This is a genomic window from Amycolatopsis sp. NPDC003861 (assembly GCF_053605405.1).
Genome location: NZ_JBSGJD010000036.1, coordinates 1 through 50,792 on the forward strand (window position 1 = coordinate 1; position 50,792 = coordinate 50,792).

Here is a 50,792-nt window from a genome sequence, read left to right on the forward strand (position 1 = left end):
GTCCCGCACCTGCTGCGCGGCCTGGTCCGGGCGGGCCGGCAGGCGGCGCGCACGGCGTCCGGCGACGACGGCGGCCTGGCCCGCAAACTGGCCGGGCTCACCGTCGCCGACCAGGAAACGCTGCTGCTCGACCTCGTCCGCGGGCAGGTCGCGGTGGTGCTCGGGCACGCCGACAGCTCCGGCGTCCGCGCCGACGCGGCGTTCAAGGACGCCGGGTTCGACTCGCTGACGTCGGTGGAACTGCGCAACCGGCTGCGCGAGGCGACCGGCCTGAAACTGCCCGCCACGCTGGTCTTCGACCACCCGAACCCGCTGGCACTGGCCCGGCACCTGCGGACGGAACTCGCCGTCGAGGAAGCGTCCCCCGCGGACGTGGTGCTGGCCGGCCTCGCCGGGCTCGAGGCGGCCATCACGGCCGTCGCCGACAGCCCGGACGGCGACCGGATCACCGCGCGGCTGCGGGAACTGCTCAAGACCGCCGAAGCCCGGCCGGACCAGACCGACGATCTCGACACGGCCAGCGACGAGGAGCTCTTCGCCCTCGTCGACGGGCTCGACTGAAACCAAGCTGTGACATCCGGGGCTTCGCCCCGGGCCGGGGGCTTCGCCACCCGGACCCCCGAAAAGCGAGACAAGCGAAACTTCTGGGAGTTGAGTTCAGTGGCTGACGAGGGACAGCTCCGCGATTACCTCAAGCGGGCGATCGCCGACGCCCGCGACGCCCGCACGCGGCTGCGCGAGGTCGAAGAGCAGGCGCGGGAGCCGATCGCCATCGTCGCCATGGCGTGCCGCTACCCGGGCGGCGTGGCCTCGCCCGAGGACCTGTGGCGGCTGGTGGCCGACGGGACCGACGCCGTCTCCGCGTTCCCCGCCGACCGCGGCTGGGACGTCGACGGCCTGGTCGACCCGGACCCCGACCGCCCCGGCACGACGTACACCGACCAGGGCGGCTTCCTCCACGACGCCGGCCTCTTCGACGCGGGCTTCTTCGGGATCTCCCCGCGCGAGGCCGTCGCGATGGACCCGCAGCAGCGGCTGCTGCTGGAGACGTCCTGGGAAGCCCTCGAACGCACCGGCACCGACCCGCTTTCGCTGAAGGGCAGCGACGTCGGCGTCTTCACCGGCGTCGCGAGCATGGGCTACGGCGCCGGCGGCGGCGTGGTCGCCCCGGAACTGGAAGGTTTCGTCGGCACCGGCGCGGCACCCTGCATCGCGTCCGGCCGCGTGTCGTACGTCCTCGGCTTCGAGGGCCCGGCGGTCACCGTCGACACCGGGTGCTCGTCGTCGCTGGTGGCGATGCACCTCGCCGCGCAGGCGCTGCGGCGCGGTGACTGCTCGATGGCCCTGGCCGGCGGCGCGATGGTGATGGCCCAGCCCGGCTCCTTCGTGTCCTTCTCGCGGCAGCGCGGGCTCGCCCTGGACGGGCGCTGCAAGGCGTTCGCCGAAAGCGCCGATGGGATGGGGCTGGCCGAAGGCGTCGGCGTGGTCGTGCTGGAGCGGCTGTCGGTCGCCCGCGAGCGCGGCCACGAGGTCCTCGCGGTGCTGCGCGGCATCGCGGTGAACCAGGACGGCGCGTCGAACGGCCTGACCGCGCCCAACGGCCCGTCGCAGCAGCGGGTGATCCGCGCCGCGCTGGCCGAAGCGGGCCTGGCACCGTCCGAAGTGGACGCCGTCGAAGGCCACGGCACCGGCACGACGCTCGGCGACCCGATCGAGGCGCAGGCCCTCCTGGCCACCTACGGCAAGGACCGCGAGACACCGTTGTGGCTCGGGTCGATCAAGTCGAACATCGGGCACACCCAAGCGGCCGCGGGCGTGGCCAGCGTGATCAAGATGGTGCAGGCCCTGCGCCACGGCGTCCTGCCCCCGACGCTCCACATCGACCAGCCGTCCACCGAGGTCGACTGGTCGGCGGGCGCGGTCTCGCTGCTGACGGAGGCGCGGGAGTGGCCGCGCGAAGGCCGTCCGCGCCGGGCCGGGGTGTCCTCGTTCGGGATCAGCGGCACCAACGCGCACCTCATCCTGGAAGAAGCGCCCGAAGACCTCGTGAGTGAAAAAGCGGGTTCTAACCCTCCTTTCCACTCACGACCGTCCGTGGTGCCGGTCGTGGTGTCGGCTCGTGGGCCGCTGGCCGGTCAGGCCCGGCGGCTGGCGGGGTTCCTCAGCGCATCCGACGTGCCCCTGCCCGCGGTCGCCGGAGCGCTGGTGTCCGGCCGCTCCCGGTTCGACGACCGGGCCGTCGTGCTGGCGGCCACCCGGGACGAGGCCGTGGCGGCCCTGGAAGCGCTGGCCCGCGGGGAAGACGCGGCCGCGGTCACCGGCCGGGCCGGTTCGCCGGGCAAGGTCGTGTGGGTGTTCCCGGGCCAGGGCTCGCAGTGGGCCGGCATGGGCCGGGAACTCCTCGACGCCTCGCCGGTGTTCGCGGCGCGGATCGCCGAGTGCGCGGCCGCGCTGGAGCCGTGGATCGACTGGTCGCTGCTCGATGTCCTTCGTGGCGAGGGCGACCTGGAGCGGGTCGACGTGCTGCAGCCCGCCTGCTTTGCGGTGATGGTGGGGTTGGCCGCGGTGTGGGAGTCGGTCGGTGTCCGGCCGGACGCGGTGGTGGGCCACTCGCAGGGCGAGATCGCCGCCGCCTGCGTGGCGGGTGCGCTGTCGCTGCAGGACGCGGCGAAGGTGGTCGCCCTGCGCAGCCAGGCCATCGCGGCGAAGCTGGCCGGACGCGGCGGCATGGCGTCGGTCGCGCTGAGCGAGGAAGACGCGCTCGCCCAGCTGACGCCGTGGGCCGACCGGGTCGAGGTGGCCGCGGTCAACAGCCCGTCGTCGGTCGTCATCGCCGGTGACGCCGAAGCCCTCGACCAGGCCCTCGAAGCGTTGGCGGGCCAGGAAATCCGGGTCCGGCGGGTGGCCGTGGACTACGCCTCGCACACCCGGCACGTCGAGGACATCCAGGAGCCCCTGGCCGAGGCACTGGCCGGGATCGAGGCCCAGGCGCCGGCCCTGCCGTTCTTCTCCACCCTGACCGGCGACTGGATCCGCGACGCCGGCGTCTTCGACGGTGGCTACTGGTACCGGAACCTGCGCAACCAGGTCGGCTTCGGCCCGGCCGTGGAAGCCCTGATCGCGCAGGGGCACGGCGTGTTCGTCGAGGTCAGCGCGCACCCCGTGCTCGTCCAGGCGATCAGCGGGATCGCCGACGACGCGGTCGTCACCGGGACGCTCCGGCGCGACGACGGCGGCCTGCGGCGGCTGCTGACATCGATGGCCGAGCTGTTCGTCCGCGGCGCCGACGTCGACTGGGCCACGCTGGTGCCGCCCGCCCGGGTCGCCCTGCCGACGTACGCCTTCGACCACCAGCACTACTGGCTGCGGTACCTCGAGACGGCGACCGATTCGGCCGGCCCGGTGGTGCGGCTGCCGCAGACCGGCGGCCTGGTCTTCACCTCGCAGTGGTCCCTGAAGGCACAGCCGTGGCTGGCCGACCACACCGTGGACGACGTCGTGGTCGTGCCCGCCACCGCGCTCGTCGAACTGGCCGTCCGGGCCGGCGACGAGGCCGGGACCCCGGTGCTGGACGAGCTCGTCATCGAGACGCCGCCGGTGGTACCGGACCGCGGCGCGATCCGGGTGCAGGTCAGCGTGTCCGGGCCCGCCGAAGACGGCACCCGGACCCTGCAAGTGCACGCCCAGCCCGAAGACGCCACCGACGAGTGGACCCGGCACGCCACCGGCACCCTCTCGGCGACGCCGCCGCCTCCGGGCGCGTGGCAGGGCGGCGACGAGATCGTCACCGAGGTCTCCCTGCCCGACGGCGTGGACGCCGGCGCCTTCGCCCTCCACCCGGCGCTCCTGAACGCGGCCCTGTCCGGCGAAGACGGCGTCACGCAGCCCATGGAATGGCGCGGCCTGACGTTGCACGCCGAAGGCGCGTCGACCCTGCGGGTCCGGCTGGTGCCCGGAGGTGCCCTGGAAGCGGTCGACGGCGCCGGCAACCTGGTCGTCACGGCGAAGGAAGTGGTGCTGCGGCCGGTGTCCGCCGGGTCGCCGAGCGGCACCCAGGACGCGCTGTTCCAGGTGAACTGGATCGAGCTCCCCGGGAGTCACGAGGCCGACGGCGTCGCCGACGTGCTGGAAGTCCCCGGCGGCGAATCCCCGCTCGCGGCGACGTCCCGCGTCCTGGAGAAGCTGCAGACCTGGCTGACCGAGCCGGAGGCGGAGCGGCTGGTCGTCGTCACGCGCGGCGCGGTGCCCGCCGGGGACACCCCGGTCACCGACCCGGCCGCGGCGGCGGTCTGGGGTTTGGTCCGGTCCGCGCAGGCGGAAAACCCGGACCGGATCGTCCTGCTGGACACCGACGGCGAAGTCCCGCTCGGCGCGGTGCTGGCCACCGGGGAGCCGCAGGTCGCCGTGCGCGGCGCCGCCCTCCACGTCCCGCGCCTGGCTCGCGCCGACGCCGCACCGGTGTCCGGTCTGCGCGGGCCGGTCCTGGTCTCCGGAGCCGGGGTGCTCGGCGAGTTCGTCGCCCGGCACCTGGTCACCCGGCACGGCGTGCGGAAGCTGGTCCTGGCCAGCCGCCGCGGCCTGGACGCCGACGGCGCGAAGGACCTCGTCACCGACCTCACCGCGGCCGGCGCGGACGTCTCCGTCGTCGCCTGCGACCTGGCCGACCGCGACCAGGTGGCCGCCCTGCTCGACGCGCACCGCCCGGCGAGCGTCATCCACACCGCGGGCGTCCTGGACGACGGCGTCATCGGGACGCTCACCCCGGACCGGCTGGCCAAGGTCTTCGCGCCCAAGGTCGACGCCGTCCGCCACCTCGACGAACTCACCCGCGACCGGGACCTCGACGCCTTCGTCGTGTTCTCCTCCGGCTCCGGCGTCTTCGGCTCGCCCGGCCAGGGCAACTACGCGGCCGCCAACGCGTTCCTGGACGCGGCGATGGCGAGCCGCCGGGCCGTGGGCCTGCCCGGCCTGTCGCTGGCGTGGGGCCTGTGGGAGCAGGCCACCGGCATGACCGCGCACCTCGGCGGCACCGACCAGGCCCGGATGAGCCGCGGCGGCGTGCGGCCGATCACGGCCGAGGAGGGCATGGCCCTGTTCGACGCCTCGCTGGGCGCCCGGCCCGCGCTGCTCGTACCGGTCAAGCTCGACCTGCGGGAGCTGCGGGCCGGCGGCACCGTGCCGCCCCTGCTGCGCGGCCTGGTCCGGACCGGGCGGCGGCAGGCGCAGAGTGCGTCCACAGTGGACAACGACCTGCTGCGGAAGCTGGCCGGGCTGGGCGCGCCCGAGCAGGAGGCCCTGCTCGTCGACCTGGTGCGGAACCAGGTCGCGGCGGTGCTCGGCCACACCGGGCCGGACGCCGTCCGCGCCGACACCGCGTTCAAGGACGCCGGGTTCGACTCGCTCACCTCGGTCGACCTGCGCAACCGGCTGCGGGAGAGCACCGGGCTGAAACTGCCCGCGACGCTCGCCTTCGACTACCCGACCCCGCTGGTCCTCGCCCGGCACCTGCGCGACGAACTCGGCGCCGGCGACGACGCGCTTTCGGTCGTGCACGCCCGGCTCGAAGACGTCGAGGCCCTGCTCGGCGGGCTGGTCCTCGACGAATCCACGAAGACCGGCCTCACCCTCCGGCTGCAGGGCCTGGTGGCCCGGTGCAACGGGGTGAGCGACGCCCCGGACGGCGAAACGCTGGCGGACCGGCTCGAGGCCGCGTCCGCCGACGAAGTCCTCGACTTCATCGACGAGGAGCTGGGCCTCACCTGACCCGGTCCGAGACCCACGCTCCCAGCAAACCCTTGTGAGGAACCAGGAATGGCCACGGACGAGAAACTCCTCAAGTACCTCAAGCGCGTCACGGCGGAACTGCACAGCCTGCGCAAGCAGGGGGCCCGGCACGCCGACGAGCCGCTCGCCGTCGTCGGCATGGCCTGCCGGTTCCCCGGTGGCGTGTCCTCGCCCGAAGACCTGTGGCGGCTGGTCGCCGACGGGGTCGACGCCCTGTCGGGCTTCCCCGACGACCGCGGCTGGGACCTGGACGGCCTGTTCGACCCGGACCCGGACAACCCCGGGACGTCCTACACCAGCCAGGGCGGGTTCCTGCGCGGCGCCGGGCACTTCGACGCGGGCCTGTTCGGCATCTCGCCGCGCGAGGCCCTCGTCATGGACCCGCAGCAGCGGGTGCTGCTGGAGACGTCGTGGGAGGCCCTGGAGGACGCCGGGGTCGACCCGCTTTCGCTGAAGGGCAGCGACGTCGGCGTGTTCTCCGGCGTCTTCACCCAGGGCTACGGCGCCGGGGCGATCACGCCGGACCTGGAAGCCTTCGCGGGCATCGGGGCGGCGTCGAGCGTGGCGTCGGGCCGGGTGTCCTACGTCTTCGGGCTCGAAGGGCCGGCCGTCACCATCGACACCGCGTGCTCGTCGTCGCTGGTGGCCATCCACCTCGCCGCCCAGGCCCTGCGCGCGGGCGAGTGCTCGATGGCGCTGGCCGGCGGCGCGACGGTGATGCCGACGCCCGGCACGTTCGTGGCCTTCTCCCGGCAGCGGGTGCTGGCCGCCGACGGCCGCTCCAAGGCCTTCTCCTCGACCGCCGACGGCACCGGCTGGGCCGAGGGCGCCGGCGTCCTCGTCCTCGAACGGCTTTCGGTGGCCCAGGAACGCGGGCACCGGATCCTCGCGGTGATCCGCGGCAGCGCGGTCAACCAGGACGGCGCGTCCAACGGCCTCACCGCGCCGAACGGGCCTTCGCAGCAGCGGGTGATCCGCAAGGCCCTCTCCGGGGCCGGGCTGGTCGCGTCCGATGTGGACATCGTCGAGGCGCACGGCACGGGCACCGCGCTCGGCGACCCGATCGAAGCGCAGGCACTGCTGGCGACCTACGGCCAGGGCCGCGAACGGCCCCTGTGGCTGGGCTCGGTCAAGTCGAACTTCGGGCACACGCAGGCGGCCGCCGGGGTCGCGGGCGTGATCAAGATGGTCCAGGCGCTGCGGCACGGCGCCATGCCCCCGACCCTGCACGTGGCCGAGCCGACGCCGGAGGTCGACTGGTCGGCCGGTGCGGTCGAGCTGCTGACCGAGGCGCGCGAGTGGCCGCGCGAAGACCGGCCCCGCCGGGCCGGCGTGTCCGCGTTCGGGATCAGCGGCACGAACGCCCACCTGATCCTGGAGGAGGCCCCGCCCCAAGACCTCGTGAGTGAAAAGGCGGGTTCTAACCCTCCTTTCCACTCACGACCGGTGGCGCTGGTCGTGTCGGCGGGCAGCCCGGCCTCTTTGGCCGCTCAGGCCGGTCGCCTGGCCGACGTCCTGGAGTCCGGCGCGTCACGGGCCCACGTGGCGAGCGCGCTGCTGACGAGCCGGGCGCTGCTGAACGACCGCGCGGTCGTCGTCGCCGGAACGGCCGAAGAGGCCGTGGCCGGGCTGCGGGCACTGGCCCGCGAAGAACGCGCACCCGGCGTGGTCACCGGTTCGGCCCGGCCGGGCAAGGTCGCCTACGTCTTCCCGGGCCAGGGTTCGCAGCGGCTCGGCATGGGCCGCGAGCTGTACGACCGGTACCCGGTGTTCGCGACGGCGTTCGACGCAGCCTGCGCGGAACTGGACAAGTGCCTGGCCGGCCGGGGCGGGCACCCCGTGCGGGACGTCGTGCTGGGTGCGGTGCCGGCCGGCACCGGGCTGCTGGACCAGACCATGTTCACCCAGGCCGGGCTGTTCGCGGTGGAGAGCGCGCTGTTCCGGCTCGCGGAGTCCTGGGGCGTCCGGCCGGACATCGTGCTCGGCCACTCCATCGGCGAGCTCACCGCCGCCTACGCCGCGGGCGTGTTCTCGCTGCCGGACGCGGCCCGGATCGTCGCGGCCCGCGGGCGGCTGATGCAGGCGCTGGCGCCGGGCGGGGCGATGGTGGCCGTCGCCGCGTCCGAAGCCGAGATCGCCGGACTGCTCGGGGACGGCGTCGAACTCGCCGCCGTCAACGGCCCGTCCGCGGTGGTCCTCTCCGGGGACGAAGACGCGGTCCTCGCGGCCGCCGCCCGGATGCGCGAGCGCGGGCACAAGACCAAGCAGCTCAAGGTTTCCCACGCCTTCCACTCCGCGCGGATGGAGCCGATGCTCGCCGAGTTCGCCGCCGAGCTGGCCGGCGTGACCTGGCACGAGCCGGAAATCCCGGTGGTCTCCAACGTGACCGGCCGGCTCGCCGAACCCGGCGAGCTCACCGAGCCGGGCTATTGGGCCGAGCACGTCCGGCGGCCGGTGCGGTTCGCCGAGGGCGTCACGGCCGCGGCGGAGTCCGGCGCCTCCCGGTTCGTCGAACTCGGGCCGGGCGCGGCGCTGACCGCCCTCGTCGAGGAGACGGCCGAGGTCACCTGCGTCGCGGCCCTGCGGGACGACCGCCCGGAAGACACCGCGCTGATCGCCGCGGTCGCCGAGCTGTTCGTCCGCGGGACAGCGGTCGACTGGTCCGCGCTGCTGCCGCCGGTGACCGGGTTCGTCGACCTGCCGAAGTACGCCTTCGACCAGCGGAACTACTGGCTGCAGCCGGCCGCGCAGGCCACCGACGCGGCGTCGCTCGGGCAGGTCGCGGCCGACCACCCGCTGCTGGGCGCGGTCGTGCGGCTGCCGCAGTCGGACGGCCTGGTCTTCACCGCGCGGCTGTCGCTGAAGTCGCACCCCTGGCTGGCCGACCACGTCATCGGCGGGGTCGTGCTGGTCGCGGGCACCGGGCTCGTCGAGCTGGCCGTCCGGGCCGGGGACGAAGCCGGCTGCCCGGCCCTCGAAGAGCTCGTCATCGAGGCCCCGCTGGTCGTCCCCGACCACGGCGGGGTCCGGATCCAGGTCGTCGTGGGCGCGCCGGGGGAGACCGGGTCGCGCGCGGTCGAGGTGTACTCCCTGCGCGAGGACGCCGGGGCCGAGGTCTGGGCCCGGCACGCGACCGGCTTCCTGGCCGCTTCCGCGGAAGCGGCCGAGCCGTTCGACTTCACCGCCTGGCCGCCGCCCGGCGTCGAGCGCGTCGACGTCGAGGACTTCTACGACGGGCTCGTCGAGCGCGGGTACGCCTACGGGCCGTCGTTCCGGGGCCTGCGGGCGGTGTGGCGGCGCGGCGACGAGGTGTTCGCCGAGGTCTCGCTGTCCGAAGACGACCGCGCGGACGCGGCTCGCTTCGGCATCCATCCCGGCCTGCTGGACGCGGCCCTGCACGCGGGTATGGCCGGTGCGGCCACGACCGAAGAGCCCGGCCGCCCGGTGCTGCCGTTCGCCTGGAACGGCCTGGTCCTGCACGCCGCCGGGGCGTCCGCGCTGCGGGTCCGGCTCGCCCCGAGCGGCCCGGATGCGCTGTCCGTCCAGGCCGCGGACGAAGCCGGCGGTCTCGTCGTGACGGCGGATTCGCTGGTCTCCCGGCCGGTGTCGACCGAACAGCTCGGCGCGGCGGCGAACCGGGACGCGCTGTTCCGCGTGGAGTGGACCGAAATTCCCCCGGCTGGAGACGTTCCGGCGGACCACGTCGAGGTGCTCGAAGCCGTCGGCGAAGATCCCCTGGAACTGACCGGCCGGGTCCTGGAGGCGGTGCAGACCTGGCTCGCCGGCGCAGCCGACGACGCTCGCCTGGCCGTGGTGACCCGCGGCGCCGTCCACGAGGTGGCTGACCCGGCCGGTGCCGCGGTGTGGGGCCTGATCCGGGCCGCGCAGGCGGAAAACCCGGACCGGATCGTGCTGGTGGACACCGACGGCGACGTCCCGCTGGGCCGGGTGCTGGCCTCCGGCGAGCCGCAGGTCGCCGTCCGCGGCACCACCCTGACCGCCCCGCGGCTCGCCCGCGCCGCGGCCGCGGAGGCACCGGCCGTGACCGGCGGGACGGTCCTGATCTCGGGCGCCGGCTCGCTCGGCGTGCTCACCGCCCGGCACCTGGCCGCCCGGCACGGCGTCCGGCGGCTGGTGCTCGTCAGCCGCCGCGGCCCCGACGCCGACGGCATGACCGAGCTGACCGCGGACCTCACCGCGCAGGGCGCCGAGGTCTCCGTGATCGCCTGCGACTTGGCCGACCGGGACCAGGTGGCCGCGGTGCTGGCCGAGCACCGGCCGACCGCCGTCGTGCACACGGCCGGTGTTCTCGACGACGGCGTCTTCGAGTCGCTGACGCGGGAGCGGCTGGCGAAGGTCTTCGCGCCGAAGGTCGACGCGATCCGCCACCTCGACGAGCTCACCCGCGACCTCGACCTCGACGCCTTCGTCGTGTTCTCCTCCGCCTCCGGGGTCTTCGGCTCCGCCGGGCAGGGCAACTACGCCGCCGCCAACGCGTACCTGGACGCCGTGGTGGCGAACCGCCGGGCCGCGGGCCTGCCCGGCACGTCGCTGGCCTGGGGCCTGTGGGAACAGACCGACGGGATGACCGCCCACCTCGGCGGCGCCGACCAGGCGCGGGCGAGCCGCGGCGGGGTCCTCGCCATCTCACCCGCCGAAGGCATGGAGCTGTTCGACGCAGCTCCGGACGGGCTCGTCGTCCCGGTCAAGCTCGACCTCCGCAAGACCCGGGCCGCCGGGACGGTGCCGCACCTGCTGCGCGGCCTGGTCCGCCCGGGACGGCAGCAGGCGCGTCCGGCGTCCACTGTGGACAAGGGACTGGCCGGGCGGCTCGCCGGGCTCGCCCCCGCGGAGCAGGAGGCGCTGCTGCTCGACGTCGTCCGCACCCAGGTCGCGCTGGTGCTCGGGCACGCCGGACCGGAGGCCGTCCGCGCGGACACGGCGTTCAAGGACACCGGCTTCGACTCGCTGACGTCGGTGGAACTGCGCAACCGGGTGCGCGAGGCGAGCGGGCTGAAGCTGCCCGCCACGCTGGTCTTCGACTACCCGACGCCGGTGGCGCTGGCTCGCTACCTGCGTGCCGAACTCGGCGACACGGTGCCGGACGCGCCGGCCGTGGCGGTGACCGCCGCGGACGCCGGCGAGCCGATCGCCATCGTCGGCATGGCGTGCCGGCTGCCCGGCGGCGTCACCGACCCGGAAGGCCTGTGGCGCCTGGTGCGCGACGGCCTCGAAGGGTTGTCGCCCTTCCCCGAGGATCGCGGCTGGGACCTGGAGAACCTGTTCGACGACGACCCCGACCGCTCGGGCACGACGTACACCAGCCAGGGCGGCTTCCTCGAAGGCGCGGGCCTGTTCGACGCGGGCTTCTTCGGCATCTCGCCGCGCGAGGCGCTGGCGATGGACCCGCAGCAGCGGTTGCTGCTGGAAGCCTCCTGGGAGGCCCTGGAGGGCGTCGGGGTCGACCCGAGTTCGCTGAAGGGTGCCGACGTCGGGGTGTTCGCCGGCGTGTCCAACCAGGGCTACGGAATGGGCGCGGACGCGGCCGACCTGGAGGGCTACGCGAGCACCGCGGGCGCGTCGAGTGTCGTGTCGGGCCGGGTGTCCTACGTCTTCGGCTTCGAGGGCCCGGCGGTCACGATCGACACGGCGTGCTCGTCGTCGCTGGTCGCGATGCACCTGGCCGGGCAAGCCCTGCGGCAGGGCGAGTGCTCGATGGCCCTGGCCGGCGGGGTCACGGTGATGGGCACGCCCGGCACGTTCGTGGAGTTCGCCAAGCAGCGCGGCCTGGCCGGCGACGGCCGGTGCAAGGCCTACGCCGACGGCGCGGACGGCACCGGCTGGGCCGAGGGTGTCGGGGTTGTCGTGCTGGAGCGGCTTTCGGTGGCACGCGAACGCGGGCACCGCGTCCTGGCCGTGCTGCGCGGCAGCGCGGTCAACTCCGACGGCGCGTCCAACGGCCTGACCGCCCCGAACGGGCCGTCGCAGCAGCGGGTCATCCGCCGCGCCCTCGCCGGGGCCGGCCTGCAACCGTCCGATGTGGACGTCGTGGAGGGGCACGGCACCGGGACGGCGCTGGGCGACCCGATCGAGGCGCAGGCCCTGCTGGCCACCTACGGCCAGGACCGCGACCCGGAGCAGCCGCTGTGGCTGGGGTCGGTGAAGTCGAACTTCGGGCACACGCAGTCGGCCGCCGGGGTCGCCGGGGTGATCAAGGTGGTGCAGGCGCTGCGGCACGGCGTCCTGCCGCCCACCCTGCACGTGGACCGGCCCACCAGCCAGGTCGACTGGTCCGCCGGAGCGGTCTCGCTGCTGACCGAGGCCCGGGAGTGGCCCCGGAACGGCCGTCCCCGCCGGGCCGGGGTGTCCTCGTTCGGGATCAGCGGCACCAACGCCCACCTGATCATCGAAGAAGCCCCGGATCCGGGTCTGCCGCAGCTTGTCGTGAGTGAAAAAGCGGGTTCTAACCCTCCTTTCCACTCACGACCGGCTGTGGTGCCGCTGGTCGTGACGGCCCGCAGCGCCGGTTCCCTCGCCGGGCAGGCCGATCGGCTGGCCGCGGTCCTGGACGACCAGGCCCTCGCCGACGTCGCCGGTGCCCTGCCGGGCCGTGCCCGGTTCGGCGAGCGTGCGGTCGTCGTGGCGGAGACGGCCGAGGAGGCCCGCACCGGGCTGGCCGCCCTCGCCCGCGGCGAGGACGCGCCGGGCCTGGTCACCGGCCGGGTGTCCGCGTCCGGCCTGCCGGGCAAGCTCGTCTGGGTGTTCCCGGGCCAGGGGACGCAGTGGGCGGGCATGGGCCGGGAACTCCTCGAATCCTCGCCGGTGTTCGCCGCGCGGATCGCCGAGTGCGCGGCCGCGCTGGAGCCGTGGGTCGACTGGTCGCTGCTCGACGTCCTGCGCGGCGAAGGCCCCGGCCTGCTCTACCGGGTGGACGTCCTCCAGCCCGCGAGTTTCGCGATGATGGTCGGCCTGGCCGCGGTGTGGTCGGCGGCCGGGGTCGTCCCGGACGCGGTGGTCGCCCACTCCCAGGGCGAAATCGCCGCCGCGTGCGTGTCCGGCGCGCTCTCGCTCGAAGACGCGGCGAAGGTGGTCGCCCTGCGCAGCCAGGCCATCGCCGCGAAGCTCTCCGGCCGCGGCGGCATGGCTTCGGTCGCGCTGAGCGAAGAAGACGCCGTCACGCGCTTGGCGCCGTGGGCGGACCGGGTCGAGGTGGCCGCGGTCAACAGCCCCACGTCGGTGGTGGTCGCCGGGGACGCCGAAGCGCTCGCCGAAGCCCTCGAAACGCTGACCGGCCAAGGCGTCCGCGTCCGGCAGATCGCGGTGGACTACGCCTCGCACACCCGGCACGTCGAGGACATCGAGGAGACCCTGGCCGAAGCGCTGGCCGGGCTCGACGCGCGGGCGCCGCAGGTGCCGTTCCTCTCCACCCTCACCGGCGAGTGGATCACCGGAGCCGGGGTCGTCGACGGCGATTACTGGTACCGGAACTTGCGTGGCCAGGTGCGGTTCGGCCCGGCCGTGGAAGCCTTGATCGCCCAGGGCCACGGCGTGTTCGTCGAAGTCAGCGCCCACCCGGTGCTGGTGCAGCCGATCACCGAACTCACCGACGCTGTCGTCACCGGCACCCTCCGGCGCGACGACGGCGGCCTCCGGCGGCTGCTGACGTCGGTGGCGGAGCTGTTCGTCCGCGGGGTCGACCTCGACTGGTCGTCGCTCGTGCCGCCCGCCCGGGCGGACCTGCCGGCGTACGCCTTCGACCACGAGCACTACTGGCTCCGCGCGGCGGACACCGCGTCCGACGCCGTCTCGCTCGGCCTGGCCGGGGCCGATCACCCGCTGCTGGGCGCGGTCGTCGAGCTGCCGCAGTCCGATGGCCTGGTCTTCACCTCGCGGCTGTCGCTGCGGACACACCCCTGGCTGGCCGACCACGCGGTCCGGGACGTCGTGATCGTCCCCGGCACCGGGCTGGTCGAGCTGGCCGTGCGGGCCGGCGACGAAGCCGGCTGCCCGGTGCTCGACGAGCTGGTCATCGAGGCGCCGCTGGTGGTGCCCCGCCGCGGCGGGGTCCGCGTGCAGGTCGCCCTCGGCGGCCCAGGCGCGGACGGCTCGCGCACGGTGGACGTCTACTCCCTTCGCGAAGACGCCGACAGCTGGGTCCGGCACGCCACCGGCGTCCTCCAGCCGGACGACCGGCCGCGGGGAACCGCCGCGTTCGACTTCGCGGCCTGGCCGCCGCCCGAGGCGAAGCCCATTGACATCAGCGGTGCCTACGACGTGCTCGCGGACGTCGGCTACGGCTACGGGCCGACGTTCCGGGCCGTGCGGGCGGTGTGGCGGCGCGGGGACGAAACCTTCGCCGAGATCGCCCTGCCCGAGGACGCGGAAGCCGGCCGGTTCGGCATTCACCCGGCCCTGCTCGACGCGGCCCTGCACTCGACGATGGTCAGCGCCGCCGCGGACACCGAGTCCTATGGCGACGAGGTGCGGCTGCCGTTCGCGTGGAACGGGCTGCGGCTGCACGCGGCCGGGGCCTCGGTGCTGCGGGTGCGCGTCGCCAAGCCCGAGCGGGACAGCCTGTCCCTGGAGGCCGTGGACGAGACCGGCGGCCTGGTCGTGACGCTGGATTCCCTGGTCGGCCGTCCGGTCTCGAACGACCAGCTCACGACGGCGGCGGGCCCGGCGGGTGCCGGTTCGCTGTTCCGGGTGGACTGGACCCCGCTGTCCTCCGTGGACACTTCGGCGCCGGTGCCGTCGTGGGTTCCGGTCGCCACCGCGGAAGAGGTGGCGACGCTGGCCGACGACGTCGAGACCGGCGTGGCCGAGGCCCCGGCGGTGGCCGTCATGGAAGCGGGCGAGGGCGAGGCGCTGGCGCTCACCGTGCGGGTGCTGAACGTCGTCCAGTGCTGGCTGGCCGGCGGCGGGCTGGAGGCGACGAAGCTCGCGATCGTGACCCGGGGCGCGGTGCCCGCCGGCGACGGCGTGGTGACCGACCCGGCCGCGGCCGCGGTGTGGGGGCTGATCCGGGCCGCCCAGGCGGAGAACCCGGACCGGATCGTCCTGCTCGACGTCGAGCCGGACGCCGACGTGCCGCCGCTGCTGGCTTCGGTGCTGGCCGACGGCGAGCCGCAGGTCGCGGTCCGCGGCACGACGGTGGCCATCCCGCGGCTCGCCCGCGTGGCCCGGCCGGACTCGCCTGCCGGGTTCACCACCCGCGGGCCGGTGCTGATCACCGGCGGCACCGGGTCGCTCGGCGGCCTGGCCGCCCGGCACCTGGTCGAGCGGCACGGTGTCCGGCAGCTCGTGCTGGCCAGCCGCCGCGGCCTGGACGCCGAAGGCGCGAAGGACCTGGTCACCGACCTCACCGCACTCGGCGCCGACGTCGCGGTCGCCGCCTGCGACGTCGCCGACCGGGACCAGGTGGCCGCGCTGCTGGCCGAACACCGGCCGGCCGCCATCGTGCACACGGCCGGCGTCTCGGACGCCGGGGTGATCGGGACGGTGACCCCGGACCGGCTGGCCGAGGTGTTCGCGCCCAAGGTCGACGCGGTCCGCCACCTCGACGAACTGAGCCGCGACCTGGACCTCGACGCGTTCGTCGTTTACTCCTCGGTGTCCGCGGTGTTCATGGGCGCCGGCAGCGGCAGCTACGCCGCGGCCAACGCCTACCTGGACGGGCTGATGGCCCACCGGCGCGCGGCGGGCTTGCCGGGCCAGTCGCTGGCGTGGGGCCTGTGGGACCAGACCACCGGCGGCATGGCGGCCGGCACCGACGAAGCCGGCCGGGCCCGGATGACCCGGCGCGGCGGCCTGGTCGCCATGAACCCCGCGGACGGCATGGACCTGTTCGACGCCGCCATCGGGGCGGGGGCGGCGCAGCTGGTGCCCGCCCAGCTCGACCTGCGCGGCCTGCGGGCCGAAGCGGCGTCCGGCACCGAGGTGCCGCACCTGCTGCGCGGCCTGGTCCGCCCGAGCCGGCAGCAGGCCCGCACGGCGTCCACAGTGGACGAGGACTGGGCCGGCCGGCTGGCCGGGCTCGCACCGGCCGAGCGGGGGAAGGTCCTCCTGGAACTGGTGCGCGCCCAGGTGGCCGCGGTGCTGGGCTACCGGGCCGCCCACCAGGTCGACCCGGACCAGGGCCTGTTCGAGATCGGCTTCGACTCGCTCACCGCGATCGAACTCCGCAACCGGCTGCGCGCCCGCACCGAACGGAAGATCGCGCCCAGCGTCGTCTTCGATCACCCGACGCCGGCCCTGCTCGCCGCGCACCTGACCGAGCTGCTCTGAAAGAAGGTGGATGGACGTTGTTCGACGTGGAGACCTACCTCCAGCGGATCGGCTGCGCCGGCGAAACCGGCGTGGGCCTCGAGACGCTCGCGAAGCTGCAGAAGCACCACCTGATGGCGATCCCGTACAACAGCCTCGCCTACCAGCTGCGGGACGCGGTGAACGTCGTCGACCTCGACGAGGACGACGTGTTCGTGACCAGCATCGCCGAAGGCAAGGGCGGCGCCTGCTACCACCTGAACCGGCTGTTCCACCGGCTCCTCACCGAACTGGGTTACGACGTCACGCCGCTCGCGGGCAGCACCGCCGAAGGCCGGGAGACCTTCGCGACCGACGTCGAGCACATGTTCAACCTGGTCACCCTGGACGGCGGCGACTGGCTCGTGGACGTCGGCTACCCCGGCCCCACCTACGTCGAGCCGCTGCCGGTCTCGCCCGCGGTGCAGACCCAGTACGGGAGCCAGTTCCGGCTGGTGGAGCGGGAAACCGGGTACGCGCTGCAACGCCGGGGCGCGGTCACCCGCTGGAGCGTCGTCTACACCTTCACGACGCAACCGCGGCAGTGGCGCGACTGGAAGGAGCTGGAGGACAACTTCCGGGCCCTGGTCGGGGACACCAGCCGCACCGACACGCAGGAAACCCTGTGCGGCCGGGCGACCGCGAACGGCCAGGTCTTCCTGCGGCAGCGCCGCTACCTGACCGTCGAGGACGGCCGCGAGCAGGTCCGCACGATCACCGACGACGAAGAACACCGGACGCTGGTGGCCCGTGTGCTGTCCGGCGATCTCGGCTGAACTGGGGAAAGGCACCACGATGACGGAAAAAGAGGGCCTGCTGGCGAAGTTCGCCGGCCTGTGCCGGACGGCGTACCGGCAGCACTACGTCCCCTACCTGAACTTCTTCTACGGCGGCGAATACCTCCACCACGGCAGCGAGCCGGTCTCCCGGATCGCCGACCTGCCCTACCTGACGCTGCCGGAGCCGCGGGAGCCCTCGCCGTGACGACGACGATCCCGGTACGCCTGGAAGAACGTTCCTACGACGTGCTCGTCGGCCCCGGGGTGCGGCACGCGCTGCCCGGGGTCGTCCGGCGGCTCGGCGCCCAGCGGGCCGTGGTCGTCTCGGCCCGCCCGGCGGAGTGGGTGCCGGACACCGGCGTCGAGACGCTGCTGCTGCCGGCGCGCGACGGCGAGCCGGACAAACGACTGTCCACAGTGGAAGAGTTGTGCGGTGAGTTCGCGCGGTTCGGGCTGACCCGGTCCGACGTCGTCGTCTCCTGCGGCGGCGGCACGACCACCGACGTCGTCGGGCTCGCGGCCGCGCTGTACCACCGGGGGGTCGCCGTGGTGCACCTGCCGACGTCCCTGCTCGCGCAGGTGGACGCCAGCGTCGGCGGGAAGACCGCGGTGAACCTGCCGGCGGGCAAGAACCTCGTCGGCGCGTACTGGCAGCCGAGCGCGGTGCTGTGCGACACGGACTACCTGACCACCCTGCCGCGGCGGGAGCTGCTGAACGGCCTCGGCGAGATCGCGCGCTGCCACTTCATCGGCGCACCCGACCTGCGGGGGCTCTCGCTGCCGGAGCAGATCGCCGCCAGCGTCACCCTCAAGGCGGGCATCGTCGCGCAGGACGAGCGCGACACCGGGCTGCGGCACCTGCTCAACTACGGCCACACGCTGGGCCACGCGCTGGAGATCGCCACGGACTTCGCGCTGCGCCATGGCGAGGCGGTGGCCATCGGCACGGTCTTCGCGGGCCGGCTCGCGGGCGCGCTCGACCGGATCGATCAGTCCGGAGTGGACGAACACCTCGACGTCGTCCGCCACTACGGCCTGCCGGCGGCGCTGCCCGAGGACGTCGACCCGGCGGTGCTCGTGCGCCAGATGCACCGGGACAAGAAGGCGATCACCGGGCTCGCCTTCGTGCTGACCGGGCCGCGGGGTGCGGAGCTGGTCAGCGACGTGCCGCCGGAGGTGGTCACCGGCGTCCTGGCCGGGATGCCCCGCGACCGCCTGGAGAACCTGGTGGGGGCGACGGAAGCGGCGGCGCCGTGAACCGGCTGCGCACCGGCCCGGCGGCCGATCGGGTGCTGGCCGCCCGGCTGAGCGCGGCGCTGGCCAAGCCGGCCGCGCAGCAGCCGTGCTGGCCGGACGCCGCCCGGGCGGAGGCGGTGGTCGAGCTGCTGCACAACGCCGAGCCGATCGTGGCGCCGGAGGAGACCGCGCGGCTGCGCACGCGGCTCGCGTCGGTCGCCCGCGGCGAGGCGTTCCTGCTGCAGGGCGGGGACTGCGCGGAGACGTTCGCCGGCAACACCGAACCACACCTGCGGGCCAACCTGGGCCTGCTGGAGCGGATGGGCGAAGTGCTGGCCGAGGCGGCCGGCCTGCCGGTGGTCAAGGTCGCCCGGATGGCCGGGCAGTTCGCCAAGCCGCGGTCCAAGACCGTCGACTCGCTGGGACTGCCGGTCTACCGCGGCGACATCGTGAACTCCCCGGAGTGCACGGCCGCGGCCCGGACCCCCGACCCGCACCGGATGCTGATGGCCTACGCCCACGCGGCCAGCGCGATGGACCTCGTCCGCAAGCTCTGCGCCGAGGGCATCGAAGAACCGCTGCCGGCGCTCGCCGGTGCCTCTCACCGCGGTGAGTCGTGGTTCGCCGAGGACGCCCGGCCGCCACGGCCGAGCGAGATGTACGTCAGCCACGAGATGCTGCTGCTCGACTACGAGCGGGCCGTCCTGTCGGCGGACACCGGCGGGCCGGAACCGCGGCTGTCCAGCGGGCTGGCGCACTTCCTGTGGATCGGCGAACGCACCCGGCAGCTCGACGGCGCCCACATCGCGTTCGCGGAGCTGCTGGCCAACCCGATCGGCCTGAAGCTGGGGCCGTCCACCACGCCGGAACAGGCCGTCGAGTACGTACGGCGGCTCGACCCGCACCGCACGCCGGGCCGGCTGACGCTGGTCAGCCGGATGGGGCACGCCCACGTCCGCGAGCTGCTCCCGCCGATCGTGGAGAAGGTCGCCGCCTCCGGGCACGAGGTGATCTGGCAGTGCGACCCGATGCACGGCAACACCCGGACCTCGGGCAACGGCTACAAGACCCGGCACTTCGGCGACGTCGCCGACGAGCTCGCCGGCTTCTTCGCCGTCCACCGGGCGCTCGGCACCCACCCGGGCGGCATCCACGTCGAGGTGACCGGCGACGACGTGACCGAATGCCTCGGCGGGGCCGCGGGCATCGCCGAGGCCGACCTGCCGGACCGCTACCTGACCGCCTGCGACCCGCGGCTCAACGCCGACCAGTCGGTCGAACTCGCCCACGCGATCGGGAAGATGCTGCGCTAGCCGCAGCGGGAAGGCCGAGATGACCATCAGCGGCACCACCCGCCTGTACGTCGTGCTGGGCGATCCGGTCGCGCAGGTCCAGTCGCCCGGGCTGCTGAACCCGCTCTTCGCGGACCTGGGCGTCGACGCCGTGCTCGTCCCGGTGCACGCGCCGGCGCCGGACCTGGAGCGGATCGTCGCCGGGCTGAAGGCGGTGGGCAACCTCGACGGCATCTTCGTCACCGTGCCGCACAAGGTGGCCGTGGCCGGGCTCGCCGACCGGTGCAGCCCGATGGTCGAGATCACCGGCAGCGCCAACGCGTTGCGCCGGGAAGCCGACGGCCGGTGGTACGCCGAGAACTTCGACGGCACCGGCTTCGTGGCCGGGCTCGTCGAAGCCGGCCACGACCCGAAGGCCCGGACGGTCGCTCTCGTCGGCGCCGGTGGAGCAGGCAGTGCCATCGCGGCCGCGGTGCTGGCCGCGGGCGCCGACCGGCTCGCGGTGTGCGACCCGGACACCGCGAAACTGACGGCGTTGCAAGCCCGGCTGGACGCACACTGGTCGGGCCGGACGTCGGTGTCGGCCGAACCGGACCTCGTTGGCGCCGAGATCGTCGTCAACGCGACGCCGCTGGGCCTGCGTCCCGACGACCCGCTGCCGTTCCGGCCGGAGGAGCTGGCGCCGGGCCGCGTGGTCGCCGACATCATCATGAAACCGCGCGAAACCCGCCTTCTGCGCGAAGCGGCCGCTCTCGGCCACGACGTCCACTATGGAATTCACATGCTCGGCGGGCAGCTCGGCTCCTACCGCGCTTTCTTCGGCCTGGGCTGAAGATCGGCACTACCAAGCCGGGGGATGTGAGGGTGTCAGCGCCGACCTAGCCTGGTCTTGACGCTGATATTTCGCAGCATTCCGGACACGGCACGGGCTTTTTTCTGCCATTCGAACCCCAGCGGAGATTCGGAGAACCATGAACGCGCGAAAGGCACCGGAATTCCCCGCGTGGCCGCAGTACGACGACGCCGAGCGGGACGGCCTGGTCCGCGCGCTCGAACAGGGTCAGTGGTGGCGCATGGGCGGGGACGAGGTGAACTCCTTCGAGCGCGAGTTCGCCGCCCACCACGGCGCCGCGCACGCGCTGGCGGTCACGAACGGCACGCACGCGCTGGAACTCGCCCTGCAGGTCATGGGCGTCGGCCCGGGCACCGAGGTCATCGTGCCCGCCTTCACCTTCATCTCCTCCTCGCAGGCGGCCCAGCGGCTCGGCGCGGTCACCGTCCCGGTCGACGTCGACGCGGCCACCTACAACCTCGACCCGGAGGCGGTCGCGGCCGCCGTCACCCCGCGCACCAAGGTGATCATGCCGGTGCACATGGCCGGGCTGATCGCCGACATGGACGCGCTGGCGAAGATCTCCGCCGACACCGGCGTCGCGCTGCTCCAGGACGCCGCGCACGCGCACGGCGCCCGCTGGCAGGGCAAGCGTGTCGGCGAGCTGGACAGCATCGCCACCTTCAGCTTCCAGAACGGCAAGCTGATGACCGCCGGCGAAGGCGGCGCGGTCGTCTTCCCCGAGGGCGAGACCGAGAAGTACGAGACGGCGTTCCTCCGGCACAGCTGCGGCCGTCCCCGCGAAGACCGCCGGTACCTGCACAAGATCGCCGGCTCCAACATGCGGCTCAACGAGTTCTCCGCGTCCGTGCTGCGCGCGCAGCTGGCCCGCCTCGACGAGCAGATCGCCGTCCGCGACGAGCGCTGGACGCTGCTGTCGGAGCTGCTCGGCGAGATCGACGGCGTCGTGCCCCAGGGCGGCGACGTGCGCGCCGATCGCAACTCCCACTACATGGCCATGTTCCGCGTCCCCGGGCTCACCGAGGAGCGGCGCAACGCGCTGGTCGACCGGCTCGTCGAAGCCGGCCTGCCCGCCTTCGCCGCGTTCCGCGCGATCTACCGCACCGACGCCTTCTGGGAGCTCGGCGCCCCCGGCGAGAGCGTCGACGCGATCGCGGAACGCTGCCCGAACACCGACGCGATCAGCCGGGACTGCGTCTGGCTGCACCACCGGGTGCTGCTGGCCGACGAGCCGGCGCTGCAGGCGACCGCGGAGATCATCGCCGCCGAAGTGGCGCGGGCATGAGTGTCCGGGCCGCGGTGGTCGGGCTCGGCTGGGCCGGGCGGGAGCTGTGGCTGCCCCTGCTGCGCGAGCACGCCGACTTCGAGGTGGTGGCCGCGGTCGACGCCGACCCGGCGTCCCGGCAGGCGTTCACGAAGGCGACCGGCATCCCGACGCACCCCGCGGTGTCCGCGCTGACCGCGCGCGACGTCGACCTCGCCGTCGTCGCCGTGCCCAACTACCTGCACACCGAGGTGGCGGGCGCGCTGCTCGCCACCGGGATCTCCGTCTTCCTCGAGAAGCCGGTCTGCCTGACCTCGGCCGAGATCGACGTCCTCGCGGCGGCCGAACGCAGTGGCGGCATGCTGCTGGCCGGCAGCGCCGCCCGCTACCGCGGTGACGTCGGCGCGCTGCGGGACGTCCTCCCGGACCTGGGCGACATCCGGCACGTCGCGATGGGCTGGATCCGGGCCCGCGGTGTGCCGCGCGCGGGCGGCTGGTTCACCCAGCGCGAGAAGGCCGGCGGGGGAGCGCTGTACGACCTCGGCTGGCACCTGCTCGACACGCTCGCGTTCCTGCTCGGCCCGGCCGCCTTCACCCAGGTCATCGGCGTGACGTCGGACGACTTCGTCAACGCGGGCGCCTGGCGCGCGGCGTGGCGGCAGGACCAGCTGGGCGCCGACGCCGCCGACGTCGAGGACACCGCGCGCGGCTTCCTGGTCCGGGACGACGGCGTCTCGGTCTCGCTGCGCGCGAGCTGGGCCTCGCACCAGGCGCGGGACGTCTCGGTGATCCACGTCGAGGGCAGCGCCGGCACCGCGGACCTGCGGTGCACCTTCGGCTTCAGCCCCAACCGCGAGCCCGAGCCCGTGCTGACGGTGACCCGCGAGGGCACCACCACGCAGCTGCCGGTGCCGATCGAGCGGATCGGCGTCGAGTACACGCGCCAGGTGGGCGACCTCGCCGCGATGCTGGCCGACCCGGGCAGCCGCGGCCGGGCCGTCGCCGAAGCGCGGCCGATCGTCTCGATGATCGAGGACTTCTACGCCTCCGCCGGTTCGGTGCGGGGCGCGGTCCCGGCGTACCAGTAGAGAGGGCGCTCCATGACTTTCCCGATCGTCGATCGGCCGGACACCGGGGCCGATCCCTCGGTGCCGGTCCGGCACGCGGTCATCTTCGACCTCGACGGCGTCGTCGTCGACAGCTTCGCGGTGATGAGCGAGGCCTTCGCCATCGCCTACGCCGAAGTCGTCGGCGACGGCCCCGCGCCCTTCGAGGAGTACCGGCGCCACCTCGGCCGCTACTTCCCGGACATCATGCGGATCATGGACCTGCCGCTGGAGATGGAGGAACCCTTCGTCCGCGAGAGCTACCGCCTCGCCGGCGAGGTCCAGGTCTTCGACGGCGTCACCGAGCTGCTGGTGACGCTGCGGGCGCGCGGGCTGCGGCTGGCCATCGCCACCGGCAAGAGCGGGCCGCGGGCCCGGTCCCTGCTGGACAACCTCGGCCTGCTGCCGTTCTTCGAGCACGTCATCGGCTCCGACGAGGTCGCCCGGCCGAAGCCGGCCCCCGACATCGTCCGGCACGCGCTCACCCTGATGGACATCGAGCCGGAGCGGGCCATCATGATCGGCGACGCGCCGACCGACCTGGCCAGCGCGCGCGGGGCCGGTGTCGCTTCGGCCGCCGCGCTGTGGGCGCCCCCGGACGACATCGGCGAGCTGCTCGCCGCCGGTCCGGACGTGGTGCTGCGGCAGCCGGCCGACCTGCTCGCGCTCTGCCCGTCGGTGCCCGGCCGCTGACCGACGTGCGCACCCCGTACCACCTCGGCATCGACGTCGGCGGCACCAAGGTCGCCTTCCGCGTCGAAACCGGCACCACGTGCGTCGAGGAGACGTCGTTCGGCTGGGGTCCCCGGCACCGCGCCGAGGCCGACCTCGCGCAGCTGGCCGCGCACGTGGCCGCGCTGCGCGACCGCCTCGGCGGGCCGCCGGCGGCGGTCGGGGTGGCGATGCCCGGCACGGTCGGCCCGGACGGCCGGGTCGTCACCTGGCCGAGCCGTCCGGAGTGGACGGACGTCGACCTGAAAGCGGTGCTGCACGAGCTGTTTCCCGAAGCGGCCGTCGCCTGGGCGGACGACGGCGACCTCGGCGCGCTCGCCGAAGCGCAGGCTTCGGGCTGCGAAAACCTGCTGTACGTGGGAATCGGTACCGGCATCGGCGGCGGCCTGGTCCTCGGCGGCGTGCCGTGCCCCGGACTCGGCCGCGGCTCGTTCGAGATCGGGCACGTGATCGTCGCACCGGACGGCGCGCGGTGTGTCTGCGGCCGCCGCGGCTGCCTCCAGGCGCTCGCCTCCGGCCCGGCGACCCTCCGCCGCGCCGGAGCGCTGCGCGGCGCGGACGTCACGTTCGACGACCTGCGCGAGGCGGTGGCCGCCGGACAGCCGTGGGCGATCGAGGCGATCGACACGACGGCCCGGGCGCTGGCCGCCGCGGTGACGAGCGTCCAGGAGCTCGTCCACCCGGAGCGCGCCCTGCTCGGCGGCGGCTTCGCGGCCGGGTTCCCCTCGCTGGCCGGCCGCGTGGCCGCGCACCTCGGCACGCTGGCCCGCCCCGGACTGTCCCCGCTGCCGCTGGCACCGGCTGCGCTGGGCGGCCTGTCCTCCCTGCGCGGCGCGGTGGCCCTCGCCCGCCTGATCGCCGGCGGATCCGGCGAGAGGGAGAACGTCACACAATGGAGTACACATGACTGAAACGACCGTCGACGCCCGCTGCCCGGTGGCCTTCCCGCTGGAACGCCCGGCACCGCCGGAACCGGCCGCCGAGTACCGCCGGCTGCGCGCCGAGGACCCGATCATCAAGGTCTCGCTGCCGACCGAGCAGGAGGCCTGGCTGGTCACCAGACACGCCGACGTCCGGGCGCTGCTGGTCGACGAACGGATGAGCGCCGACCGCAGCCACCCCAACTTCCCGCTGCGCCGGCCGGTGCAGCAGGTGCTGCGCAAGGGGTTCAGCGCCCAGGCCAAGTCGCTGCTCGCGCTGGACCTGCCGGAGCACACCGCGCCCCGGCAGATGCTCGCCAACGAGTTCACCCTCCGCCGGATCAACACGCTGCGGCCGATCATCCAGCAGATCGTGGACGAGCGGATCGACGCGATGCTCGCCGCGGGCCCGCCGGCCGACCTGGTCAGTGACCTGGCGACGCAGGTGCCGTCCCGGATGATCTGCGAGCTGCTCGGCGTCCCGCTGGACAGCCGGGAGTTCTTCCAGGACCGCACCCTGGTCCTGCAGCTGCCAGGCAGCACCCCGCAACAGCAGCTGGCGGCGGCCGACGACCTCAACAAGTTCCTGGACGAACTGGTCACGGAGAAGGAGCTGGTGCCGAGCGACGACGTGCTCGGCCGGCTGATCGTCCGCAACCGGGGCACCGGGGTGTACACCCACGACCTGCTGGTCGGCATGGCGCAGAACCTGCTCATCGGCGGCCACGAGACCACGATCAACGCGATCGCCCTCGGCACCATCGGCCTGCTGCAGCGCCCGGAGGTCATCGCCGAGCTGCAGGCCGACCCGGGCCTGATCGTCTCGACGGTCGAGGAGATCCTGCGCTACTACCCGATCTTCGACGTGATGGTCCGGGTGGCCAAGGAGGACATCGAGATCGGCGGCGTCACGATCAAGGCGGGCGATGGAGTGGTGCTGGCGCTCGGTTCCAGCAACCGCGACGAGGAGCGCTTCGCCGACGCGGACACGTTCGACGCCCACCGCGGCGACCGCCACCACATCACCTTCGGCCACGGGATCCACCAGTGCCTCGGCCAGAACCTGGCCCGGGTGGAGCTGGAGATCGTGTTCAGCACCCTGTTCCGCCGCATGCCGACGCTGCAGCTGGCGGTCGACGTCGATTCGGTGCCGTTCAAGGTGACCTCGACGATCACCGGGGTGTTCAGCCTGCCGGTCACCTGGTAGCCGTCGTGAGTGGTAAGGCGGGTTAGAACCCGCCTTACCACTCACGACGCTCAGCCGACCTGGAAGTCTTCGCGCCGCACTTTCCGCGTGTCCAGCCAGTACCGCAAGGTGAAGCCGGGCCAGATCGTCCGGTTGACGCCCTTCGCGTCGAGGTACCAGCTCTTGCAGCCGCCGCGGGTCCAGATGCCCTTCGCGAGCTTGCGCTGGATCTGCCGGTTGAACCGCTCCTGCACTTCCGGCTTCGGTTCGATGGGCTTCCCGCGGGCCAGCCGCAGCGCTTCGGCGACGTAGGAGATCTGAGCCTCGATCATGAACACGACGGAGTTGTGCCCGAGCCCGGTGTTCGGGCCGAGCAGGAAGAACAGGTTCGGGAACCCGGCGACGGTGATGCCCAGGTGCGTCCGCATCCCCTCGGTCGCCCACTCCTTGCCGAGGTTGCGCCCGTCGCGGCCGACGATCTCCAGGTCGTCGAAGGCGTCGGTGACGTGGAAGCCGGTGCCGTAGACGATGACGTCGGCCGCGTGCTCGACCCCCGCGGCGTCGACGATGCTGCGCTCGCGGACCTCCCGCACGCCCTCGGTCACGACGTCGACGTTGTCGCGCGCCAGTGCCGGGTAGTAGTCGTTGGAGATGAGCACGCGCTTGCAGCCCATGGTGTAGTCCGGGGTGACCTTGCGCCGCAGCTGCGGGTCCTCGATCGCGCGGTGGATGTTGCGCTTGGCGATCCGCTGCCCGAGCTTCATCACCCACGACTGGCCGTTGAAGCCGACAGCCCGCGCTTCGAGCAGCCAATAGAGCAGGGTGCGGTAGGCGCGCTGGGCCGGCGGGAGGGCCTTGAACAGCGCGCGCGTCCGGCCGGACATCTCGTGGTCGGCCTTCGGCATGATCCACGGCGGCGTCCGCTGGAACAGCGTCAGCTCCGCCACCTCGGGGGCGATCTTCGGGACGAACTGGACCGCGCTGGCGCCGGTGCCGATGACGGCGACCTTCTTGCCCGCGAGGTCGACGTCGTGCCGCCACCGCGCGGAGTGGTAGGCCGGGCCTTCGAACCGCTCGATCCCGGGCAGTTCCGGGATCATCGGCAGGTGGAGGGCGCCGACCCCGGCGACCAGCGCGGTCCCGGCGAACTCGTCGCCGCCCCTCGTGGCGACGTGCCACCGGCCTTCCTCGGCGTCCCAGCGGGCGCCGGTCATCTCCTGCCCGAACCGGATGAACCGGCGCAGGTCGTGCTTGTCGGCGACCTCGCGCATGTACCGCCAGATCTCCGGCTGCGGCGAGTAGGCCCGCGACCAGCCCGGGTTCTGCTCGAAGGAGAACGAGTACATGTGCGACGGAATGTCGCAGGCGCAGCCCGGGTAGCTGTTGTCCCGCCAGGTGCCGCCGACGTCGTGGGCCTTTTCGAGGATGACGAAGTCCTCGCGGCCCTCCTTGCGCAGCTGGATCGCCATGCCGAGACCGGAGAACCCGGTCCCGACGATGACGACCCCGGTCTCCGTGCGGTTGCCCATGACGCCTCCGGGTTCCTGTTACTCGTCGTCCATCTTACTGGGAGTAGGTTACCAGCGGTAGAGTGTTACCCGTGACCACCGCGAAGCGCAAGCGCATGCCACGGGCCGACCGGATGCGGCAGATGATCGAGGTCGCCGAGCAGGTCTTTTCCGAGCGCGGCTACGCGGCGGCGTCGATGGACGAGATCGCCGAGCTGGTGGGCGTCTCGAAGCCGATGCTCTACGAGTACTTCAACTCCAAGGAAGGTCTCCTGCTGGCCTGCATCCGGGAGTCGCGCGCGGTGCTGCGCGAGGTCACCGAGCAGGCGACCGTCGGGGCGGCCGACGCCGAGGACGCGCTCCGCCGCGGCCTGCTGGCCTTCTTCGTCTTCATCCGCGAACGGCGGCAGGCGTGGTCGCTGCTGCGGCACGAGATGGCCCTGATCGGCACGCCGGCCGCCGACGAGGTCGAGGAAACCCGCCGTCAGCAGACCGACCTCATCGCCGCGCTGATGAGCGGCCACTTCGACACCGGGGACGACCTGAAGGCCGAAGCGGCCGCGGAATTCGTGGTCGGAGCGTGCGAACGGCTCGCGATCTGGTGCGAGCGGCACGAGGAAGTGAGCCCGGAGATGGCCACCGAATACGCCATGGACGTGCTGTGGAGCGGCCTGCGGGACCGTGCACGGTAACTTGCGCGTGCACTAGGCCATCTGGTGATTACTCACAGCAATCGTGTCTTGTGACACAGAGTTGCTCTACTGTTCTGGTGACACGGTAGAAAGTGTGCTGGACCTTCACGGCCGGAGGAGGGGCACGGGAGCCGCGTCACGAAAGCGCGGTGACCGCGTCACGGTTGTGTAAGGATGCTGGTGAGGGAGAGGGGTGTGAGGCAGATGGTGGAAACGATCACGGCGACGTACGTTCAGGAAGACGCCGACTGGGCCATCACGGTCAGCGGCCGCGGCAAGGAGCTGACCGCCCGTGAGCCCGGCATCATCGCCGCGCGCGACCGGGCCGACCAGCTGGTCGAGGAGCTCGCCGGCGACGCCAAGACGACGGTGGTCCACCTGCTCAACGGCAGTGCACTGGACTTCACCAGCGCGTACATGACGGCGCGCCTGACGCTTCCGAAGCTCCCGCCGCTCGAAGTCCCGCCGCCCGGCAGCGTTCCGAAGCAGCAGACACCGGCGTCGGCGGACAAGAAGCCCCAGCTGCCGCCGAGCAAGCAGCTCCCGAAGGCGGTCGAGGATCGCAAGGCCCCGGCCGAGCCGGCGCCCGCCGCGGAGAGCAAGGCGCCGGCGAAGCAGGCCTAGCGCTACTTGAGGAGCTTGCGCACCAGCAGGACAAGCACGAGGACGCCCGCACCGATCAGCGGGAACTTGACCTTGGGGTTGTCCAGCTTGGCGCGCACGCCGTCCTTGGCCGCGTCGGCGAGCTTCTTCGGGTCGGCCTTGACGGTCAGCTGGTCGAGCGTCGCCGCCAGGGCGGTCCTAGCCTGCTCGATCTCACGCTCGATCGTCTCGGGATCGCGGGCCACGTGTCCTCCTCGCCGCATGGGACTTCCAGGACCCAACTTAGTCGACCGCCCCGCCGCGTCCGCACGGGCCACGCCGCACGCTAGGCTGCGGAGTACCGGGGGCCCGTAGCCCAATTGGCAGAGGCACACGGTTTAGGTCCGTGCCAGTGAGAGTTCGAGTCTCTCCGGGCCCACTCGGGGGTTGGGCGAGGTCTGCTCGCGGAAAGCGCTCGCCCCCACCCCCTCGTCGTGTTTTCCGGGGGTGCAACCCCCGGGCCCCGCCCGGCGGGCTCCGCTCCCGGACCCCCGCCGTGGTCCGGCTTGCCGGCAGCCCTCACCTTCGTCTCAGCTCCGGAACGTCCGCCGGTAGGTGTCCGGCGGCACGCCGACCGTCCGGTTGAAGTGCCGCCGCAGCGTCGTCGCCGTGCCCATGCCGACCGCCTCCGCGACCGCGTCGATGCTCGCGTCCGTGTTCTCCAGCAGCTCCTGGGCCCGGCGGATGCGCTGGTTCAGCAGCCACTGCAACGGCGTCGTGCCCGTGGCCGACCGGAAGCGGCGGCCCAGGTGGCGGCTGCTCATGTTCGCCTCGCGGGCCAGGTCCTCGACCGTCAGCGGCCGGTCGAGGCGGGCGGTGATCCACGGGAGCAGCTCGGCCAGCGGGTGGTCGTCGCGGCTCGGGACCGGCGTCGTGACGAACTGGGCCTGGCCGCCCGCCCGGTGCGGCGGCACCACCAGGCGGCGGGCGATCGCGTTGGCCGCCGCCGGGCCGTGGTCGGCACGGACCAGGTGCAGGCACAGGTCCATCGCCGCCGCCTTGCCCGCCGAGGTGAGGACCTGGCCGTTGTCCACGTAGAGCACGTCCGGGTCCACCGTCACGTCCGGGTAGCGGGCGGCCAGGACGTCCGTGTGGGCCCAGTGCGTGGTCGCGCGCAAGCCGTCCAGGAGGCCGGCGGCCGCCAGCACGAAGGCGCCCGTGCACAGCGACGCCACGCGGGCGCCGCGGGTGTGGGCCGCGCGCACGGCGTCGATCAGGTCCGCCGGCGGGGCCGCGTCGACGTCGGCCCAGCCCGGCACGAGCACCGTGTCCGCGCGCGCCAGCCGGCCGAGGCCGTGGTCCGGCTCCAGCAGGAAGCGGCCCACCCGCACCGGGGCCGAGCCGCAGACCGCGAAGCCGTACCGGGGGTCGTCGCCGAACACCTCGGTGGCGATCGTCAGCTCGAACGACAGCATCCCGTCGGTGGCGGCGAGGGCGACGGCGTGCATGTCCGAAAGTGTACGCATCATGTCGTTCCGGACACTGGTGACGGTGTCCGGCGCTCGCCAGGATGACCTCATGACTTCGGTACTGGTTTACGGCGCTTATGGGCACACCGGCCGCTTCGTGGTGGCCGAGCTGGAAAAGCGCGGTTTCGACGCCGTCCTTTCCGGACGGAACGCGGCGAAGCTGCCGGGCGGGCGGCCGGCGTCGGCCGACGACCCGGCCGCCCTCGACCGCGCGCTCGACGGCGTCGACGCGGTGATCAACTGCGCGGGCCCGTTCGCCGGCACGGCCATCCCGCTCGCCGAGGCGGCCATCCGCGCCGGCGTCCCGTATGTCGACGTCGCCGCCGAGATCGAGGCGAACCTCGACACCCTCGCGCTGACCGCCGACACCGCGGTCGTCCCCGCGATGGCGTTCTTCGGCGGCCTGGCCGACCTGCTGGCCACTGCGGCGATGGGCGACTGGACGGCGGCCGACGAGATCCACGTCGCCTACGGGCTCAGCGGCTGGCGCCCGACGGCCGGCACCCTCGAAGCGGGCCGGGTGTCCCGGGAACGCCGTGGCGGCAAGCGCATCCGGTACGCGGGCGGCCGGCTGGACTACCGCGAAGACGCCCTGCCGACGCGCGAGTGGGCGTTCCCCGAGCCGCTCGGCTCCCGGCCGGTCTTCGGCGAATTCTCGATGGCCGACATCGTGACGATCCCGCGGCACCTGGAGGTCCGCGACGTCATCAGCTACATGACGGTCGACGCGGCCCAGGGCCTGGCGGCCGCCGGCGAGCGCGACGCGGCCGAGACGTTCGTGGTGGACGTCGTGGTGCGCGCCGGCGACGAGGAACGCCGGATCGTGGCGCGCGGCGAGGACATCTACGCGGTGAGCGCGCCGCTGGCGGTGGAGGCGGTCGACCGGATCCTGACCGGACGGACGAAGGCGAAGGGCGTCGCCACGGCCGGCGAGATGTTCGACGCGGCCGACTTCCTGCGGGCGCTGGCGCCGCACATCACGGTGGGTCAGTAGCGGACCCCGCTCTGCAGCAACGGCGGGTACACAGTGGACGGTTCACCGTCGACCGTCGTGCCCGCGTACTGCAGCATCGCCCGCTGGGCGCCGTGCATCGGGGCCGGATAGTCCAGCTCCGGCGCGGAAACGGCGTCCAAAGTGGCCAGCTGCGCCGGGGTCAGCGTGACGTCCAGCCCGGCCAGGTTGCCGGTCAGGTGCTCCAGCCGCCGCGCGCCGATGATCGGGACCACCGTTCCGCGCCGCGCCCGCAGCCACGCGAGCGACACCGCCGCGGACGTCGACCCGAGCTCCTCGGCGATCGCCGCGACCGCGTCGATGACCGCGAACTCCGCTTCGGACGGGCCGCCGACGAAGGCCGCGCGGGCGGAATCCGGCGTCGCGGCGCCGCGGCGGTACTTGCCGGACAGGAACCCGTTCTTCAGCGGGCTCCACGGCACCAGCGCCAGGCCCTGGTCCAGCGCGAACGGCGCCAGTTCGCCCTCGACCGTCCGCGCCAGCAGCGAATACTCGACCTGCAGGGCGATCAACGGCGTCCAGCCGCGCAGCACCGCCGTCGTCTGCGCCTGCGCGGTGACCCACGCCGGGGTGTTCGAGAAGCCGACGTACCGGATCTTGCCCGCGCGCACCAGGTCGTCGAGGGTCCGCATGGTCTCCTCGATCGGCGTCGCGCGGTCCCAGTTGTGCAGCCAGTACAGATCCAGGTAGTCGGTCTGCAGCCGCCGGAGCGTCTCGTCGAGCTGGGCGATGATCGACGCGCGGCCGGCGCCGCCGCCGTTGGGGTCGCCGGGGAACATGTTGCCGAAGAACTTCGACGCGAGCACCACCCGCGCCCGGCGGCCCGGCTGGGCGGCGAAGAAGTCGCCGAGGATCTTCTCGGAATGGCCGTTGGTGTAGAAGTTCGCCGTGTCGACGAAGTTGCCGCCGAGGTCGAGGTAGGTCGCGAGGATCTTCTCGGACTCCTCGACGTCGCAGCCGGCGCCGCCGGGGTCTTCCCCGAAGGTCATCGCGCCGAGGGCGAACGGGCTGACGCGGAGGCCGGAGCGGCCGAGGGTGACGTAGTGATCGAGTGACACGAAACTCTCCTTGGGTCGTCGGATCGACCACTCAAGGAAACCGCGTATGCCCTGTTCAACGGTAGACCGATCACGTCGAACTCTTGCACAATCCTCTCGACGCAGGTTTCCTGGACGGGTGCTCGAAGAAGTCCGCGACCTCGTCGCCCGGCACGCCCACGCCGACCTGCGCACGCCGGTGCCGGGCCTGCTGCTGTCCAAAGTGGAAACGAGCGAGCCGCACCACTCGCTCGCCGAGCCGCTGCTGGTCGTCATGGCCCAGGGTGGCAAGCGCCTGCTGCTCGGCGAGCAGGTGCACGAGTACCGCGCCGGGCAGTACCTGCTGGTCGGCACCGACCTGCCGGTGACCGGCCACTTCGTCGGCGCCACCCCGCGGACGCCGGCGCTGGGCCTGGGCCTCGCGCTGCGGCCCGCGGCGATCGCCCCGCTGCTGCCCGAGGCGCCGCCCCGCACCCCGCCGGCGTCCCCGATCGCCGTCGACGACGCCGGTCCGGAGCTGCTCGACGCGGCGCTGCGCCTGCTCCGGCTGCTCGACCACCCGTCGGACGTGCCCGTGCTCGCGCCCCTGATCGAGCGGGAGATCCTGTGGCGGCTGCTGACCGGCCCGCACGGCGGCCTGGTCCGCCGGATCGGCCTGGCCGGCGGCGGCGCCGCGCACGTCGGCCGCGCGATCCGCTGGATCAGGGACAACTACGCCGAGCCGATGCGGATCGAGGAGCTCGCGCGGCTGAGCGGCTTGAGCGCGTCGGCGTTCCACCGCCAGTTCCGCGCCACCACGGCGCTGAGCCCGCTGCAGTTCCAGAAGCGCATCCGCCTGCAGGAGGCCCGTTCGCTGCTGCTGGCCGACGCGGGCGACGTCGCCGGCGTCGGGCACCTCGTCGGTTACGACAGCCCGTCGCAGTTCAACCGCGAGTACCGCCGCCTGTTCGGCGCCCCGCCCGGGCAGGACGCGGCCCGGCTGCGCTCGGCTCCCGCCGGACCGCAGCTGCCGTGACGTCCGATCCGTTCAAGACGGCCGGCCGCGCCGGGTGCGACGCTGGCGGCATGTCCGTGAACCTTCCCGCGGCGGCGTCCTTCATGGCGACGCACGCCCGCCTCCTCGACCGCCGCCGTTTCGAACTGATCGACAGCACCACCGACGCCGACGCGGTGCTGGCCGCCGTCGACGGCTACCGCAACCCGGACGGCGGTTACGGCTGGGGCCTCGAACCGGACCTGCGCGCGCCGGAAAGCCAGCCCGGCGGGGCCCTCCACGCCTTCGAGGTGTTCGAGGAGGTCGCCCCGCGGACCACGCCGCACGCGGAGCGGCTCTGCGACTGGCTGGCGACGGCGTCCCGTCCGGACGGTGGCCTGCCGTTCGCGCTGCCCGTGGCGGACCCGGCCGGCTGCGCGCCCTTCTGGGCGCAGGCCGATCCGGCCGTGACCACCCTGCAGAGCACCGCGTTCACCGCCGGCGTGGCCCTGCGCGTCGCCCGGCACGACCGGGCCGTGCGGGAACACCCGTGGCTGGCCGCGGCGACGCAGTACTGCTTCCGCGCCATCCGCGAGCTTTCCGGGCCACCGCACGCGATCGCGTTGTCCTTCGCGGTGCAGTTCGTCGACGCCGCCCACGAACTCCACGCGGAAGCGCCAGCGCTCCTGGAGCACCTCGCCGCGTTCGTCCCGGCCGACGGGCTGGCTCCGGTGGACGGTGGTTCGGAGGGCGAAACCCTCCGCGCCTTGGATTTCGCGCCGCTGCCGGACCGTCCGGCGCGCGCGTTGTTCGCCGCCGACGTCGTCGCCGCGGAACTGCGGCGGCTCGCGGAGGCGCAACAGGACGACGGCGGCTGGCGGGTGGATTTCGCGAGCTTCTCGCCCGCCGCGTCGCTCGAATGGCGGGGGTACGCGACCGTCCGTGCCGTGACGATCCTGCGCCGTCACGGCCTGGCTTGAGCTTCTCCACGACCGGTACCGACGTTCACCCGGCCGTGGGATGTCGGGAGTGGACAGCCGCCCGCGCCTTCCGGCGTGCGTGACCGAACGCGTACTGTGACGGGGTCAACCGGTCCCCGGAGGTGGAGCATGGCGTCGCGCAACCCGTTGCGCTGGGTCGCCCGCTGGGCGGACTGGTTCGAGGAGCGCGGCGTGTACGTGCCCGGCGAGGAGAGCCGCGCGGTCGATCCGGTCCGGGATTTCGGCTGGCTGATGACGGCGTGGGTGGCCGGCGTTGCGATCTTCATCCTGCTGTTCGCGCTCGCGGTTTAAGTGGCATGTGGCCAGAGATTGTCACCAGCCGTGCCGTTCCGGTCACGGATTGGCCACGGGGTGGCACCAGGTGCGCGACAACCCCCGGTCGCGCCTCGTAACCACGCGCGATCACGGCCAGAGTGGAGCGGGTTCCCCCGGCAATCCCCCGTTGCCGACGGCACCCGACCCGCCGACTGGAGTACCCGCAATGGCGCTCGCGCGCACCCGCAAGATCATGTTCACCGCAGGACTGCTCGGCCTGGCGGTGGCGTGCGGGGTCCCTTCGGCTCACGAGGGCACCGCGGCCCTCGGCGCGGCGGGCTCCCCCGCGGGCGCCGGCGCCTCGGCCGCACCGGCCGGCAACGATCTCAAGTTCGGCGCCGACCACCGGTTCGCCAGCGGCCTCACGATCTCGGTCGGCTCGCCCCAGTCGTTCCGCCCCAGCCCGTCGGCGTACCCGCAGAGCCCGCGCGGCGCGGCGTTCGACGTCCAGCTGACCAACGACGGCTCGACGACGTACAAGCTCTCGGGCCTCAACGTGACGGCCACCGCGGGCGGCACCGCGGTCAAGCAGGTCGTGGACACCACCCAGGGGTTCACCGGGATCACCGACGCGGGCAAGGACGTGCTGCCGGGCCGTTCGGTGCACATCACGCTGGCGTTCGCGGTCTCGCGCGAGCCGACGCAGCTGCGCCTGCAGATCCGCCCGAGCGCAACCGAAGCCGCCGCGGTCACCTACTGCGGGCCCGCGTGACGTTAGGCTCGGGGCATGACCGAGCGCCTTTCCCCCGGTGACGAAGCCCCGGCCTTCACCCTGCCCGACAGCGAGGGCAAGGAAGTGTCCCTGAGCGACTTCCGCGGCCGGTCCGTGGTGGTGTACTTCTACCCGGCGGCGAGCACCCCGGGCTGCACCAAGCAGGCTTGCGACTTCCGCGACAACCTCGCCGAATTGGACAACGCGGGTTACCAGGTGGTCGGCATCTCGCCGGACACGCAGGCGAAGCTCGCCAAGTTCGTCTCGAACGAGGGCCTGACGTTCCCGCTGCTGGGCGACCCCGAGAAGAAGGTCATCGAGGCCTGGGGCGCGTACGGCGAGAAAAAGAACTACGGGAAGACGTATCTGGGCGTGATCCGGTCGACGTTCGTCGTCGACGCCGACGGCAAGATCGCCCACGCCTTCTACAACGTCCGCGCGACCGGCCACGTGGCGAAGCTGATCCGGGACCTCGGCCTGGCCTCCTGACGCCGTGACGAGCCTGGAGGGGCCGGCGCTGAAGCTGGGCGGTCAGATCGCCTCGGCCGCGGCGAAGTCGTGGCTGCAGCGGCGGAAGGCCGGTGTCACGCGGTCCGCCGAGCTGGCCGAGCTGGCGGCAGGTGAGCTGAAGGGGCCGCTGGAACGGCGCAAGCTGGAGAACCTGATCCAGCACATCGGCACGCAGGTGGCCGAGCAGCTGGAGCCGGTCCTCGCCGATCGGTTCTCGACGCTGCCTCCGCACGAGATCGAAGCCGCCTTCCTCGCCGTGGCGGATACGCTGGGAAAGGCCGATCTGTCCGACGAAGCGTTCCTGGCGGCGGACGCCGATCCGGAGCAGCTGGCCAGGAAGGTCCGCGGCGACCTCCCGCGCGAGCGGCTCCTCGCCCCGAAGGCCGGCGCGCTGTACGAGCTGGCGCTGGACCAGGCGTGCCGCCACCTCGTGCAGGTCGTCCGCCACCTGCCGTCGTTCCAGCCACGAGCGCTCGCCGACGTCCTCGGCCGGCTGAGCCGCCAGAGCGACCAGCTCGAAGAGCTGCTGGCCCGGGTGCCGAAGACCAGCCTCGCGGCCCCGGAGGGCGTCGATCACGACGCCGAGTTCGAAGCGGCGTACCGCCGGCAGCTCGCCCGCGACCTCGACCGGCTCGAACTGCTCGGCCTGACGATGGACGACCAGCCGGCTTTGCCGTTGACGGTCGCTTACCTGAGCCTGAGCGTCTCCCCCGAGGGCGAACCCCGCCGGGCCGAGCGGCGCATGGACGAGCTGTGGTTCGAGAAGCGGCAGGACCGCACGGGCAGCGCGAACGTGCGCGTGGAGACGGCGCTGAGCGGTGTCACGCACGTGCTGGTCCGCGGCGAAGCCGGGTCGGGCAAGACGACGCTGCTGGACTGGCTGGCCGTGACGGCGGCCCGTGCGGGTTTCACGGGCAAGCTCTCGGAGTGGAACGGCCGGGTACCGTTCCCCATCCGGCTGCGGAGTTTCGCCGCCGAGCCGTTGCCGCGGCCGGAAGACTTCCTCGCGCACATCGCGCCGATGCTGGCCCCGCCGGACGGCTGGGCCCGTCGCGTGCTGGACAGCGGCCGCGCGATGGTCCTGGTCGACGGCGTCGACGAGGTGGGCACCGGCCACCGCCGCGAGGTGAAATCGTGGCTGCGCAAGCTGTCTTCGGCGTTCCCGGACACGGTGATCGTGGTGACGTCCCGCACGGCGGCGGCCGACCACCGCTGGCTGGCTCACGAGGGGTTCGGCTGCGTCCTGCTGGAGCCGATGGGCGCGGAGGACATCGAGGCACTGGTGGCCCGCTGGCACAACGCGGCCGCGGCGGGCGGGACCGTCCGCCCGGACACGGACCTGGCCGCGGTCCAGCGCCGGCTGCTCAACCAGCTCGATTCCCGGCCGCACCTGCGTACTCTGGCCGCGAGCCCCCTGTTGTGCGCGATGTTGTGCGCGTTGAACCTGGCGCACCGGTCGGAGCTGCCGCGCGACCGGATGGACCTGTACCGCAAGGCGTTGTCGATGCTGTTGCACCTGCGCGACGCCGAGCGCCGCATCGACGTGATCCTGACGGAGGCGCAGAAGCAGATCCTGCTGGGAGACCTGGCCTGGCGGCTGTCGCTGGCGTCGAAGGTGGAGCTGCCGAAGGAGCGGGTGCTCTCGCACGTCTCGCGCCGGCTGCCGTCGCTACCGCACGTCGATCACACGCCGGCCGAGGTCCTGGACCACCTTCTGGAGCGCAGCGGGGTGTTGCGCGAGCCGGTGCGAGACCGCGTGGATTTCGTGCACCGGACGTTCCAGGAGTGCCTGGCGGCCAACGAGGCCACGGAACAGGACCACCTGGAGACGTTGATCGACCGGGCGCATCTGGACACGTGGTGGGAGACGTTCGTGATGGCGTGCGGCCACGCGAAGCACCACCAGGCCGGGACTTTGCTGAGCGGGATCTTGGACCGGGCGGACGCGGAACCCCGCCACGCCAGGCACCTGCGCCTGCTCGCGGCCGCCTGCCTGGAGACGGTGAGCAACGCTTCCCCGGAAGTCCTGGCCCGGATCGAAGCGGTGATCCAGGACAAGCTGGTGCCACCGCGAAGCCTGCGGGAAACGCGGTCGCTGGCGTCGATCGGGCATCGCGTCTTGCGCTACCTGCCGGAGAGTCTGGATGGTCTTTCGGACGCGGTGGCGGCTGCGTCGGTTCGAGCGGCAGCGCTGACCGCGGGAGAGGATGCGCTGAAGGTCCTGCGCAACTACGCCCAGGACCCACGCAAGGCAGTGCAGGAACAACTGGCCGAGACCTGGCAGTACTTCGATCCCGAACGCTATGCCGCGGAGGTGCTGGCCGACTCACCTTTGGCCGACGGCGCGATCACGGTCCGGGCCGCACGCTTACTGCCGCTGGTGCGGCATCTGAAGGCCTTGACCGAACTGATCGTGTTCCTGCCACGGACGGAGCCGCTCGCCGATCTGAACGCACTCGACGGCCTGCCTCGGCTCAGCCGGCTCGAATGCGATCTCCAGGGCGATGCGACCGTCGACCTGGCTCCCCTGAGCAGTCACCCGGAACTCGCGACCTTTTCTCTGTACTCGGCCTTCCAGTACACCGGTGAGCACTCCTTGAAGAGCCTCAAGGAACTGGTGAGTTTGGCGCTTTTCCGGAGCGCGCCGGCCGGCACCCTCGAAGTGTTCGGCGAACTGTCCGGCCTGAAGAGGATCACCCTCAACAACCTGCGGCAGGTCGAGACCCTCGATCCCCTGGCAGCACTGGACAATCTGCGGTTCGTCAGTCTGGGGCAGCTTCCGCCGGAGGCACTCGCCGCCTCGGCACCGGTTCCCGGCCCCGAGCAGGTCTACCTCTTCCACGACCAGGATGTCGAGCTCACCGGCGAAACCATCATCCGGTGCTTTCCCCGCGTGCGGGATCTGCACCTCTACGGTCTGGAGGTCACCGGCCTGCGCGAGCTCGCTCTTCCCCAGCTTCGTAACCTCTCGTTCGCTTCGCTGAACAGGCCGGTCGATGTCAGCCCGCTGGCGGAGCTGGCCTTGACCATCAAGGTCGACGACACCGAACTCATCGGCGCCGAAGAGCTCGGCCCCGGCGTCGAACTCCTCTAAGCCAGCTCGCGCAGCGCCGGCACCAGCGCCCGCAAGGCCAGCCCCCGGTGCGAAACCGCGTCCTTCTCCGCCGGCTCCATCTCCGCCGACGTCCGGGACTCCCCGTCCGGCCGGAAGATCGGGTCGTACCCGAACCCGTTCGTCCCACGCCGCGAGCGCACGAGCGTCCCCCGCCACTCGCCGCGGACCACCGTCTCCTCGCCCGACGGCAGCACCAAAGCCGCCACGCACACGAACTGCGCCCCACGTCGCTCGTCCGGCACGTCGGAAAGCTGCCCCAGGACCAGATCCAGGTTCGCCTCGTCGTCACCGTGCCGCCCGGACCACCGGGCCGACAGCACCCCGGGCATCCCGTTCAAGGCATCTACCGCGATCCCCGAGTCATCCGCGATGGCAGCCAACCCCGTGGCCGCAACAGCGTCACGCGCCTTCGCCACGGCGTTGCCCTCGAAGTCCGGTGCCGTCTCCGGCGCCTCCGGGAACGAAGGCACGTCAGCGAGCCCGATCACCTCGAGGCCCGAAAGACCTTCCGCGGCAACGATCCGCCGCAGCTCACCCAGCTTCTTCGCGTTGCGCGTGGCCAGCAGCAGCTTCGTCACTTCGAGCCCTTCTTCTTGTCCGGGCGCGGCTCCGGCAGCTCGCCCGGGTACGGCTGCGCCAGCGCCTCGTTCTGCAAGCGGGTCAGCTCCGCGCACCCCGCGAGCGCCATGTCCAGCATCGTGTCCAAAGTGGACCTCGCGAACGTCGCGCCCTCGCCGGTGCCCTGGACCTCGATCAGGGTGCCCGCGTCGGTGGCCACCACGTTCATGTCGACCTCGGCGCGCGAGTCCTCTTCGTACGGCAGGTCCAGCCGGACGCGGCCGTCGACCACGCCCACGCTGACCGCCGCCACCGAGGACGACAGCGGCTGGGGGTCGTTGAGCCGGTTCGCCGCGCCCAGCCAGGTGATCGCGTCCGCCAGGGCCACGTAACCGCCGGTCACCGCCGCCGTGCGGGTGCCGCCGTCGGCCTGGATGACGTCGCAGTCGATGACGATCGTGTTCTCGCCCAAGGCCGCCAGGTCGATGCACGCCCGCAGCGACCGGCCGATCAGCCGGGAGATCTCGTGCGTGCGGCCGCCGATCCGGCCCTTCACCGACTCGCGGTCACCGCGGGTGTTGGTCGCGGACGGCAGCATCGCGTACTCCGCCGTCACCCAGCCGAGGCCGGAGCCGGCCCGCCAGCGCGGCACCCCTTCGGTGACGCTCGCCGCGCACAGCACCCGCGTGTTGCCGAATTCGATCAGCACCGACCCCGCCGGCCACTGCTGGAACCCCCGGGTGATCTTGATGTCACGGAGCTGGTCGTCGTTCCTGCCATCTTTACGAGCCACAGGTGCACTCTATGACCGCCCCGTCAGACGTCGTAGACGGCACCCTGCTTGACGACCTCCGCGCCGGGGAACCCGGCCGACGCCTCGGCCAGCACCGCCCCGGCGTCGGTCCACGGCGCGATGTGCGTCAGCAGCAGCCGCCCGACACCGGCGTCGCGCGCCAGCTCGCCCGCCTGCTTGCCGGACAGGTGCACCCCGGCCGGCCGCTCCGCCGAATCCGTCCAGGACGCTTCGGCGAGCAGCAGGTCGACGCCGTCGGCGAGCTCGTTCAGAGCCGCGCACGGCCCGGTGTCGCCGGTGAACGCCAGGATCCGGCCGCCGTAGGAGATGCGCAGGCCGTACGCCGGGGTCGGGTGGTCGACCTCGACCGCGACCACCTCGAACGGCCCGATCCGGAACGGCTCGGGCCGCAGCGGCCGGAAGTCGTAGACGTCGGAGAGGTCGGTGACGGCCCGCTCGGTCTCGTTGGGCGCGTACGCGTTGGCCAGCCGGACCGGCGCGTCCGGCGGGGCGTACAGCGGCAGGAGCCGCGGCCGCGCCGGGTACGGCGGCGCCGGGTGGTAGCGCCTCAGGACGGTGAGCGCGCTGACGTCGGCGCAGTGGTCGGGGTGCAGGTGCGTGAGCACGAGCGCGTCCAGGTCGAACGGGTCGGTCACGGCCTGCAGCTGCGCGAGCGTGCCGTTGCCGAGTTCGAGGCCGAGCAGGAAGCCCTCGGCCTCGACCAGGTAACCGGACGCGGCGGCGTTCGGCCCGGGGATGCTGCCGGAGCACCCGAGGATGGTCAGTCGCACTTCGACACCCTAAGCGTCCACCGCCGCGATCACGCGGTGGTGGGAGCGAGGACACCCGGAGCGAATCCCATGAACCGCTGGGCGAGCCGGGTGAACGGCTCGGCCGAGCCGGTGGCGAGGAACTCGTGCCGCGGCGGGGTCTCCCGCGCGGCCAGCAGGTCCAGTTCGGTGAGCACGCGGACGAGGTCCTTCGCCGTCTCGTCGGCACTCGAGACCAGGGTCACTTCCTGGCCCATCACGATCTGCAGCACGCCCTGCAGCAGCGGGTAGTGCGTGCAGCCGAGCACGAGCGTGTCGACCTGGGCGTCGAGCAGCGGCTGCAGGTAGCCCTGCGCCAGCCCGAGCACCTGGCGACCGGTCGTGATGCCGCGCTCGACGAAGTCGACGAACCGCGGGCAGGCGACGCTGGTGAGCGTGATGTCCGGCGCCGCGGCGAAGGCGTCCTCGTAGGCCCGCGACCGCACGGTGCCCTCGGTGCCGATGACGCCGACGCGGCCGGTGTGCGTCGCCACGACGGCGCGGCGCGCGGCGGGCAGGACGACCTCGATCACCGGGACGTCGTAGCGCTCCCGGGCGTCGCGCAGGCAGGCCGCGGACGCCGTGTTGCAGGCGATCACCAGCGCCTTGACGCCGCTTTCGACCAGCTCGTCGAGCGCCGCGAGGGCGTAGCTGCGGGCGGTGGCGATCGGGAGCGGGCCGTACGGGTTGTGCGCCGTGTCGCCGACGTAGCGGAGCTGCTCGGCGGGCAGCTGCTCGAGGATCGCCCTCGCCACCGTCAGCCCGCCGACGCCGGAATCGAACACGCCGATCGGGGCATCAGCGGGCGGAGACGTCACCCTTCGAGGTTACCCGGGGCGGCCTTGCGGGACCGCCGGGTGGTCAGCCACGCCGCGAGGACGCCGGCCAGCGCGCCGAAGACGTGGCCCTGCCAGGAGACGCCGGGGTTGCCCGGCAGCAGCCCGGCCAGCATGCCGCTCCACACCCCGAGCAGGACGACGGCGACCACGATCTGCCCGGCCGCGCGGTTGAACAGGCCGCGGACCAGCAAGTAGGCGAGCCAGCCGAAGGCCAGGCCGGACGCGCCGACGGTGACGCCGTCCGCGGGCCCGATCAGCCACACGCCGAGCCCGGAGACCACCCAGATGATGGCCGTGACCAACGCGAACCGGCCGATGCCCGCCGCCATCGCGAGGAAGGAGAACAGCAGCACCGGGACGGTGTTCGCGAACAGGTGCGACCAGCCGGCGTGCAGGACCGGCGCGAACAGCACGCCGTCCAGCCCGGACAGCGACCGCGAGTGGATGCCGCCCTGGTCGAGGTCACCGGGGAGGATGACGTCGACCAGCTCGACCAGGTACAGGAGCAGGGTGAACGACAGCGCGACGATCGCGGCCGCCATCGGTTTCGGCGGCAGCACGCGCTTGGCGGCGTCGGTTTCCGGGGCGGGTTGCAGAGTGCTCACGCCTTCGAGGCTACGTCCGGCCACGGCCCCTTCACCTCGGGTGAAATCCCTGATCCCGCGGTTTTGTCGGTGGGCACCGCTAGCTTGTCGGGCATGGACGTCATCGGTTACCTCGCGCGGCTCGGCCTCGATCCCGAGCCGCCGAGCTCGGGTGCGCTGCGGCGGCTGCACGCGGCGCACGTCGAACGCGTGCCGTACGAGGCGCTGGAGGTGCAGCTCGGGCGGCCCACCCCGCTCGAGCCGTCGGCGTCGCTGACGCGGATCCTGCGGGGCCGCGGCGGGTACTGCTACCACCTGAACGGGGCGTTCTCGGCGTTGCTCGCGGCGCTCGGCTACCAGGTCACCCGGCACCTGGGCGGGGTGCAGGGCAGCCCGGCGGACGAGCCGAACGTCGGCCGCAACCACCTGGCGCTGACCGTCACCGGGCTGCCCGATGCCCCGGGAGCGGCGTGGCTGGTGGACGCCGGGCTCGGGGACGGCCCGCACGAGCCGCTCCCCCTCCGGGAAGGCACCTACGTGCAGGGCCCGCACACCTACCGGCTGCGGCCGTCGGAGGTGGCGCCGGGCGGCTGGCGGTTCGACCACGACCCTTCGGGCAGCTTCACCGGCATGGACTTCGCGCCCGGCGTCGCGGAGATGGCGGACTTCGCGGAGAAGCACGCCTGGCTGTCGACGGCACCCGAGTCCGGGTTCGTGCGGGTGTGCGTGGTGCAGCGGCGGGACGAGGCGGGCGTCGACACGCTGCGCGCGCTCACCCTGAACCGCCACGGCGCCAAGGAGGTGGTCGAGTCACCCGGCGACTGGTGGGCGGCCGCGGGTGACGTGTTCGGCCTCCCGGCGGCCCTGTTCACGGCGGAGGAGCGCGAGCGGCTGTGGCGGCAGTGCGTCGCCCAGCACGAGGCTCGCGTCGGCGGCCGGGGCAGTGAGGTGGTGCCGAGCGCGTAGTCCACCGCTGCTTCGGCGTGCAGGCGGGTCGTGGGGAACGTCGGCACCGGGCTGTCCTCCGGGCCGACGAGCAGCTCGATCTCGGTGCAGCCGTAGATGACCCCCTCGGCGCCCGCGTCGGCCAGCCGGGCGATCACGCCGCGGTAGGCCTCTCGCGAGCTGTCTTCGACGACGCCGAGCACCAGCTCGTCGTAGATGATCCGGTGCACGAGGTCGCGGTCTTCGGCAGCCGGCAGGAGCACGTCGAGGCCGTGCGCGGCGAGGCGGTCGCGGTAGAAGGGCTGCCCCATGGTGAAACCGGTCCCGAGCAGCCCGACGCGGCGGACGCCGGCGGCTTTGACGGCCGCGGCGGTGGCGTCGCCGAGTTGCAGCAGCGGGATGCCCAGGCCGTCCTCCAGCCGGTCGGCGACCTTGTGCATGGTGTTGGTGCAGAGCACGACGAAGTCGGCCCCGGCCGCTTCGAGGGCCTTGGCGGCCCGGTTGAGCTCGGCGCCGGCGTCGTCCCAGCGGCCGTCGGCCTGCATCCGCTCGATCGCGGCGAAGTCGACGGAGTAGAGCACGGTGTGCGCCGAGTGGAACCCGCCGAGGAGGGCCTTCACCCGTTCGTTGACGAGCCGGTAGTACTCGCTCGACGATTCCCAGCTCATCCCGCCGAGCAGTCCGATGACCTTCATGATGTCCAGCATGCCCCCACTGCGCACGGCGTTCGCCGGAGTGGCGAACGTCCTGGTCACCGACGGCAGCTCGGCCGTCCTGGTCGACGGCTTCTTCTCGCGGCCGTCCCTGCTGAAGATGGCGACGCGCGTGGCGCCGGACCGCGCCCGGATCGAGGCGGCCCTGCGGCGCCTCGGTGTCACGGCGCTGGATGCGGTCCTGGTCGCGCATTCCCACGTCGACCACGTGCTGGACGCCCCGGTCGTCGCCGAGCTGACCGGCGCCACGCTCGCCGGCTCGCCGTCGACCCGGAAGGTCCAGGAGGGGTACGGCCTGGCCGAGGAGCCGTTCGCGGAACTGGTGCCGGGCAGGCCCGTCGAGTTCGGTGCCTTCACCGTGACGCCGGTCGACGCCGCCCACAGCGCCGGCGACCGGGTGCCGGGCGAGATCACCGAGCCGGTCCGGCTGCCGGCCAGGGCGAAGGCGTTCAAGACCGGGCGGTGCTACTCGTTCCACATCGCGCACCCGGCGGGGAACGTGCTGGTCCACGCGTCGGCGAACTTCGTCCCGGGCGCGCTGGCCGGCTACCGGGCGGACATCGTCTACCTGGGCGCCGGAGCGGCCGGCAAGCAAACCGAAGAGTGGCGCGAGCGGTACTGGCGGGAGACCGTCGGCGCGCTCGGTGCCCGCGTCGTCCGCCCGATCCACTGGGACGCCTTCTGGCGCCCGCTGTCCAAGCCGCTCAAGCTGCTGCCCCAGCTCTTCGACGACTTCGGCGCGACGATGGCGACCTTCGAGCGGCTGGCCGAGGCCGACGGCGTCGACCTCGCCCTCCCCGAACTCTGGCAGCGGGAGTGACTCAGGCCCAGAGCTGCCCGTCGAGCCGTTCGGCGGCCTCGTCGAGCGACCCGGCGTAAGCCCCGGTGGACAGGTACTTCCACCCGGCGTCGGCAACGACGAACGCGACGTCCGCCTGCTCGCCCCGGGCCGCGGCCTTCTCGGCCACGGCCAGTGCCGCGTGCAGCACCGCGCCCGTCGAGATGCCCGCGAAGATGCCTTCGTGCTCCAGCAGCTCCCGGGTGCGCCGCAACGCGTCGTACGCCCCCACGGAGTAGCGCCCGTTGAGCACCGAAGCGTCGTACAGCTCCGGCACGAACCCCTCGTCGAGGTTGCGCAGGCCGTACACCAGTTCGCCGTAGCGGGGCTCGGCCGCGATGATCTGGACGTCCGGCTTCGCCTCGTGCAGGTAGCGGCCGACGCCGACCAGCGTGCCGGTCGTGCCGAGGCCACCGACGAAGTGCGTCAGCGTCGGCAGGTCCTTGAGCAGCTCCGGGCCGGTGCCGCGGTAGTGCGCGTCGGCGTTGGCCGGGTTGCCGTACTGGTAGAGCATCACCCAGTCCGGGTTCGCCTCGGCCAGCTCCTTCGCCCGCCGGACAGCCTCGTTCGAGCCACCCGCGGCCGGCGAGAAGACGATCCGGGCGCCGTAGGCCTGCAGCAGCTGCTTGCGCTCGGTGGAGGTGTTCTCCGGCATCACGCAGACCAGCCCGTAGCCCTTGAGCTTGGCGGCCATGGCCAGCGAGATGCCGGTGTTGCCCGACGTCGGCTCCAGGATCGTGGAGCCGCGCCGGAGCTTGCCTTCACGCTCGGCGGCTTCGATCATGGCCAGCGCGGGCCGGTCCTTGATCGAGCCGGTCGGGTTGCGGTCCTCCAGCTTCGCCCACAGGCGCACGTCGTGCGTCGGGGAGAGCCGGGGCAGCCCGACCAGCGGGGTGCCGCCGAGCGCGTCGAGCAGGGACTCGAAGCGAGCCATCGATCAGCCACCGGCCACGGCGGGGAGGATGGTCAGGGTGTCGCCGTCCTTGACCTCGGCCTCGAGCCCGCCGGCGAAGCGCACGTCCTCGTCGTTGACGTAGACGTTGATGAAGCGGTGCAGCTTCTCCTCCTTGACCAGGCGCGCCTTGATGCCGGCGTGCCGGGCCTCGACGTCGTCGATGACCTCGAGGACGGTCGCGCCCTTCGCCTCGACGGACTTCTCGCCGCCGGTGTGGGTGCGCAGGATCGTCGGGATGGAGACGGTCACGGCCATGGGTTCTTACCTCCGGTGGGTTCTTACACGCAGACGCCGGTGGCGCGGCGGTTTATTCCGAGGGCTCAGTCGACGATCTCGACCGGCTCCTCGGTGATCTCGGCGTCCACGATCCGGTACGACCGGAACTCGTGCACTTCGGGGTCGCGGGTGGAGACGAGCACGTAGTGCGCGTCCGGCTCGGCGGCGATGTTCGCGTCGGTCCGCGACGGGTAGGCCTCGGTCGCGGTGTGCGAGTGGTAGATGACCACCGGCACCTCGTCGTTCGCGGCCATCTCGCGGTAGAGCTTCAGCAGGTCACCGGAGTCGAACTCGTAGAACGTCGGCGACCGGGCCGCGTTCAGCATGGGGATGTGCCGCTCGGGGGAATCCGAGCCTTCGGGCCCGGCGATCACCCCGCACGCCTCGTCGGGGTGGTCACGGCGGGCGTGGGCGACGATCTCGTCGACGAGTTCACGGCGGATCCGGAGCACACCGCCATCTTAGGGGGTGGACAAGTCACGTCCAGATGATGAGATACAGCCCTCACCAGCGCGTTTCAGGCGAAGGCTTCCGGCCAGACGTCCCGGTAGGCCGGCACGCCGCCCGCCGTGGTCGCCGCCAGAAGGCCGTGCACCATCGCCCGCGCGAACACCCGCGCTGCCGCCGAACACAGGGCGTCCAGCGCCGCCGGCCGGGCCGCCGCGCCGAACGGGCCGCTCGCGTCCGGCAGCTCGTGCGCCCCCGTGGCCAGCGCGAACACCGTGTCGCCGTCGAACATCGTGTGCGCCGGCCGCACCGCGCGCGCCAGCCCGTCCTGCGCCGCGACCGCGAGCCGCCGCGCTTCGGCCTTCGACAGCGCCGCGTCGACCGCGACCACGCCGATCGTCGTGTTGAGGTCCGTCCGCCGGGACGGCAGGTCGGCAGGACGCGAAGGCCACGTCACGCCGAAGTCGCCGTGGTCGGCCGCGTACGCCCGGCCGGTCGACAGGTCCACCGCCTCGCCGGCCGCGTTCACCGCCGCCAGCGCCCCGACCGTGAACTCGCCCACGACTTCGCTCGCCGACCCGATCCCGCCCTTCAGCGACCCGACGGCCGCCCCCGCGCCCGCGCCGACCGTCCCCTGCGCGAAAGAGGCCGAAGCGACGTCGCAGGCCGCATACCCGAAGGACGCGTCAGGCCGGTTGCCCCACTCGCTCCGCGGCAGGTCGAACAGCACGGCCGCGGGCACGATCGGCACCACCTCGTGCGGCTGCGCGCCCACCGGAAAGCCCAGGTTGCGCTCCGAAAGCCACCGCATCACGCCATCGGCCGCGGCGAGGCCGTACGCCGAGCCGCCCGAGAGGCACACCGCGTTGACCCGCTGGACCAGGTTCTCCGGCTCCAGGAGGTTCGTCTCCCGCGTGCCGGGTGCGCCGCCGCGCTGGTCCACCGCGCCGACCGCGCCCTCGGGCACCAGCACCACCGTCGTCCCGGTGGCCCAGCCGTCACCGACCCGTTCGTGGTGCCCGACCAGGACACCCGGCACGTCGGTGATCATCCCGTGAGCGCCTGGATCAGCGTCTCCTGCACCCAGGTCAGCCAGTGGTAGACGCCGAGGTGCGGCGCCCGCGGGTCGTCCTCGGGCAGCTCGTCCGGCATGTCCTCGGTGACGTCGAGCGCGGTGCCGAGCGCCAGCCGGACGTCGTTGAGCGCGCCCAGCCAGGCGTCGGCCTGCTCCTCGGTCAGCCGGACGTGGCCGCCGTCGCGGGGCAGTGTGTCGAGCACGATCTTGGCCACGCCGACCTTGATGTCGAGCAGCTCCGGCTCGTGCAGCGAGCGCATCGCCGCGACCGAGTCGATGTCCTCGCGGGACGGGTTGTCCGGGTCGAGCTTGTGGAAGTCCGGGAGCAGCCGCGAGAGCACCGGGTCGTCCGGGGACTCCGTCGGCCCGGTCCGGATGCCGGTGAGCTCGGCGAGCTCGTCCTGGGGCGCCTCTTCGGCCCGCGCGGTGAGCATGTCCTCGAGCTGGCTGACCAGCCCGCGCAGCACGGCCGCCTCCTGCTGCTCGAACCCCGCGTGGATCACCGCGCCCTTGCGCCGCCAACCGTTCACGAGGGCTGCTCCATGGTGGCCCAGAGGCCCGCCGCGTGGAGTTTCGCCACGTCCGTCTCCACCTTCTCCTTGCTGCCGGACGAGACGATCGCCTTGCCCTTGTGGTGCACGTCCAGCATCAGCTTGGTGGCGTGGTCCCGGCTGTAGCCGAACAGCTTCTGGAAGACGTACGTCACGTACGACATCAGGTTGACCGGGTCGTTCCACACCACGGTCCGCCACGGTGTGTCCGACTCGGCGACCTCGGCACCGGCCGGTTCGACCTGCGTCTGTTCGGATGCGACAGGCGTGGACATGCACCCCATGGTGTCACGGAGGTCACCGGGTACGCCGCGCCAGGTCCGGCCATGTGGGTGAATAGGCTTACCCCATGGGTTCACCGGAGCCGGTCACGGCCAGCACTGCGCTGCTCACCGACCACTACGAGCTGACCATGCTGGGCAGCGCGCTCGCCGACGGGACCGCCCGGCGGCCCTGCGTGTTCGAGGTCTTCGCCAGGAGGCTGCCGGACGGGCGGCGCTACGGCGTCGTCGCGGGCACCGCCCGGGTGCTCGACGCGATCGCGGACTTCCGGTTCACCGACGCCGAACTGGCGCAGCTGGAGGCCACCGCGGTCGTCGACGACGCGACGCTCGCCTGGCTGGCCGACTACGAGTTCTCCGGCGACATCGACGGCTACCCCGAGGGCGAGCTGTACTTCCCGGGCTCACCGATCCTCACCGTCACCGGTTCGTTCGGCGAATGCGTGCTGCTGGAGACGCTGGTGCTGTCGATCCTCAACCACGACAGCGCCATCGCGTCGGCCGCGGCCCGGATGTCCGGCGCCGCGCACGGCCGTCCGATCATCGAGATGGGCGGCCGCCGCACGCACGAGTACGCCGCCGTCGCGGCCGCGCGCGCCGCCTACCTGGCCGGGTTCGCGACGACGTCGAACCTGGAAGCCGGGCGCCGCTACGGCATCCCGACCCGCGGCACCGTCGCGCACGCCTTCATGCTGCTGCACGACAGCGAGGAAGCCGCCTTCCGCGCCCAGGTGAGCAAGATGGGCGCGGACACGACGCTGCTGGTCGACACCTACGACATCACCGCGGGCATCGAGACGGCGGTCCGCGTCGCCGGGCCGGAGCTCGGCGCGATCCGGATCGACTCCGGCGACGTCGGCCCGCTCGCCCGCCGCGCCCGCGAGCAGCTGGACTCCCTGGGCGCCAAGGACACCCGGATCGTCGTGTCCGGCGACCTGGACGAGCACGCCATCGCGGCGCTGCGCGCGGAGCCGGTGGACGCGTACGGCGTCGGCACCTCGGTGGTCACCGGGTCCGGCGCGCCGACCGCCGGCATGGTCTACAAGCTGGTCGAGGTGGACGGCAGGCCGGTCGCCAAGCGCAGCGCGCACAAGGAGTCCCGCGGCGGCCGCAAGTCCGCGCTGCGGCGCCACCGCGGCACCGGCACGGCGGTCGAGGAAGTCGTCTGGGCGTCCGGTTCGAGCGCGCCCGAGCCCGAGGCGAACGACCGGCCGCTGCAGATCCCCCTGATCCGCGGTGGCCGCCCGGAGCCGGACCTGCCTACGCTCGACGACGCGAGGCAGCGGCTGCGCCGCGGCCTGGTCAGCCTGCCGTGGGAAGGCCTCAAGCTCTCGCACGGCGAGCCCGCCATCCCGACGCTGTTTCTCTGAGAGGGAGTTCGACCGATGGGTACCGCGCTGATCGTGGTGGACGTGCAGAACGACTTCTGCGAAGGGGGCTCACTCGGCCTGCCGGGCGGGGCCGCCGCGGCCGCCGCCATCTCGAAGCAGGCCGCCGAGGGCGGGTACAGCCACGTCGTGGCCACCCGCGACAACCACATCGATCCGGGCGACCACTTCAGCGAGACGCCGGACTTCAAGGACAGCTGGCCGGTGCACTGCGTCGCCGGCACGGCGGGCGCGTCGTTCCACGCCGCGCTCGACGTCGTCCCGATCGGCGAGGTGTTCTCCAAGGGCGAGTACAGCGCCGCGTACTCCGGCTTCGAAGGCTCGGCCCGCGACGGGAAGTCCCTGGAAGCCTGGCTGCGCGAGCACGACGTCACCGACGTCGACGTCGTCGGCATCGCGACGGACTTCTGCGTCCGCGCGACGGCCCTCGACGCGAAGAAGGCCGGCTTCGGCGTGCGCGTGCTGCTCGACCTCACTGTGGGCGGCTCGCAGCCGACGGTCGATGCGACGCTGAAGGACTTCGACGAGGCGGGCGTCACCTACACCGGCACCGCCGCCGTCGGCCCGGCCGCGTGAAGGACCTGCAGGCCGCGCTGGCGGAACACCGGCTCGTCGCGATCCTGCGTGCTTCGGACGCTTCCCGGTTCGCCGACGCGGCGATGGTGCTGCACGCGGCGGGCGTCCGCCTGCTCGAAGCGACGCTGACGACGCCGGGCGCGCCCGCGGCCATCACCGCGCTGCGCCTGGCGCTCGGCGAAGACGCGCTGATCGGCGCGGGCAGCGTCCGCGAGCCGTCCGATGTGGACGTCGCGGTCGACGCCGGTGCCGCGTACCTGATCACGCCGACGGTCAACCCCGCGGTCCTCGAGCGCGCCGCGGCCCTCGACACGCCGGTGATCTGCGGCGCGCTGACGCCGACGGAGATCGACCAGGCCTGGCGGCTCGGCGCGGCGGCGGTCAAGGTGTTCCCGGTCGCGGCCGTCGGCGGGGTCGCGTACCTGCGCGCGGTGCGGGCGCCGCTGCCGGACGTCCCCCTGGTGCCGACCGGCGGCGTCCACCTGGCCGACGTCGAGGGCTACCTGCGGGCGGGCGCGATCGCGGTCGCCGCGGCGACGCCGTTGCTGGGCGACGCGCTGACCCCCGGCGGCAGCCTGCCGGACCTGGCCACCCGCGCGGGCGAGTTCGTCGCCGCGGCTTCCCGCTTCACCACCGCCTGACCCCGGCCCCAAGCGCCCCAATGTGGCGTTGGTTGCGTCCAACGCACCCAATGTGGCGTTCGGTGCGTCCAACCCACCCCACA

The 50,792-nt window shown here is 72.9% G+C and carries 42 protein-coding genes, 1 tRNA gene and 1 pseudogene; 28 read left to right on the forward strand and 16 right to left on the reverse strand.

Features of this window, described 5'->3' with window-relative positions:
- The 13 genes from ACWEVN_RS12275 to ACWEVN_RS12335 all read left to right on the forward strand — a co-directional run.
- The coding region (locus ACWEVN_RS12275) for a phosphopantetheine-binding protein (RefSeq protein WP_452051259.1) at window positions 1-561 on the forward strand (561 nt) is incomplete at its 5' end.
- Window positions 562-660: 99 nt separating this feature from the next.
- Window positions 661-5,763 (forward strand): acyltransferase domain-containing protein, encoded by a 5,103-nt coding sequence (locus tag ACWEVN_RS12280; protein WP_452051260.1) that lies wholly within the window; start codon window positions 661-663, stop codon window positions 5,761-5,763.
- A 48-nt stretch (window positions 5,764-5,811) separates the two neighbouring features.
- Window positions 5,812-16,068 carry a beta-ketoacyl synthase N-terminal-like domain-containing protein gene (locus tag ACWEVN_RS12285; protein ID WP_452051261.1) on the forward strand — a complete coding sequence of 3,419 codons (10,257 nt, stop codon included), beginning with the start codon at window positions 5,812-5,814 and terminating at the stop codon, window positions 16,066-16,068.
- A gap of 17 nt (window positions 16,069-16,085) precedes the next feature.
- Entirely contained in the window at window positions 16,086-16,862 is a 777-nt protein-coding gene (locus ACWEVN_RS12290) for an arylamine N-acetyltransferase (protein WP_452051262.1), read from the forward strand.
- Between the two features lie 19 nt (window positions 16,863-16,881).
- Window positions 16,882-17,070 (forward strand): hypothetical protein, encoded by a 189-nt coding sequence (locus ACWEVN_RS12295; protein ID WP_310967772.1) that lies wholly within the window; start codon window positions 16,882-16,884, stop codon window positions 17,068-17,070.
- Window positions 17,067-18,122 (forward strand): 3-dehydroquinate synthase family protein, encoded by a 1,056-nt coding sequence (locus ACWEVN_RS12300; protein WP_452051263.1) that lies wholly within the window; start codon window positions 17,067-17,069, stop codon window positions 18,120-18,122. Before ACWEVN_RS12295 ends, ACWEVN_RS12300 begins: the two co-directional genes overlap by 4 nt.
- Window positions 18,119-19,414: a 3-deoxy-7-phosphoheptulonate synthase class II gene (locus tag ACWEVN_RS12305; protein WP_452051264.1), complete on the forward strand. Its 1,296-nt coding sequence runs from the start codon at window positions 18,119-18,121 to the stop codon at window positions 19,412-19,414. The genes ACWEVN_RS12300 and ACWEVN_RS12305 overlap by 4 nt, the downstream gene beginning before the upstream one ends.
- A gap of 19 nt (window positions 19,415-19,433) precedes the next feature.
- Window positions 19,434-20,225 carry a shikimate dehydrogenase family protein gene (locus ACWEVN_RS12310; protein ID WP_452051265.1) on the forward strand — a complete coding sequence of 264 codons (792 nt, stop codon included), beginning with the start codon at window positions 19,434-19,436 and terminating at the stop codon, window positions 20,223-20,225.
- Between the two features lie 139 nt (window positions 20,226-20,364).
- Window positions 20,365-21,531, forward strand: coding sequence for a 3-amino-5-hydroxybenzoate synthase (gene rifK / locus ACWEVN_RS12315; protein ID WP_449682125.1), 1,167 nt, complete (start codon window positions 20,365-20,367; stop codon window positions 21,529-21,531).
- Window positions 21,528-22,598: a Gfo/Idh/MocA family protein gene (locus ACWEVN_RS12320; protein WP_452051266.1), complete on the forward strand. Its 1,071-nt coding sequence runs from the start codon at window positions 21,528-21,530 to the stop codon at window positions 22,596-22,598. The genes rifK and ACWEVN_RS12320 overlap by 4 nt, the downstream gene beginning before the upstream one ends.
- Before the next feature lie 12 nt (window positions 22,599-22,610).
- On the forward strand, window positions 22,611-23,309 hold the full coding sequence (locus tag ACWEVN_RS12325; RefSeq protein ID WP_310967765.1) for an HAD-IA family hydrolase: 699 nt from the start codon (window positions 22,611-22,613) through the stop codon (window positions 23,307-23,309).
- Between the two features lie 5 nt (window positions 23,310-23,314).
- The gene (gene rifN, locus ACWEVN_RS12330) at window positions 23,315-24,259 is read left to right on the forward strand and encodes a kanosamine kinase (protein WP_452051267.1); all 945 of its coding nucleotides are present in this window, start codon (window positions 23,315-23,317) and stop codon (window positions 24,257-24,259) included.
- A complete protein-coding gene (locus tag ACWEVN_RS12335) occupies window positions 24,252-25,475 on the forward strand; it encodes a cytochrome P450 (protein WP_449682123.1) in 1,224 nt (407 codons plus the stop codon). The genes rifN and ACWEVN_RS12335 overlap by 8 nt, the downstream gene beginning before the upstream one ends.
- A gap of 50 nt (window positions 25,476-25,525) precedes the next feature.
- On the opposite strand, the gene ACWEVN_RS12340 is transcribed toward ACWEVN_RS12335, so the two are convergent.
- The gene (locus ACWEVN_RS12340; RefSeq protein WP_452051268.1) at window positions 25,526-26,983 is read right to left on the reverse strand and encodes a flavin-containing monooxygenase; all 1,458 of its coding nucleotides are present in this window, start codon (window positions 26,981-26,983) and stop codon (window positions 25,526-25,528) included.
- A 113-nt stretch (window positions 26,984-27,096) separates the two neighbouring features.
- Between ACWEVN_RS12340 and ACWEVN_RS12345 the strand changes: the two genes are divergently transcribed.
- Complete coding sequence (locus ACWEVN_RS12345; RefSeq protein ID WP_452051283.1) at window positions 27,097-27,654, forward strand: TetR/AcrR family transcriptional regulator; 558 nt, start codon at window positions 27,097-27,099, stop codon at window positions 27,652-27,654.
- Window positions 27,655-27,858: 204 nt separating this feature from the next.
- Window positions 27,859-28,278, forward strand: a complete 420-nt coding sequence (locus ACWEVN_RS12350) for a hypothetical protein (RefSeq protein WP_191316409.1) — start codon at window positions 27,859-27,861, stop codon at window positions 28,276-28,278.
- Between the two features lie 2 nt (window positions 28,279-28,280).
- Here ACWEVN_RS12350 and ACWEVN_RS12355 read toward each other — a convergent pair whose 3' ends face one another.
- A complete protein-coding gene (locus ACWEVN_RS12355) occupies window positions 28,281-28,502 on the reverse strand; it encodes a DUF3618 domain-containing protein (protein ID WP_004559246.1) in 222 nt (73 codons plus the stop codon).
- 99 nt (window positions 28,503-28,601) lie between these two features.
- Between ACWEVN_RS12355 and ACWEVN_RS12360 the strand changes: the two genes are divergently transcribed.
- A tRNA-Leu gene (locus ACWEVN_RS12360) sits at window positions 28,602-28,675 on the forward strand.
- A gap of 151 nt (window positions 28,676-28,826) precedes the next feature.
- Here ACWEVN_RS12360 and ACWEVN_RS12365 read toward each other — a convergent pair.
- Window positions 28,827-29,744: a helix-turn-helix domain-containing protein gene (locus ACWEVN_RS12365; RefSeq protein WP_452051269.1), complete on the reverse strand. Its 918-nt coding sequence runs from the start codon at window positions 29,742-29,744 to the stop codon at window positions 28,827-28,829.
- A 70-nt stretch (window positions 29,745-29,814) separates the two neighbouring features.
- Between ACWEVN_RS12365 and ACWEVN_RS12370 the strand changes: the two genes are divergently transcribed.
- On the forward strand, window positions 29,815-30,759 hold the full coding sequence (locus ACWEVN_RS12370) for a saccharopine dehydrogenase NADP-binding domain-containing protein (protein WP_452051270.1): 945 nt from the start codon (window positions 29,815-29,817) through the stop codon (window positions 30,757-30,759).
- Here ACWEVN_RS12370 and ACWEVN_RS12375 read toward each other — a convergent pair.
- Window positions 30,753-31,835, reverse strand: a complete 1,083-nt coding sequence (locus tag ACWEVN_RS12375) for an aldo/keto reductase (protein ID WP_452051271.1) — start codon at window positions 31,833-31,835, stop codon at window positions 30,753-30,755. The genes ACWEVN_RS12370 and ACWEVN_RS12375 overlap by 7 nt on opposite strands.
- A 118-nt stretch (window positions 31,836-31,953) precedes the next feature.
- Between ACWEVN_RS12375 and ACWEVN_RS12380 the strand changes: the two genes are divergently transcribed.
- From ACWEVN_RS12380 to ACWEVN_RS12405, 6 genes are all read left to right on the forward strand, one after another.
- Window positions 31,954-32,829: an AraC family transcriptional regulator gene (locus ACWEVN_RS12380; RefSeq protein ID WP_452051272.1), complete on the forward strand. Its 876-nt coding sequence runs from the start codon at window positions 31,954-31,956 to the stop codon at window positions 32,827-32,829.
- A 50-nt stretch (window positions 32,830-32,879) separates the two neighbouring features.
- Window positions 32,880-33,767 carry a hypothetical protein gene (locus ACWEVN_RS12385; protein WP_452051273.1) on the forward strand — a complete coding sequence of 296 codons (888 nt, stop codon included), beginning with the start codon at window positions 32,880-32,882 and terminating at the stop codon, window positions 33,765-33,767.
- 129 nt (window positions 33,768-33,896) lie between these two features.
- Window positions 33,897-34,079, forward strand: a complete 183-nt coding sequence (locus ACWEVN_RS12390) for a hypothetical protein (RefSeq protein ID WP_310967104.1) — start codon at window positions 33,897-33,899, stop codon at window positions 34,077-34,079.
- Between the two features lie 190 nt (window positions 34,080-34,269).
- Window positions 34,270-34,815 (forward strand): hypothetical protein, encoded by a 546-nt coding sequence (locus tag ACWEVN_RS12395; RefSeq protein ID WP_449684488.1) that lies wholly within the window; start codon window positions 34,270-34,272, stop codon window positions 34,813-34,815.
- A gap of 15 nt (window positions 34,816-34,830) precedes the next feature.
- Window positions 34,831-35,304 carry a thioredoxin-dependent thiol peroxidase gene (gene bcp / locus ACWEVN_RS12400; RefSeq protein ID WP_452051274.1) on the forward strand — a complete coding sequence of 158 codons (474 nt, stop codon included), beginning with the start codon at window positions 34,831-34,833 and terminating at the stop codon, window positions 35,302-35,304.
- Between the two features lie 4 nt (window positions 35,305-35,308).
- Window positions 35,309-38,419, forward strand: coding sequence for an NACHT domain-containing protein (locus tag ACWEVN_RS12405; RefSeq protein ID WP_452051275.1), 3,111 nt, complete (start codon window positions 35,309-35,311; stop codon window positions 38,417-38,419).
- On the opposite strand, the gene rdgB is transcribed toward ACWEVN_RS12405, so the two are convergent.
- The 5 genes from rdgB to ACWEVN_RS12430 are packed head-to-tail and all read right to left on the reverse strand — an operon-like array spanning window position 38,416 to window position 42,044.
- Window positions 38,416-39,018: an RdgB/HAM1 family non-canonical purine NTP pyrophosphatase gene (rdgB, locus tag ACWEVN_RS12410; RefSeq protein WP_449684485.1), complete on the reverse strand. Its 603-nt coding sequence runs from the start codon at window positions 39,016-39,018 to the stop codon at window positions 38,416-38,418. The two genes, ACWEVN_RS12405 and rdgB, sit on opposite strands and share 4 nt — an antisense overlap.
- Window positions 39,015-39,791: a ribonuclease PH gene (gene rph, locus ACWEVN_RS12415; RefSeq protein ID WP_449684484.1), complete on the reverse strand. Its 777-nt coding sequence runs from the start codon at window positions 39,789-39,791 to the stop codon at window positions 39,015-39,017. The genes rdgB and rph overlap by 4 nt, the downstream gene beginning before the upstream one ends.
- A gap of 23 nt (window positions 39,792-39,814) precedes the next feature.
- Window positions 39,815-40,582 carry an MBL fold metallo-hydrolase gene (locus ACWEVN_RS12420; protein WP_449684483.1) on the reverse strand — a complete coding sequence of 256 codons (768 nt, stop codon included), beginning with the start codon at window positions 40,580-40,582 and terminating at the stop codon, window positions 39,815-39,817.
- A 29-nt stretch (window positions 40,583-40,611) separates the two neighbouring features.
- Window positions 40,612-41,418, reverse strand: coding sequence for a glutamate racemase (gene murI, locus ACWEVN_RS12425; RefSeq protein ID WP_452051276.1), 807 nt, complete (start codon window positions 41,416-41,418; stop codon window positions 40,612-40,614).
- Window positions 41,415-42,044 carry a rhomboid family intramembrane serine protease gene (locus ACWEVN_RS12430; protein ID WP_449684481.1) on the reverse strand — a complete coding sequence of 210 codons (630 nt, stop codon included), beginning with the start codon at window positions 42,042-42,044 and terminating at the stop codon, window positions 41,415-41,417. Before ACWEVN_RS12430 ends, murI begins: the two co-directional genes overlap by 4 nt.
- Window positions 42,045-42,137: 93 nt before the next feature.
- Here ACWEVN_RS12430 and ACWEVN_RS12435 point away from each other — a divergent pair, with 93 nt between their 5' ends.
- Window positions 42,138-42,989 (forward strand): arylamine N-acetyltransferase family protein, encoded by an 852-nt coding sequence (locus ACWEVN_RS12435; RefSeq protein WP_452051277.1) that lies wholly within the window; start codon window positions 42,138-42,140, stop codon window positions 42,987-42,989.
- On the opposite strand, the pseudogene ACWEVN_RS12440 reads toward ACWEVN_RS12435, so the two are convergent.
- Window positions 42,962-43,663, reverse strand: a pseudogene (locus ACWEVN_RS12440) (aspartate/glutamate racemase family protein); the annotation flags it as partial. The gene ACWEVN_RS12435 and the pseudogene ACWEVN_RS12440 sit on opposite strands and share 28 nt — an antisense overlap.
- Window positions 43,664-43,673: 10 nt before the next feature.
- Between ACWEVN_RS12440 and ACWEVN_RS12445 the strand changes: the two are divergent.
- The gene (locus ACWEVN_RS12445; RefSeq protein WP_452051278.1) at window positions 43,674-44,501 is read left to right on the forward strand and encodes an MBL fold metallo-hydrolase; all 828 of its coding nucleotides are present in this window, start codon (window positions 43,674-43,676) and stop codon (window positions 44,499-44,501) included.
- A 1-nt stretch (window position 44,502) separates the two neighbouring features.
- Here the strand turns inward: ACWEVN_RS12445 and ACWEVN_RS12450 are convergent, their stop codons facing one another.
- The 6 genes from ACWEVN_RS12450 to clpS all read right to left on the reverse strand — a co-directional run bounded on the left by ACWEVN_RS12450 (window position 44,503) and on the right by clpS (window position 48,098).
- The gene (locus tag ACWEVN_RS12450) at window positions 44,503-45,453 is read right to left on the reverse strand and encodes a PLP-dependent cysteine synthase family protein (RefSeq protein WP_176175261.1); all 951 of its coding nucleotides are present in this window, start codon (window positions 45,451-45,453) and stop codon (window positions 44,503-44,505) included.
- Window positions 45,454-45,456: 3 nt separating this feature from the next.
- Window positions 45,457-45,729 carry a MoaD/ThiS family protein gene (locus ACWEVN_RS12455; protein WP_004559268.1) on the reverse strand — a complete coding sequence of 91 codons (273 nt, stop codon included), beginning with the start codon at window positions 45,727-45,729 and terminating at the stop codon, window positions 45,457-45,459.
- 65 nt (window positions 45,730-45,794) lie between these two features.
- Window positions 45,795-46,202, reverse strand: a complete 408-nt coding sequence (locus tag ACWEVN_RS12460; protein ID WP_452051279.1) for a Mov34/MPN/PAD-1 family protein — start codon at window positions 46,200-46,202, stop codon at window positions 45,795-45,797.
- A 65-nt stretch (window positions 46,203-46,267) separates the two neighbouring features.
- Window positions 46,268-47,248 carry a P1 family peptidase gene (locus tag ACWEVN_RS12465; protein WP_452051280.1) on the reverse strand — a complete coding sequence of 327 codons (981 nt, stop codon included), beginning with the start codon at window positions 47,246-47,248 and terminating at the stop codon, window positions 46,268-46,270.
- Window positions 47,245-47,802, reverse strand: a complete 558-nt coding sequence (locus ACWEVN_RS12470; protein WP_043776746.1) for a DUF2017 domain-containing protein — start codon at window positions 47,800-47,802, stop codon at window positions 47,245-47,247. Before ACWEVN_RS12470 ends, ACWEVN_RS12465 begins: the two co-directional genes overlap by 4 nt.
- Window positions 47,799-48,098, reverse strand: coding sequence for an ATP-dependent Clp protease adapter ClpS (clpS, locus tag ACWEVN_RS12475; RefSeq protein WP_004560461.1), 300 nt, complete (start codon window positions 48,096-48,098; stop codon window positions 47,799-47,801). The genes ACWEVN_RS12470 and clpS overlap by 4 nt, the downstream gene beginning before the upstream one ends.
- 74 nt (window positions 48,099-48,172) lie before the next feature.
- Between clpS and ACWEVN_RS12480 the strand changes: the two genes are divergently transcribed.
- The 3 genes from ACWEVN_RS12480 to ACWEVN_RS12490 are packed head-to-tail and all read left to right on the forward strand — an operon-like array spanning window position 48,173 to window position 50,709.
- Window positions 48,173-49,474, forward strand: coding sequence for a nicotinate phosphoribosyltransferase (locus ACWEVN_RS12480; protein WP_449684477.1), 1,302 nt, complete (start codon window positions 48,173-48,175; stop codon window positions 49,472-49,474).
- Between the two features lie 15 nt (window positions 49,475-49,489).
- On the forward strand, window positions 49,490-50,068 hold the full coding sequence (locus ACWEVN_RS12485; protein ID WP_452051281.1) for an isochorismatase family protein: 579 nt from the start codon (window positions 49,490-49,492) through the stop codon (window positions 50,066-50,068).
- Complete coding sequence (locus ACWEVN_RS12490) at window positions 50,065-50,709, forward strand: bifunctional 4-hydroxy-2-oxoglutarate aldolase/2-dehydro-3-deoxy-phosphogluconate aldolase (RefSeq protein ID WP_452051282.1); 645 nt, start codon at window positions 50,065-50,067, stop codon at window positions 50,707-50,709. Before ACWEVN_RS12485 ends, ACWEVN_RS12490 begins: the two co-directional genes overlap by 4 nt.
- Window positions 50,710-50,792: the final 83 nt, after the last annotated feature.

Excerpts from the sequence above, each read along its gene's own strand:
- ACWEVN_RS12285 (WP_452051261.1), top strand. The coding sequence starts at position 5,812 with ATGGCCACGGACGAGAAACTCCTCAAGTACCTCAAGCGCGTCACGGCG.
- ACWEVN_RS12295 (WP_310967772.1), top strand. The coding sequence starts at position 16,882 with ATGACGGAAAAAGAGGGCCTGCTGGCGAAGTTCGCCGGCCTGTGCCGG.
- ACWEVN_RS12310 (WP_452051265.1), top strand. The coding sequence starts at position 19,434 with ATGACCATCAGCGGCACCACCCGCCTGTACGTCGTGCTGGGCGATCCG.
- rifK (WP_449682125.1), top strand. The coding sequence starts at position 20,365 with ATGAACGCGCGAAAGGCACCGGAATTCCCCGCGTGGCCGCAGTACGAC.
- ACWEVN_RS12320 (WP_452051266.1), top strand. The coding sequence starts at position 21,528 with ATGAGTGTCCGGGCCGCGGTGGTCGGGCTCGGCTGGGCCGGGCGGGAG.
- ACWEVN_RS12325 (WP_310967765.1), top strand. The coding sequence starts at position 22,611 with ATGACTTTCCCGATCGTCGATCGGCCGGACACCGGGGCCGATCCCTCG.
- ACWEVN_RS12335 (WP_449682123.1), top strand. The coding sequence starts at position 24,252 with ATGACTGAAACGACCGTCGACGCCCGCTGCCCGGTGGCCTTCCCGCTG.
- ACWEVN_RS12340 (WP_452051268.1), bottom strand. The coding sequence starts at position 26,983 with ATGGGCAACCGCACGGAGACCGGGGTCGTCATCGTCGGGACCGGGTTC.
- ACWEVN_RS12345 (WP_452051283.1), top strand. The coding sequence starts at position 27,097 with ATGCGGCAGATGATCGAGGTCGCCGAGCAGGTCTTTTCCGAGCGCGGC.
- ACWEVN_RS12350 (WP_191316409.1), top strand. The coding sequence starts at position 27,859 with ATGGTGGAAACGATCACGGCGACGTACGTTCAGGAAGACGCCGACTGG.
- ACWEVN_RS12365 (WP_452051269.1), bottom strand. The coding sequence starts at position 29,744 with ATGCACGCCGTCGCCCTCGCCGCCACCGACGGGATGCTGTCGTTCGAG.
- ACWEVN_RS12370 (WP_452051270.1), top strand. The coding sequence starts at position 29,815 with ATGACTTCGGTACTGGTTTACGGCGCTTATGGGCACACCGGCCGCTTC.
- ACWEVN_RS12385 (WP_452051273.1), top strand. The coding sequence starts at position 32,880 with ATGTCCGTGAACCTTCCCGCGGCGGCGTCCTTCATGGCGACGCACGCC.
- ACWEVN_RS12390 (WP_310967104.1), top strand. The coding sequence starts at position 33,897 with ATGGCGTCGCGCAACCCGTTGCGCTGGGTCGCCCGCTGGGCGGACTGG.
- ACWEVN_RS12395 (WP_449684488.1), top strand. The coding sequence starts at position 34,270 with ATGGCGCTCGCGCGCACCCGCAAGATCATGTTCACCGCAGGACTGCTC.
- bcp (WP_452051274.1), top strand. The coding sequence starts at position 34,831 with ATGACCGAGCGCCTTTCCCCCGGTGACGAAGCCCCGGCCTTCACCCTG.
- ACWEVN_RS12435 (WP_452051277.1), top strand. The coding sequence starts at position 42,138 with ATGGACGTCATCGGTTACCTCGCGCGGCTCGGCCTCGATCCCGAGCCG.
- ACWEVN_RS12445 (WP_452051278.1), top strand. The coding sequence starts at position 43,674 with ATGCCCCCACTGCGCACGGCGTTCGCCGGAGTGGCGAACGTCCTGGTC.
- ACWEVN_RS12450 (WP_176175261.1), bottom strand. The coding sequence starts at position 45,453 with ATGGCTCGCTTCGAGTCCCTGCTCGACGCGCTCGGCGGCACCCCGCTG.
- ACWEVN_RS12455 (WP_004559268.1), bottom strand. The coding sequence starts at position 45,729 with ATGGCCGTGACCGTCTCCATCCCGACGATCCTGCGCACCCACACCGGC.
- ACWEVN_RS12465 (WP_452051280.1), bottom strand. The coding sequence starts at position 47,248 with ATGATCACCGACGTGCCGGGTGTCCTGGTCGGGCACCACGAACGGGTC.
- clpS (WP_004560461.1), bottom strand. The coding sequence starts at position 48,098 with ATGTCCACGCCTGTCGCATCCGAACAGACGCAGGTCGAACCGGCCGGT.
- ACWEVN_RS12480 (WP_449684477.1), top strand. The coding sequence starts at position 48,173 with ATGGGTTCACCGGAGCCGGTCACGGCCAGCACTGCGCTGCTCACCGAC.
- ACWEVN_RS12485 (WP_452051281.1), top strand. The coding sequence starts at position 49,490 with ATGGGTACCGCGCTGATCGTGGTGGACGTGCAGAACGACTTCTGCGAA.